Source organism: Pseudomonas khavaziana (assembly GCF_036704165.1).
In the GTDB taxonomy this organism is placed as follows: domain Bacteria; phylum Pseudomonadota; class Gammaproteobacteria; order Pseudomonadales; family Pseudomonadaceae; genus Aquipseudomonas; species Aquipseudomonas khavaziana.
Genome location: NZ_CP129946.1, coordinates 4,422,782 through 4,478,542, shown reverse-complemented (window position 1 = coordinate 4,478,542; position 55,761 = coordinate 4,422,782). Strand labels below are relative to the sequence as shown.

The following is a 55,761-nucleotide window of genomic DNA, read 5'->3' as shown; positions in this document are numbered from 1 at the left end:
GACCATCGCCACCCGTGGCTGGCGCCGGCGCAATGTGCTGTTGCTGACCATCGTTGGTTTTTTGTTGTTCAACTCCATCACCGCGTGGTCGTCCCATTATGGCGTGACCCTGGTGGCGCGCTTCTTTGCCGGCGTTTCAGCCGGGTTGGCCTGGAGCCTGCTGGCCGGTTATGCGCGGCGTATGGTAGCGCCCCATCAGCAAGGCAAGGCACTGGCGTTGGCGATGGTCGGCACGCCGATTGCGCTGTCACTGGGCGTGCCGCTGGGCACCTGGCTCGGTGGCCTGGTGGGTTGGCGCAGCACGTTCGGCCTGATGTCGGCGCTGACCCTGGGGCTGATCGTGTGGGTGCTGGTGAAGGTCCCGGACTACCCACCACAGCCTGCGCATCAGCGCGTATCTTTGGGCAAAGTGCTGACTACGCCCGGCGTACGCCCGGTGCTGGCGGTCGTCATCAGTTGGATGCTGGCCCACAACATTCTGTACACCTACATTGCGCCATTCGTGGCGCGGGCTGGCTTGGCGAGCAGGGTCGACCTGGTGCTGCTGGTGTTCGGTGTTGCCGCATTAGCGGGCATCTGGCTGACGGCGCGTCTGGTCGAGCCGATGCTGCGCAAAACCGTATTGACGAGCCTGGGGGCATTCGCGGTGATCTGCGTGGTGTTTGGCCTGCTAGGCAGCCAGCCCGAAGTGATCTACCTCGGCGTGGCGATATGGGGCCTGAGCTTCGGCGGCGCTGCCACCTTGCTGCAAACCGCCCTGGCCGATGCCGCCGGGGACGGCGCGGATGTGGCGCTGTCACTGAACGTAGTGGCGTGGAACAGTGCGATTGCCGGCAGTGGCGTGATCGGCGGGGTGCTGCTGGATCACTGCGGCGTGGCCGCGTTTCCCTGGGCGATGCTGGTATTGATCATGCTCGCGTTGCTGATCGCCTGGACGGCGCATGCCCATGGTTTCAAGCCGGGACGGCGGTCTGCCAATGGGCCTGCGGTGGCGGGGCACTGAACGACGGTGTGCCTATGCGAGTTTCACATTCATGATGATGTGGGCGGTGAACACCTTGATGTCGCCCGCATCGAAGATCTCTACCGGTACGATCTTGTCCCCCGCAGTCTGCCAATCGATGGCGCTGCCGTCGGCGACCGCGCGGATATCGGTTTTCGCCTTGGCCAGGTATTCCACGCTCATGCCCTTGGGGATCCAGCGCGCGCCAGGGGGGATCGACGCATCGGTCATCATGCCGCCGGCCAGTTCGGCAGCGTTGCACAGCGCGATGGCGTGCACCGAGGCCAGGTGATTGGTGATTTCCTTGCGAAACGGCACGGTGACCACCGCGTGGTTGGGCTTCAGCTCAGCGATTTGCGGCGTGATCGTGCTGAAGTAAGGGGCCATTTGACAGGCCAGGTTGCTGAATGCGGCAGGGCCGACGCTATTGAACATGCTCAGGGCTTGGCTCATAGGAGTATCCTCAGAAGTGATTTACAGAATAATATTCTGTAACGGAACAATATTCCGTAGCTTCCCTGTCTGTCAACCAGGCTTTCTCTGGCGGTCGCTCAACCTATAAACTGTTTTTATTTGGCGTCCCCCCATGCACTCCATCGATCTTATAGAGCGCACCTTTCCCGGTCGGCGCAGCGACCTCAAGCGCACCATCCTGCGTGAAGCGCTGGCGTGCTTTAACGAGGCGGGTATCGAAGCGACCAATATCGAAACCATCCGCGCGCGCTGTGATACCAGCGTCGGCGCTATCTATCACCACTTCGGCAATAAAGAGGGTTTGGTGGCGGCGCTGTTCTTCGCTGCGCTGGAAGACCAGGCCAGTTTGCGTGATCGCTACCTGCAAACGGCGGACACCGCCCACGCCGGTGTGGTCGGCCTGGTGTACAGCTACGTTGAATGGGTCAGCGCGCAGCCGGAGTGGGCACGGTTTGTGTTCCAGAGCCGTTTTGCCGTGTCCAACGGCCCGTTCAAGGACGAGCTGATCGCACGCAACCAGCAGCGCAACCAGCAGTTGAAAGCCTGGATGAGTGGGGAAGGGCGCAAGGAGCACTTCAACCATTTGCCAGCAGAACTTATCCCTTCGTTGATCATTGGCGCGGCGGAAAGCTACTCCCGCGCGTGGTTGTCGGCGAAGGTCAAGAAGAGCCCTTTTGAGTACCGTGAGCTGCTGGCCGACGCCGCGTGGAATTCCTTGAGCCTCAAATAGGACCCGCACCTGAAGGGTCTATACTGGCCTCCTTCCAACCAATCGAGATCCCCATGAGCACCTCCCTTTCCCTGGCGCCTGCGCGCAAGCCTGCCGCGCCACTGATCGCCTTTATCATCCTGGTGGCGGGCGCCCTGTTCCTGCAAAACACGGTGGGTGCGCGCCAAGTGCTGTTGCTGGTGGTCGGCGCCGCCCTGGGCCTGACCCTCTACCACGCCGCCTTCGGTTTTACCTCGGCCTGGCGCGTATTTATCAATGATCGGCGTGGCGCCGGCTTGCGGGCGCAGATGGTGATGCTGGCGGTAGCGGTGCTGCTGTTTTTCCCGGCGCTGGGCGCGGGCAGCCTGTTCGGCCAGCCGGTGGTCGGACTGGTGGCGCCGGCCGGGGTGTCGGTGGTGTTCGGGGCGTTTATCTTCGGAATCGGCATGCAATTGGGCGGCGGCTGTGCATCGGGCACTTTGTTCACGGTGGGCGGCGGCAATGCGCGCATGCTGGTGACGCTGTTGTTCTTTATCTGTGGTTCGTTGATCGCCACCCATCACGTCGATTGGTGGTTTGCGTTGCCGTCGTTCCCCGCGGTGTCCATCGTCAAGAGTTTCGGTGTACTGCCGGCGTTGGTCCTGAGCCTGGCGCTGTTTGCGTTGATTGCGCTAGTCACGGTGCGCCTGGAAAAACGCCGCCATGGCCAGCTTGAACAAGGCGTGCAAAGCGAACATCAAGGGCTGCGCCGCTTCCTGCGTGGGCCCTGGCCGCTGGTGTGGGGCGCGATTGGCCTGGCGTTGCTCAACTACGCCACTTTGGCCCTGGCCGGGCGGCCGTGGGGCATTACCTCGGCGTTCGCGCTGTGGGGCGCCAAGGTGGCGAGTGGGCTGGGCGTGGATGTGGCGAGCTGGGCGTTCTGGCAGATGCCGGCCAATGCCAAGGCGCTGGCCGCGCCGGTATGGGAAGACATCACCAGCGTCATGGATATCGGCATTGTCCTCGGCGCGCTGCTGGCTGCTGGCCTGGCCGGGCGTTTTGCGCCCAGCCTGAATATTCCGGCGCGCTCGTTGATTGCGGCTGTGATCGGCGGCCTGATGCTCGGTTATGGTTCGCGCCTGGCCTACGGCTGCAACATCGGCGCCTATTTCAGCGGCATTGCTTCGGGCAGCCTGCATGGTTGGGTGTGGCTGGTGGCGGCGTTTATCGGCAACGGCGTGGGCGTGCGCCTACGGCCGTTTTTCTTCGCGGGCGAACGGCCCCAGGTGGCCTTGAGTGGGTGCTGAGCGGCCCGCTCACATTCGCTTGGCGCGCACGGACGATGCCGGGCTATTGCCCGCCATCGAGCGCTCTGCCGCCCAAGCGTTCCGGGCAATCGAGGGGCTGGGCTGGCTGGCGGATGCCGCGCCGATCAGCGTCGAGCGCCATCGGCAATGGATCGCCTTGATGACCTGTTGGGTAGTGGTTGATGAACGCGGCCAGCCTCAAGGTTTCCTCAGCTCAGAGTCTGTCGGTGACGACCTGCATATCCATGAAGTGTCGGTGGCCCAGCCGCTGCAAGGCCAAGGCTGGGGTCGCAGGCTGGTGGAAACGGCGATGGGCCATGCACGTGCTCGGCACCTGCGTGCGGTGACGCTGACCACTTTCCTGCAGGTGCCGTGGAATGCCCCGTTCTATCGGCGCCTGGGCTTTGTAGCGCATACCGATCAGCGTTTGGAAAATCTCCTGGCGGATGAGTATGCCCATGGCTTCGAACCTGGCAGCCGATGCGCCATGGCGTGGCCGGTAGGATGTCCGAATCCGTCCTGAAGTAGTCCGTGGCGCGTCTGTCGTGCGAAGTGTGTTGTCCTTACCCTGGCTGCATCGTTCAGTCACTGATACAAGCCACAAGGACAACCCATGAGCCGTAAAGCCCTGATTGTGATCGACGCCCAGCATTCGTTCCGGCATTCAACCTACTGGTCCGAAAATGACCTGCCCGATTACCTGGAAAAACAGCAGGCCCTCATCGATGGATGTGTTCAGCAGGGCATCCCGGTGATACAAGTCTTCCATGTTGAAGACCAGGGGCATTTCTCCATGCAATCGGGCAACGTCAGGGCATTGAGCGAGTTGTCGATCAACCCGCAGTTGGTGATCCACAAGCGCTACCACAGTGCCTTTGCCGGTACGCCATTGGCTGCTCGCCTGACGGAGATGGGCGTCAACACGCTGATCATCAGCGGCATTCGCACCGAGCAATGCTGCGAGACCACTACACGACAGGCTGCGGACAGCGGCTTTACGGTGGATTTTGTCAGCGAGGCGACGCTGACCTTTCCGATGACCCATGCGCATAGCGGTCGGGTCTACACGCCGGCTGAGATTCGCCAACGCACGGAGCTGGTCCTGGATGACCGATTCGCGCGCATCGTGACGGTCGCCCAGGCGCTGGCGGGATGAATCAATGAGCGTGCCGGTACTGTTCGTGCTGTTGCCAAACGTGCTGATGCTCGACCTGGCGGGGCCTGCCGAAGTGCTGCGCCTGGCCGCGCAAGTCGATGACCCGGCGGCGGTGGATTTCGACTTGCACTACGTCAGCCCGGTGGCGTCACTGCACACGTCCATCGGCTTGCCGCTGACAGGGTTGGCGCCACTGCCACCGACCCTGGCCCCCGGCACCCTGGTGGTATTGGTGGGCTCGACGATGAAGGTCGACAAGGCGCGCCAGCAGGCTTTCGAGTCGGCCAGCAACCACCTGACCCACTGGCTGCAAAGTGTCTTCGCACCCTCGGCGGAACGCCTGGTGTGCGTATGCGCCGGCGCATTGAGTGCCGCCAGGGCCGGGCTGCTTGATGGGCGCCAATGCACCACGCACCACTCGTTGTGCGCCACCTTGCAAGCCATGGCGCCCAAGGCCCGGGTTCTGGAAAACCGCTTGTACGTGACCGATGGCCCGGTCAGTTGCAGCGCCGGTGTCACGGCCGGCATCGACCTGATGCTGCACCTGGTCGCCGAACTGGCCGGGCCACGGCTGGCGTGTGCGGTAGCGCGGGACATGGTGGTGTACCTGCGCCGCAGCGGCAGCGACCCGCAGTTATCGCCGTGGATAGCCGGGCGTAATCACCTGCATCCGGCGGTGCATCGGGTGCAGGACGCTATCGCAGCGGCCCCCTGTGAAGCCTGGACCGTTACACGCATGGCCGCCCTGGCCTGCACCGGCAGCCGCCACCTGGGGCGCTTGTTCCAGGAGCATGTCGGCATCAGCCCGCTGGATTACCTGCACCGCCTGCGCCTGGCCGTGGCCCGCGAATTGCTGATGGAGTCTGACCTGGCCATTGAAACTGTCGCCGAGCGTGCAGGCTTTGGTTCGGCGCGGCATCTGCGGCGTATCTGGGGCAAATATGAAGCGGAAGCCCCTTCAACGGTGCGCCTTACTCAGCAGGCGTCTCGGGGGACGTAACCGGGTCCTGGCCAGCGTCGGTTTCCAGCTTCAAACGGTCGGCCTTGCTGACGTATCTGTCTTTGCTTTTTGGCGCCAGCTTGGCACTGGCCTTCTTGGCTTTGGCCTTGAAGAGCTGCTGGAGTTTTTTCTGGCGGTTCATGTCTTGCTGCCTGGGGAGGAAAGGAGTGGATGATACCAGCTTGAAAAAACATGGCCGGGCCTGGGTCGCTTTTTCGCGGCAATCTGTGCATTGAACGGGGCTGGGTTTTACCAATAATCAGGTCCGGTATCCAGCGCAAACGGAAGCCCCCAATGAGTATCCATACCCGCACTAAGCGCACCACCGTCCCCCAACTGGTTGCCATGAAGGGCCGGCAGAAGATCGTCTCCCTCACCGCGTACTCCAGCGCTATCGCCAAGCTGATCGATCCGATTGTCGACTTCATCCTGGTCGGTGACTCCACGGCCATGGTCGGTTATGGCCGGGCCTCGACCCTGAGCATGCAGCTCGAAGAAATCATCGGCCACACCCGGGCGGTGGTCGACAGTACGCGCTTGGCCTGTGTGATCGCCGACATGCCGTTTGGCAGTTACCAGGAGTCGTATGAGCAGGCTTTTCGCAACTGTGCCCAAGTATTGGCGCGTACCGGTTGCGACGCGGTCAAGCTGGAGGCCAATCAGGCCCTGGCCGGTACCGTGGAGTTCCTGGTTGCACGGGGTGTACCGGTGATGGCCCACGTGGGGCTGATGCCGCAGTTCGTCAACGTCATGGGCGGGTTCAAGGCCCAGGGCCTGAGCGCTGAAACCGCTGCGGTGATTGCCGCAGATGCTCGCGCCAACCTGGAAGCGGGGGCTTTCAGCCTGCTGCTGGAAGGGGTGGCCGAAGGCGTGGCTCGGCAGATCACTCTGGACTCAAGCCAACCCACCATTGGCATTGGCGCATCGCCTGCGTGTGACGGCCAGGTGTTGGTCACCGAGGATGTGTTGGGCCTGGGCGGCGGCTCGATGCCGCGCTTCGTCAAGCAATATGCTGATGTGGGGACGGTGATTCGCGATGCGTGCGAGCGTTACGCCGACGATGTACGCCATGGCCGGTTCCCCGAGGCGCGGCATTGCTACGGGCTTTGACGCAGCGCCTGGGCCAGCTGCTTGACGGCCCCGGCAATGTCCTTGCTCCAGTCGAGTGTGTAGCTCAGGCGCAGGTGATGAGGCCAGGCGCCTTGTTGGCTGAACAGTACGCCGGGTGCGATGACGATGCGTTGACCGAGCAGGTCCGCAAACACCTGGCGCATATCCACCGGGCGGTTGGCCCGGAGCCAGAAGCTGGCGCCGCCGTGGGGTTCGACCACCTGCCATTGGTCATTGCCGTGGGTTAATAGCAAGGCTTTGAGCTGCGTCATGCGCTCCAGCAACCGTGCCCGCAACGCCTTCAGGTGGGTGTCGATACGCTTGGACGCAAACAGCCTGGCGATGGCTCTCTGACGGATTGGCGAGAGGCGAAAGCAGCGTTCCAGGAACAGCCGCTGCAACGCTGAGGTATGCCCGCGACACAGCACATAGCCGTAGGGCGCTTCCGAGCCGATGATTTTGTCGAAGGTCGAAAACACCAGCAGTCGGTGTGGGTCGGCATAGTCGCGATAACGCGTCGGTTGTATGCCGAAATACAGCTCGCCGTAGGTGTCGTTTTCGAACAGCCAGATATCCCGCTCGGCCAACCACTGGCAGATCTGCTGTTTATCCTGCGTGGGCATCACACTGCCCTGGGGCATATTCACCGTCGATGACAGCACCGCCAGGCGGATCGGCTCACGCTTGAGCAGCGTGTTCAGGGCGTCCAGGTCAAAACGCCCATCTGCGCCGAGGGGCATCTCGATCACACGGATTTTCGCCGCCTGTAATTGCCGCAGAATCGCCCAGGAACACGGCGACTCCACCAGTGCGAGCGTGCCCGCCAAGTCCAGGGCATTGAGCGAGACCTCCAATACACTGTGCAGGTCCGAGCCGATATACACCTGGTCGGCTTGCCAGTAATGGTCAGTAGAGCGGCTATAGCGTTCGGCCAAGGCTGTGCGTAACTCGGGCTCGCCAAACGGTTGGTACAGCGGCGTCAACGAGCGTGGATATTGCCGGGCCAGTTCACGTTCCAGCATCAACAAAGGCTGCTCCAGCGACAACAGCATCGCCGGGGCATCGCTGCTCAGGGCCAACATGCCGGGTTGGCGCGCGTTGGCGAATACCTGGTCGAGCAGGGGGGATGAGCTTGGGTTGATGGCGGGAGTCGAGTTCGAGGCGATAAAAAAGCCGAGCTTGGGCCTGGCCTGGATCCGCCCTTGCTCCTCAAGCAATGCATACGCGTACTTGGTGGTCGACACCGACACGCCCAGGCGCAGGGCCAGTTGGCGCAGGGACGGCAATTTGCGTTCGCCGTCGGCCGGGCAGGCCTCGATCAGCTCGATGAGGTAGCGGTACACCGCTTGATAGGCGAAGGTGTCTTTTTTGCCGCTATTCATCGCCGTGGTCCTGGATTGATGGGCAAGGTCAAACAGTACCCGTGGCGAGGGAGCTTGCTCCCGTTGGAGTGCGCAGCGCTCCCAGCTTTTTTGGGGCCGTTACGCAGCCCAGCGGGAGCAAGCTCCCTCGCCACAGGTTCAGCGTGCCAGGAACTGGCTGATCAACGTGATCACCTGCTGCTGGATAATCGGTCGTGGACGTGCGTCCGGACCATCCTGACAAATGATGCTGTCGCCGGGCACATCGGCGTCGAGTATCGCCGCCGCGCCCGGTTTGCATTGGGACATAAAACTAAAATGGCTGGCGTCGCGGATCTCCACGTACTGCGTCGAGGCTTTTGGCAGCCGCTTGGCCATGTCGGCCGATTCCATCTGCGCCGGCAAATCCGCTGACGGCACACCGGCCGCTATCACCAAGGCCCGCACTGGTAGCACCGCCAGGCTTGCATCGGTAAACCCGCGCGACAGGCCCAGGTCCAAAGACACCACGGCGCTGACGCGCTTGTCGCTCAAGTCCGCCGCCAATTGCTCCTTCCCGTTCGGAGTGCCTTCGGGGTTCATCTCACGGTAGGCGGTACACGCGACCAGCGTCGGATGGGCGCTGCAGTCTCGGGCAAACAGCTCCGGGTCGAAACGTGCACCGGCCGTCTCCATCACCGTCCAGCCCCCGAGGGAATGACCCACCACCGCGATCCGCCCGCTATCCACCGCACCGAATGGCTCGGGCTGCGCCAGCAGCGCATCGATTGCCCGGCTCAAATCCCTGGGCCGTTGCCATAACTGCGCAGCCGCCTGGGCGCTGCGATCCTGGCTGGTAGTGCCCGGGTGGTTGACCGCCGCCACGATATAACCCTGCTGCGCCAACGCACTGGCCAGCCACGCCTGTTTGCCCCAATTGCCACCGTAGCCGTGGGAGAGCACCACCAAAGGATGCTTGCCAGGCGTCGGCGCCGCATCGGGAACGGCCAGCACGCCGATGAACACCACATTGTCGGCGATCAGCTTGGGTTTGGCAGTGGCGGCGGCGGGGTACCACACAGCCATTTCCAACGGGCGGTTGTTGTGGGTGTCGGGCAGGTTGGTGGTTTGGAAGCCGACGGGGTTGTCGGCGGCGAATGCGGGAGCGTTCAGGCACATCAGTAGCAGAGCGGCGAGGGGGGCTTTCATGATTTTTTCGTCCTTGAAAGGGAGGGCGCAGCATGACCTGAAACGGTCGGTTCAGGTAGAGGGGAGGCGGGACTACGAAGTGGCTGACAGAGTCCTACTGCTTGGTATTACAGATGGGGACTTCACGTTTTTAGGAAGTAGCTGGCTTACCTGAAGCTGTAAATCATGCAGTGTTGGGGCGTGAATCCTACTGGATGTGTCGACACTGACCTTTAATTAAAGGGTGATGATTATGGAGCTTATAAGTGCATCACTTGGTTCGAAGCCGAGGTATGACCTGTCTGGCCGTAGTTATTTAGTCTTTTTGCTGATCGGAATGACTTTTTCCCCCTCCGGTGTAGTTAATGCCGAGGAAAAAATGATCAGTAAAACGGTCACGCCCACTGTTATCAACGTCATTTCTATTGGTGGGACTGGACTGGCCATTTTTAGATTGTCCCCCAGCGATTTTCCAGCCGGTTCCTTCGGCGTTCCCAAACAGTTGCTAGGGATTGATTGGAATACGACCTCCTACCCCGAAAACATAAAGGAAAGCGTTGAGTTGTGCTATTCGCGTCCTTATAACACCGCCCAGCGAACGTGTGTGCCGATTTGGCCTGGATCTTCCGGAACGTCGACCGACTTCAATGATCAGCCCTTCGGCCAAGGTGCGGGCCTGACCATCAAGCATCATGTTTTGGGCGGCGGTGCACGACTGGGTTATCCCGCTGGCAGCGACACGGTGACAGTTCGGTATAGGGACTAAGTTGCGAGCCCCGCTCTCGATCAGCCTGCGGGGCTTACTTGCAGCTCAAAAGCGTTATTAATCGATCGCGAGGCCATTTATGGTAACTATCAACGTTGATACGTCGTTAGCCAATAATCGCCTGGGTAGTACTGTTGTCCGTGACTTGAGCCCAGCCTCGGTGTTGCCTCTTCGAGACCCTATCGGCGCGCCTGCCGTTGTTGAAGCCGATGCTGACAACACCTTATCGATCCTGGCGAGGCAACTAAGTGACGCTGCCAACCATGACGCCCGCATGCGTCAAGCAGACCCAGGCAACAACCTCTCCAATCCGCTCGATGCGATCAGCGATGAAAGATATTTCGCTGACAAGGCTCAGCATGATGCTGAGGTTCCCGATACTCACGTTCTGGAATTGCTTGAGCGCGCCAAGCAAGCCACCGCCTTTGCCAACGGTTTGGCCAATAACCCTTTCAAAGGACTCGCGGTCGATCAATTGACGCTGATTGCTCGCGACGAAAGCGGTACGTTCACCGTCAACGAACGGCGCGCAGCCTGGCAGGAGGTTCGCCTGAATGAACAGCGGGTCAGCGCCTCTTCAGGTTCCGCCACTGGGCGTGAACTCATGATCTCTCGGCTCTTCCTGGGGCATGAACCTGCGGTGGCCGAAGGCACCCTGACTTCTAGCAATATGGCCCAAAGCAGTTACGACTTCCTGACTCGTGATGATCGCAGCCTGTTGTCAGACATGTACGCCTATGCGCAGGAGCAAGGAGCCGACTTGGCATATGTCGACATGCTGGCTTACGACCTCGGCAACTACCGCCATCACGACAATGGTCGCCAGCTCTTGAGCGGTAACAATGGCTACAACCAGGAGGGGCGCCGGGTGACGTTCAACTTCAAGGAGCATGATGTAGCTGCGGCATCACGCATTCTGAACGGCTCGGCTATTGACTCTACCCGCCTCGAACAGGGTTTTTTGCGTCATGTCCTGAACCCGGACTTCGGCGCGCTGAGCAACATGGGCAGCATCGCTTTCCTTGAGCAGATGGTGCTGAAATTTTCCAGTGCAGGTGCCACGCAAGCTTTGCTGGGCAGGGAGTTCGCGACTTACACACCGATAAGTATCAACGACAATATGGTGGTCACAGTAGCCGAAGAGGTAACGCTCACATTTGATGAGCCCGTGCTTATCAACACCGATGGCATCTGGACCATCACCGAAAAAGGTAAGGCCGCGGGTTACACCATGGACCCGGCCACCGGAAAACCGCGTCGGGCGGTTGCGCCTTCAGTCGACGACAGGCAGCCGCGCAGCGTCGTCGGTGAGGCCGTAACCGGCCCTTTGAAGACGCGCTCTCTGATAGACACCCTTGCAGGCACCCCCGATCAGTCCACCCCGCGATGGCGCTGGCCTGGGTATTTATTAAAATTGATGAAAAATCCAAAACCATGAGGAGGGGGGCAATCACACCCTTGGCCACCCAATGACTTAGGTTTAAAGCCAACTTTGAGGTCAATGGTATTCGAAGGTAAACCCGAGGGTAGGGCATGTGCAGAATGCGCAGTTGCTGATTAATCGTCTGCGCGAGGAAGGGGTGGCTCCGGCGTCTTCCAAGAGAAAGAGCGCCCACCAGGCCCCGAAGGCCTGACCGGCGCCAAGGCGCTGCCGAGTCGTCGTGAAGTCGATCATGACGACGCGGCGTTCTATCGGGTGGCTGCAAGACTAGCTAACCGTTGAAGCACTTTCCCTCGCCATCAATTTGTCCACCAACAAAACCCCCAGTTCACTCAGCTGATGAATCGCCAACGCGACATCGCGCTGTTTACCTGTCAGTTCATCCGACAGGTCAAGCAGCAATGTGGTGACCGAGGAAAAGGTTTCGTAGCTGTTGGCGATGAGCATTTCGCTGCTGGCGTCGTCGGCAACGCTGAACAGCGGTGAGGGGGGTGGTTCGGCGTGGGTGTTAAGGGATGCCTGATCAAGCTTGAGGTTTGGATCGTTTGGAGGGTTGGGCGTGACTTTATACATGTGTGTTGTACCTGTTTTAGGGCCAACACCTCTTCGCTACTAAACGAAAGGGTGGCGGCTGTACGCAGGTTAGTAGACCGGGGAAACACACAAAGCCGGCGCGCCCGAGGGCGCCCTGCGCACAGCCACCATCAAGCACAGACAAGAACATCTGCTCGATGAGGCTCATGCACTTTATGTTGTCACTCGGGCTACTAAACCCGATCACTGAGTTGTCAGCGACCGAGCCACCTTAGAGACGCCCATCCAAGCGCACAAGCCGGCGGATTCTGACGCAACTGTAGGCAACGGAGCAAGGTGGTGCAGCGCGCTGTAGGACATATCTACAGGCTATCGCTACTCGTAGGCGAACTGGTCAATCAACCCCAAACGCAGAACACGACTGTTCGGCTCTAATATTGCGCCTGGAGCAATGACGGCATTCGCGCCGATTTTGCAGCCGTCGCCTATCAAGGCACCGAATTTGTTCACGCCAGTCTCGATCACAATGTCTGCATAGCGAATCTTGATAGCCGCCCCATCCAGTTCGTTACGGTAATTGGCGATGATCGCACCTGCTTCAATATTTACGCCTTCGCCTATCAACGAGTCGCCGACAAAATTGAAGTGCGCCAGCTTGCTCGCGGCAAGTATGAAGGTGCTTTTCAGTTCGCAGCTTGGGCCCACAATGCAATGGCTGCCCAGATAAACGCCGCCACGCAGGTAGGCCCCCGCTGCTACAAATGCGCCTTCGCCGATGATGATCGGGCCCTTGAGCACAGCGCCTTCTTCGACAATGGCGCTTTCGTGGATGGCACAGTCTCCGTGGCGCCGGTAGCCCGTGCCGAGGCGTGACAGCAAGGCCAGAACCTGGTTTTCGCAGTCTTGAGACACCCGCCAGGCGGCAGGCTGCGTCACGCCAAGGGAGGGCCATTGAGCAATGAATGTACTGATCTCAGGTAGCTTCATGCAGAGCGCTTCCGATGTCGGGGAGGGAAGATAGAGCTGCGCTGTTAATGGTAGGGCAGGGGGCTCAGGCCACATCTTACAATGGGCTGCCACCGATCTGCGTCACCCCGAAGAAAGCCGCCGACTCGCCCATCCCCAGGCAAAACATCTTCCGATACTCCGAAGGCGACGTCCCCAGTTGCGCGGCAAAATGCTGCCTCAACGACAGCGCGGTGCCAAACCCCACTTCGCCTGCAATGCATTCAACCGGCAGTTCCGTGGTTTCCAGCAGCGCCTGCGCCCTGGCTACGCGCTCAGCGTTCAGCCATTTGAACACGGTGGTGCCGGTGGCTTCCTTGAAACGGCGGGTAAAGGTGCGCCGGCTCATCTTTGCCCGGTCGGCCAGCACATCGAGCGACAGGTCGCTGGCCAGACGGACGCGCGCCCATGCCAGCACCTCCGACAGGTGTGTCTCGCTTAAGAGTTGCGGCACGGAGTGTTCAACGTATTGCGCTTGGCCACCCTGGCGGTGGGGCGGGGTCACCAGCATTTTTGCGGTGCGGTTCGCCACATCGGCGCCGAGCCTCTGGCGTATCAAGTGCAGGCAGCAATCGATGGCCGCGACGGTGCCGGCGGAGGTGATGATGTTATCGGCACACACATAAAGCGCCTCTGGCCTGAATCGCGCGCTGGGAAAGCGTCGCGCAAACTCGTCGCGGGCGGCCCAGTGGGTGGTGGCTTCCTTTTCGTCCAGCAGGCCAGCATCGCCCAGCACGAATGCGCCCAGGCACAAGCCGACGATCAGCTTGCCCTGTGCGTCGGCCAGTTGCAGCGCTTGGACGAGCGTGGGAGAGGCCACGATCGATTGATCGCCCCAGGCGGGGATGATGATGACGTCGGCGGTATGCATCAGTTCCAGGCCCAGGCTTACCGACAAACCCAGGCCCTGGTCACTGCTGATCGTGCCAGGCACTTCTGCGCAGTAGCTGATCTGGTAATGAGGCTCGTGGGTTGTGGATTGGGCGGTTCCCAGCATCATCCCCGGCACGGAAAGATGGAAGAGGCTTACGCCATCAAAGGCGAGAACGGCTACGCGGATGGGAGGCATGAGGCCACCTTGGGGGCGGGATCGAATGGCCCGATTATATCGCTATCTGTCATTCAGGCCACTGTTGGCCGTTACGGGGTTCGGCAAGAATAAACGCCTCGATACATAACAGGACTCAACTCATGAAACTTACCACGCTCCCTCTGGTTTTCAGCATCGCTTGCGGCGCAGCTGCCACGCCTGCATTGGCAGGCTCGACTGCCCCTGATGCAGCCAACAAATTAGACCTTCAGCAAGTACGTAACGCGACGGTGAAAATCACCTATGGTGGTACCACCTTTCTGATTGACCCGATGCTGGCCAAAAAGGGCACTTACCCAGGTTTCGAAAATACCTACCGTAGCGAGCTGCGCAATCCGCTGGTGGACTTGACCGAGCCGCCGGCACAGGTCATCGCCGGTGTCGACGCTGTGATCGTCACCCACACGCACCTTGACCACTGGGACGACGCAGCACAAAAAGCGCTGCCCAAAGACATCCCGTTGTTTGCCCAGCATGAAGAAGACGCGCAGTTGATCCGTTCCCAGGGTTTCAAGAATGTGCGTGTGTTGACCGACGAAGCGGAATTTGGCGGCGTCAAAATCACCAAGACCGGCGGCCAGCATGGCACCGATGAGATGTATGCCGTGCCGGCGCTGGCAAAGCCATTAGGCGAAGCCATGGGCGTGGTTTTTCAAGCACCCGGTTACAAAACCCTATACCTGGCGGGTGACACGGTGTGGCGTAAAGAGGTCGACCAGACCATCGAGAAGTTCCACCCCGAGGTGATCGTGCTCAATGCCGGGAAGGCCATGATGGCGGGGTATGAGGGCTCGATCATCATGGGTGAGGAAGACGTGCTGCGCGCTGCACAGGTGGCGAAAAACGCGAAGATTGTGGCTGTGCATATGGATGCCATCAATCACATGTCCTTGACCCGCGAGGCGTTGCGTAGCTACGTCAAGCAGCACGGCATCGAGGGGCGTGTGGATATTCCTGAGGATGGCACTTCATTGGCTTTCTGAGGCCAGGCGCAGGGCAAAATGTGGGAGGGGGCTTGCTCCCGATTGCGGCAGGTCAGCCAACCTCTTAGTGGCAGATACACCGCTATCGGGAGCAAGCCCCCTCCCACATTGATAGGCGTTGATTGGCCCTCCCTTTTCGGCTGGCGCTGCCCTCGGCTCAATGCCTGATCAACTGCTCTGGATGCAAGGTACACAAGTGCTAATAGTATTGCTCGGCTGTCTGCGCGGCGGCTGGACTAGGATTTTTTCTTGCGGTGCTCACCGACATTAAAAATTCACTGGCATCTACAAGGAGTAGCCAGTAGGCTACAAGTGACTCTGTGATCAATACGATTGGCAGGACGCCGGAGTTCGATACATGGCTCGACGGTATGAGGGATGTGTGGGGAAAAACGGCTGTACTGATCCGCCTGGATCGAGCCGAAGAAAACAATTTTGGCGATTGCCAGCCTGTAGGCGATGGCATGAGTGAAATGCGTGTGTTTGTCGGGCCCGGCTACAGGATTTACTTTGTGCGCACGGGCATCACCGCTTACCTGATGCTGTGGGGGAGCGATAAAACCGACCAGAAACGAGGAATCAAGCGGGCAAAAGAGATTCTCGATGCCCTGAGAGGTCAATGACATGAGTAAGTCGACATTCAAACCAGAGGACATGCCGATCCTCGAGCTGGATACATCCGGCACCAGCGCCTATGAGGCTTCACGCTTCCTTGATAGCCCGCAAACCATCAGTGCCTATCTTGCGCAAAGCATGGCGTGCCATGACCCGCAAGTCCTTATGAAGGCGCTGGCCGAGATTGCCAAGGCCCAGGGTGTGAACAAGGTTGCCGAAGCGGCGGGGGTGAATCGGGAGAGCCTGTATAAAACCCTGAAAGGCGGCTCAAAGACGCGTTATGAGACGGTCCAGAAGCTGATGTTGGCATTAGGGGTGGAACTGACGGTGCAACCGATTGCCGCGACCGCAATTAAAAAAACGGCCGTCATTGGCAAAACCTGATGGACCCAAAAGAGGACGGTTTATTTGATTGAAAATAGAGACGTCCCTTTTTGTCCACAGAGGGCCATTCCCTTACGAACGGGATCAAACGATTTTAGAGAGAAGCTGAGTTGATGTGCGCCTGGTCTTGTAGGAAATCGACCTCTGGCGGCGTAAGGTTATTCCCATAGTGCTGGTTATATATCCAGTGTTTTCAGGTCGACGCGCTCATGAAACGAAAATGAGTGAAAAATGGGCCTGTGGCAAAAAAAAGCGACTCCGTTAGGTTGAGGTCCTCTCCTTCAAGAAAGGAGAGTTCTTAATCAAGTGAATGGAGTCACAAAATGAACAAACCACAAACCCAGACACCTCTTCGCCATGGTCGTGTCACATCCCCTTCCAGCCGTGGCGCAGTCGCCGTGGATCTCGGCCTGCTGGAGACCTGGCAGGTCAATGAAATGGAAGGCGGCAAGAACTTCCCGGCGCTGATGGCCGGTCCGTTCCCGGCGCCTTATCAAACCGACAGTGACAGCGTCACCCCGCCCGCCGACGGCTTCATTCTCAGCGGTGGCAAGACCGATGCCCGTGACTGCGTCAACTTCACCCACGAGGAAATGGCCAAGAAACTTGGCCGCGCCTTCACCTGGCCGTTGCTCAATGTCGAGCCGGGTCAGACCTTCAAGGTTACCTGGGCATACACCGCGCCGCACACCACCCGTGGCTATCGCTGGCTGATCACCAAGGATGGCTGGGATCCGAAACAGCGCATCACCCGCGCACAACTGGAAACCCAGCCGTTCGCCGAAGACTTCTATGCCCAGGTGCCGTACTACAGCCATGCAGGCGAACTGAAGGCCAAGGTCAATCATGAAGTGAAACTGCCGGCCAACAAAAAGGGCCAGCATGTGATCGTATTGATGTGGATCGTCGCCAACACCGGCAACGCCTTCTATCAAGCCTTCGACGTGGACTTCAAATAAGCCCGCACCGTTAAACCCACAGGTTCTGAAGGATTAGAACATGTCAAATATCGACTTTACCTCACTGCAATCGCCACTGAACGATGCCGCTTCGCTGATGCCGAGCATCGCCGGCAAAAAGATCCTCATGGGCTTCTGGCACAACTGGCCTGCCGGCCAGAGCGATGGCTACCAGCGTGGCCAGTTCGCCAATATCAGCCTGGCGGATGTACCAAAGGCTTACAACGTGGTGGCCGTGGCCTTCATGAAGGGCAACGGTATCCCAACCTTCAAGCCGTACAACCTCTCCGACGCCGAGTTCCGTCGCCAGGTGGGCGTGCTGAACAGCCAGGGCAGGGCGGTGCTGATTTCCCTTGGCGGCGCCGATGCGCACATCGAACTGCATAAAGGCAACGAACAGCCACTGGCCAACGAAATTATCCGCCTGGTGGAAACCTATGGCTTTGATGGCCTGGACATCGATCTTGAACAGAGCGCGATTGATTTCGCCGACAACAAGACTGTCCTGCCCGCCGCGTTGAAACTGGTCAAGGACCACTACGCCGGTCAAGGCAAACACTTCATCATCAGCATGGCGCCGGAGTTTCCCTACCTCACCACCGCCGGCAAATATGTCGGCTACATCCAGGCGCTGGAAGGCTATTACGACTTCATCGCCCCGCAGTATTACAACCAGGGCGGCGACGGGATCTGGGTGCAAGAGGTCAACAATGGCAACGGCGCCTGGATTGCCCAGAACAACGACGCAATGAAAGAGGACTTCCTGTTTTACCTGACCGAAAGCCTGGTGAGCGGAACGCGCGGGTTTACCAAAATCCCGGCAGACAAGTTCGTCATTGGCCTGCCCGCGAACGTCGACGCGGCTGCCACCGGTTATGTGATCAACCCGACAGCCGTAACCAATGCATTCAAGCGTTTGCACGACAAAGGATTGTCGATCAAGGGCCTGATGACCTGGTCGGTGAATTGGGACAACGGGATCAGCAAAGACCACGTGCCCTACAACTGGGAATTCAGCCGCCGTTATGGGCCGATGATCAATGGCACTGCTCTCTCTGGCCTGGAGCAGGATGCGGCGGATCTGGAGGTCGCCAATCGGCAGTAGCGCAAAGAGACCTCTGGCAGACGTGCCAGAGGTCAAACAGCTAAGCTTCTGATCTGACTGTTGGCTTTATGAAATAAAATCCGATGCCTGTTTGGGCATCGGATTTTTTGCGTAACGCTCAAATTGCGCTGAGCGTTCATAAAGCTGATTTACCGCACCAAGCAAGGCCGCTTGTTATCAAAGGCCCAACCCGGAATCAAGAACTGCATCGCCGCACTGTCATCCCGCGCCCCTAGGCCCATGCCTTTGTACAGCTCATGGGCCTTGGCTACGGCGTCCATATCGATATCCACACCCAGGCCCGGCTTGGCCGGCACCTTTACGTAACCGCCTTCAATCTTCAACGGCTCACGTGTCAGGCGCTGGCCGTCCTGCCAGATCCAATGGGTGTCGATGGCGGTGATCTCACCCGGGGCGGCTGCGGCCACCTGGGTAAACATCGCCAGGGAAATATCGAAGTGGTTGTTGGAGTGTGAGCCCCAGGTCAGGCCCCACTCGTTGCACATTTGCGCGACGCGCACCGAGCCCTGCATTGTCCAGAAGTGCGGGTCGGCGAGGGGAATGTCCACCGATTGCAGCTGGATGGCGTGGCCCATTTCACGCCAGTCGGTGGCGATCATGTTGGTGGCGGTTTTCAGGCCCGTGGCGCGGCGGAATTCGGCCATGACTTCACGGCCCGAGTAGCCGTTTTCTGAGCCGCAGGGGTCTTCGGCGTAGGCCAGCACATGATGCTGGTCGCGGCACAGGCGGATGGCTTCTTTGAGCGACCACGCACCGTTTGGATCAAGGGTGATGCGCGCATCCGGGAAGCGTTCGGCCAGCGCGGTGACCGCTTCGATTTCTGCATCGCCACTCAATACGCCGCCCTTGAGCTTGAAATCGTTGAAGCCATATTTGGCTTTGGCCGCTTCGGCCAGGCGTACCACGGCGTCAGCGGTCAGGGCTTTTTCGTGACGCAGGCGGAACCAGTCGTCATCGGCGTCGGCTTCGTTGCGGTAGGCCAGGTCGGTAGCGTTGCGGTCTCCCACATAGAACAGGTAGCCGAGCATTTTCACTGCGTCGCGTTGCTGGCCTTCGCCAAGCAAGGCGGCCACCGGCACTTCGAGGAACTGGCCCAGCAGGTCGAGCAGCGCGGCTTCCATGGCGGTGACGGCGTGAATGGTGATGCGCAGGTCAAAGGTTTGCAGGCCGCGACCAGCGCTATCCCTCGATGCAAAGGTGCTGCGCATCTGGTTGAGGATGCGCTGGTACTGGCCAATCGGCTGGCCGATCACCAGGGCACGTGCATCTTCCAGGGTTTCGCGAATGCGTTCGCCGCCGGGCACTTCGCCCACGCCGGTGTGGCCGCTGCTGTCCTTGAGAATGACGATATTGCGCGTGAAGTAGGGGCCGTGGGCGCCGCTGAGGTTCAGCAGCATGCTGTCGTGGCCGGCGACCGGGATGACCTGGAAATGGGTGACTACAGGGGTATTCATGGCAAGGTCCTTATAGACGCTCAAAGGGGTTTGCTGATGGTGGCGCCTGAGGGTGCAGCGCTATGTGGGGTCTGCACGACAGAGGGCGACGTCTTGGCGAAAAACACCAGGATGGCCGCGAGCACCGAGGTGCCGGCCAGGCCATACAGCCCGCCCTGGATCGAGCCGGTGGTCTGCTCCAGAAAGCCAAAGGTGGTCGGTGCCACAAAGCCGCCCAGGTTGCCGATGGAGTTGATCAGTGCGATCACGGCAGCGGCGATGCGCACATCCAGGTAGCCCTGGGGAATCGGCCAGAACAGCGACGACGCAGACTTGAACCCTATGGCGGCAAAACAGATCGCCACGAAGGCGAAGATCGGCCCGCCGGTGGTGGACATGAACATGCCGGCCGCCGCGATCAGCAGGGCCGCCGCGACCCAGGCCTGCTGGAACTTGAACTTGCCCGACAGCGACGCGAAGGCGTACATGGCAATGATCGAGATCAGCCAGGGGATCGAGTTGAAGAAACCGACCTGCACATCAGTCAGGTCACCCATTTTCTTGATGATGCTCGGCAGCCAGAAAGTCGCGGCGTAGATCGTCAGTTGAATGCAGAAGTACAGGGCGCAGAACAGCAGGATCTGGCGGTCCTTGAGCAGCTTGCCGATGGTCGGTTTCACCGTGGTCAGGGCTTCACGTTCGCGTTGCTCCTGATCGATGGCGTCCACCAGGGCGTCCTGTTCTTCGCGGGTCATCCACTTGGCATCATGGGGCTTGGAATCCAGCCAGAACCACACAAAGAACCCCAGCGCCACCGAAGCCAGACCCTCGATGGCGAACATCCATTGCCAGCCGTGCAGGCCCAGCCCTTCGATCTGCAGCAACGCCCCCGACAACGGCCCGGAGATCAACGACGCCAGCGCCGAACCACTGAGGAAGATGGCGATGGCTTTACCACGCTCCACACCGGGCAACCAACGGGTGAAGTAGTAGATCACCCCCGGGAAAAAGCCCGCTTCGGCCACGCCCAGCAAGAAACGCAGGATGTAGAAGTGGGTTTCGTTCTGGATGAACGCCATCAGCGTGGCGACGATGCCCCAGGTGAACATGATGCGGGTCAGCCAGATACGTGCACCGACTTTTTGCAGCAGCATGTTGGACGGCACTTCGAACAGCGCGTAGCCGATGAAGAACAACCCGGCACCGAAGCCGTAGGCCGCCGCGCCGATGCCCAGGTCATGCTCCATGTGCGTGCGCACGAAGCCGATATTGACCCGGTCGATGTAGTTGAGGATGAACATGATCACGAACAGTGGCAGCACATGGCGCTTCACTTTGCTCACGGCGCGGTCTAGCACCGAATCACGTTCGGGTGCGGCGGATGCTGGGCTTGAATGGCTCACCATTTGAAAACGTCCCCTGATTGTTTTTATGCGGGTTAGCTGTTTTGTTGCCAGACATCATACAAGTGGTTTTCTGAGTATCGCAATGCTCAGGTCAGTGATTTTGTGTTTATAAGGGCCAGGCTTGGCTGCGTATTTTGGTTATTTGTGAGTGTTTGTGGGGTGTTTTCGCTGCGGTGAGGGCGGGGTGGCAGGGCGTCGCGTTCAGAGCAAAATTGTTGATAAAAAAGGCAGCTGATGATGTTGTCATACAAGTTGAGTGTTTTTTCAGCAATGAAGTGTCCTTTGCATCCAGAGTGATAAGCTCTCTCCAGCCCAAGCCCCGTGGACCGTGACAATGCCCATTGAAAGCACAACACCTGTGCGTAGACGCTCAACCAACCTGGCCCAAGGCGTGGTCGAGTCGCTGACCCAGCGCATCCAGCTCGGGCAACTCAAGCCGGGTGAAAAGCTGCCGTCTGAATCCACCATCGTGCGTGAACACGGGGTGAGCCGTACCGTGGTGCGCGAAGCGCTGTCCAAGCTGCAGGCATCGGGGTTGGTGGAGACGCGTCACGGCATCGGCACCTTCGTGCTGGAGCAGCACACGCAGCCCGGCTTGCGCCTGCACGTGGACACGGTCGCCAGCGTACGCAACATGCTCGAATTGCGCCTGGGCCTGGAAGTGCAGGCCGTGGCCCTGGCCGCGCTGCGCAGGAGCGACGTACAACTGGCCCACATGCGCCAGGCCCTGGATGACTATCAAGCCTCGTTGGCCAACAACGACAGTTGCGTGGAGGAAGACAAGCGCTTTCACCAACTGATCGCCGAGGCCACCGGCAATCGGTTTTTTACCGACATCATGCTGCACCTGGGCAACGGGATGATCCCGCGCACCCAGGTCAAGGCCGCCGAACGTGGCGGCGCGGATTTTGCCAAGCTGGGGCAACTGGCAAACCTGGAGCATGAGGCGATCTACAATGCGATCAAGCGCCAGGACCCGGACGCCGCACGGGCGGCCATGATGCTGCACTTGACCAACAGCCGGGATCGATTTTCCGGGCAATCATAAGGAACCACCGTTGAACCAACACACCTTGTCCATGCGCCTTGAACGTGTGGCAGCGCATGTGCCGACCGGCGCACGCCTGGCCGATATCGGCTCGGACCACGCCTACCTGCCGGTGGCCTTGATGCGTCGTGGCGCCATTGCGGCGGCCGTAGCGGGTGAAGTGGCCGCTACCCCCTTTCACGCCGCCAACCGTACCGTGGAAGACAACGGCCTGGCGCGGCACATCACCGTGCGCCTGGCCGATGGCTTGGCGGCCATCGAGCCGGCCGACGCAATCACCGCCATCAGCCTGTGCGGCATGGGCGGCGAGACCATCCGCGACATCCTCGACAGCGGCAAGGCGCACCTCAATGGCCGCGAACGCCTGATCCTGCAACCCAACGGCGGCGAGCAGCCGCTGCGCAAATGGCTGATGGACAACGGCTACCAGATCCTCCACGAAGAGCTGCTGCGGGAAAACCGCTTCTACTACGAAATCATCGTCGCCGAACGCACCGAGGCAATGACCTATACCACCGAGCAGTTGTACTTCGGCCCGTTGCAAATGCAGGCGCGCAGCCCGGATTTCCTGGCGAAGTGGCAACGTATATTGCGCGAGAAACGCAAGACATTGGCCAGCCTCGAACAAGCGCGGCAGGCGGTGCCCAAGCAGAAAGTGCAGGAGATCGTGCAGCAGGTGCAGTGGATCAATCAGTTGCTCGCCTGAGCGCCACCGATCCAATGTGGGAGATGTCGAGCTTTAGCGAGGCTTCGATAGCGGTGTATCGGGCAACATTTATGTCGCGAGTGCCGCCGCCTTCGAAGCCTCGCCAGAGCTCGACATCTCCCACATTTGACCGTGCAGACCGCAGTATTCATGAGCCACATTCGCGGCACTTCACCGCTACCCTGTAGTCTTCTCCTAAATCCCCCAAGGTGTTGCCCGCTATGATCACTGTCCACCACCTCAACAACTCCCGCTCGCAACGTATCCTGTGGACGCTTGAAGAACTGGGCCTGCCCTACGACATCAAGCGCTACCAGCGCGACGCCAAGACTAACCTGGCTCCGCCTGAACTCAAGGCCATTCACCCCCTGGGCAAATCCCCGGTGATCGAAGACGGCTCTCGTGTGCTGATCGAATCTGCCGCGATCATCGACTACCTGATCCGCCGCCACGGCAACGGCCAACTGCAACCCGATCCGGCCACCGACGCCTACGACAGCTATGTGCAATGGCTGCATTTTGCCGAAGGCTCGGCCATGCTGCCGTTGATGCTCAACCTCTACGTGGGGCGGCTGGGTGAAGCGGGTGCACCGCTGCATCCGCGGATTGAATCGGAGCTGGCCAACTACCTGGGCTACCTGAATGATGTGCTGGGCCACACGCCGTACCTGGTGGGCGACGAACTCAGCGGCGCGGATATCCAGATGAGCTTTATCGGCGAAGTCGCCCAGGCCCAGGGCAAATTGCAGGCCTACCCGAACCTTGCGGCGTGGCTGCAAAAGCTTCAGGCGCGCCCGGCATACTGCAAGGCGGTGGAGCGGGGCGGGGAATATGCGTTCGCCAAATAGCCAGACTTGAAGGTTAGTGCTCATTGCCCTCTGTAGGAGCGAGCTTGCTCGCGAAAAGCCTCAACGATAACGCGTGCTTCCTGAATGAACGCGGCGCCTGTGAGTTTTTCGCGAGCAAGCTCGCTCCTACAGGTATTAGGGCAAGCCCCCTCCCACATTTGGAACCAGTCCCGTGTACGGTAGATGAACCTTCGAGTCTCCCAGCGCTCACTTAAAAGGCGGCACTGGTTTTTCTCGAAAGGAATCTGCATGCACTCCACCTCGGCAACCGTCCCCGTAGAACGCGAACTGAGCCTGCGGGCGGTCATCACCGGCATCGTGCTGGGGATACTGCTGACCCCCTCCAATGTGTACGCAGGCTTGAAGATCGGCTGGTCATTCAATATGTCGATCATCGCCCTGTTGATCGGTTACGGAATCTGGCAAGGCCTGGCCCGGCGTTCCGGCGAGCACCTGTCGTGGACCCTGCACGAAAGCAATATCAACCAGACCGTTGCCTCGGCCGCCGCTTCGATCATTTCCGGTGGGCTGGTGGCGCCCATCCCGGCCTATACCTTGCTCACCGGCAACCAACTGGCGGCGCTGCCGATGATCGCCTGGGTGTTTTCGGTGAGCTTCCTGGGGATCTGGATCGCGTGGTACCTGCGGCCTTCATTGCTCAATGACAAGGCACTGAAATTTCCCGAAGGCATGGCCACCCTGGAGACCCTGCTGCACATCTACAACCATGGTCGCGAAGCCGCAACGCGCTTGAAAGTGCTGCTCGGCGCGGCGCTGTTGTCGGGGCTGGTCAAGTGGGTGGATACCTTTATGTGGGCCTTCCCGCGCTGGTCGCCAAGTGCGCAGTTGGAGCGCCTGACCTTCACCGCAGACCCTTCGCTGCTGTTGCTGGGGTTTGGCGGCATTATCGGCATTCGCGTGGGCCTGACCCTGCTGCTCGGCGCTTTGCTCGCATGGGGAGGGCTGGGCCCGTGGCTGTTGGCGAACGGGCTGGTGAGCCTGCCCGCCGGCAGCAGCGGCCCGCAGTTTGCGGTGTTGGTGGAATGGCTGTTGTGGCCGGGGGTGAGCCTGATGGTGTGTTCTACCCTGGCGTCCCTGGCGATTCGCCTGTGGGCATTGCATCGCTCGACCCGGGCCGCTGGCGGTATGCCGTGGACGGTTCCCAAGCCTGGGCCTGCCGCCGGTTTTGCCCTGGCGATCGTGCTGGTGGTGAGCCTGCAGGCGTTGCTGTTCGGCATCAACCTGGGCATGGCGCTGCTGACCATTCCCCTGGCGATCTGCCTGGCCGCTGTGGCGGCGCGGGTAGTGGGGGCCACTGGCATTCCACCGATTGGCGCCATCGGGCAACTGTCCCAGCTCAGTTTTGGCATCGTTGCGCCCGGCCAGGTGCCGATCAACCTGATGAGCGCCAACACCGCCGGCGGTTCGGCGGGGCAATGCACCGACTTGATGAATGACTTCAAAGTGGGCAAGGCGATTGGCGCTACGCCTCACAAGCAAGTGATCGCCCAGATCCTGGGGATTTTTGTCGGCAGCATCGTCGGCGTGTTCGCTTACCTGGCGTTGATTCCCGACCCTCAAACCATGCTGCTCACTGAAGAGTGGCCGGCCCCTGCGGTGGCCACCTGGAAAGCCGTGGCCCAGACCCTGACCCATGGCCTGGATTCTCTATCGCCGAGCATCCGTTGGGCCATCGCCATCGCCAGCCTGTTTGGCGTACTGCTGGGCCTGCTCGACAGCACGCTGCCGGCCCACCGCGCGCGCTATTTGCCGAGCGCGGCAGCCTTGGGCCTGGCCTTTGTCCTGCCCGCCTCGGTGTCGCTGATGATGGCCCTGGGCGCGGTGATCACCTGGGCGGTGAGTTGTCGCTGGCCGAGCGTGACGCAACGCTTCGCGATCACAGCGGCAGCAGGGCTGATCGCCGGGGAGAGCATTACTGGCGTGGGCGCGTCGTTGTGGCAGATGCTGGGAAATGGATGAATGGCCCACGCGGATTTACAACTCTTCACCACTTCAAAAAGCTCATCGTTATAGGCTTGGCGCTGCGACTTCTGGATCACACCCCGTCAACTGACCGTTGAGCCTACCCCATGAAACTGCCCGCCATCGCTGCCACGTTGCTTGCCTTCGCTACGCTGCATCCGCTACCCGTACACGGCGCAACGCCCATCACCCATGTCGCCATCTACCGTGGCCCAGCGGGTTGCGCGGACTGCTCGGAAAACGTGAAGACCGCCTTGCAGCGTCTTAACCCGAATTACCAGATCGACTTCGTGGGTGCCGACGAACCCATCGACATCACCCCACACACCCTGGCCCGCTACGACCTCTACGTACAACCCGGCGGCGGCCAGGACATCCCCGGCGCCCTCGACAGTCTCGGTGACGAGCGTGCCGAGGCCATCCGCGACTACGTCGCCAAGGGTGGCCGCTACCTGGGCTTGTGCATGGGCGCCTACTTGGCGGACGACAACAATCTCGGGCTGATCCCCCAGGCGCTGGACACCGAAGCCGGCCGCCCCGGTTTTGAAGTGACCGGTATCGACGACGGTGCTGTGCGGGTGACGTGGGACGGCCAGGCTGATCATGTGTTCTATCAGGACGGCCCGTACTTTCCCAAGGCCAGCGCCGCCGCGCCCTACAAGACCCTCGCCACTTACCACAATGGCGATGTAGCAGCGGCGCGCTACGTCTACCAGAAAGGCGTTGTGGTGCTGAGCGGGCCGCATCCGGAAGCCGGCCAGGAGTGGTTCGAGAATGCCGATATCCCACTGGACAAGATGCCGCGTGGGGAGCTGTTTGGCGCGCTGATTCGCAGCGTTCAAGAGTAAGACGCGACGCTCGCTAAACCCGTGCATCGCCATCACCAATGTCGATATCAGACTCGATGATGGCGTAACCAGGCTACTTGTACCGGGCCTCGCGCACTTAAGGTGAGGGTCATTGGCCGCCTGAGCACAACAAAAACAATGATTAGCCTGACTCCCAACGATTCCAACGGTCAGCTGGCGCAGGGCTTCAAGCCCCGTCACGTGACCATGTTGTCCATCGCCGGCATTATCGGCGCGGGGCTGTTTGTCGGCTCCGGACACGCCATCGCCGCCGCCGGGCCGGCGGTATTGCTGGCTTATCTGTTCTCCGGCCTGCTGGTGGTACTGGTGATGCGCATGCTCGGGGAAATGGCGGTGGCGCGCCCCGACACCGGTTCGTTTTCCACCTATGCCGACCAGGCCATCGGTCGCTGGGCGGGGTTCACCATCGGCTGGTTGTACTGGTGGTTCTGGGTGCTGGTGATCCCGATTGAAGCGCTGGCCGCCGGGCATGTGCTCAACCAGTGGTTCCCCCAGGTCGATGCCTGGCTGTTCGCCTTGCTCTCGATCATCCTGCTGGTGATCACCAACCTGTTCAGCGTGGCCAAATACGGCGAGTTCGAGTTCTGGTTCGCGATGGCCAAGGTGATTGCCATCGTTGGCTTTATTGGCCTGGGTTTCAGCGTGCTGATGGGCTGGATCCCGGATCGTGAAGCCAGCGGCTTGAGCCGTTTGATGGAGGAGCACGGTGGTTTTGCCCCCAACGGCCTGTCGGCGGTGGTGGGCGCGTTCATCACCATCATGTTCAGTTTCATCGGCACCGAAGCGGTGACCATCGCCGCAGCCGAATCGAGCAACCCGGCGCAGAACATCGCCAAGGCCACACGCTCGGTGATCTGGCGCATCGGTGTGTTCTACCTGTTGTCGATCTCCATCGTGATTTCCGTGGTGCCCTGGAACGACCCGCTGCTGGCATCCGTGGGCTCCTATCAGCGCGCACTCGAGCTGATGAATATCCCCAACGCCAAGTTCATGGTCGACGTGGTGGTGTTGATTGCGGTGGCCAGCTGCATGAACTCCTCGATCTACATTTCTTCGCGCATGCTGTTTTCGCTCGGCAAGCGCGGTGATGCGCCACGCGCGCTGAAAATCACCTCGGCAGCGGGTGTGCCCAGGGCGGCGGTGATCGCCAGCACTATCATCGGCGCGGGCATCACGCTGCTGAGCTATTTCATGCCGGCGGGGTTGTTCCAGTTCCTGCTCGCCAGCTCCGGGGCGATCGCGTTGTTGGTGTACCTGGTCATCGCGATCTCGCAACTGCGCATGCGTCGGCTCCTGCTTCGACAGAACATCGAGCTGACCTTTCGCATGTGGCTGTTTCCCTGGCTGACTTACCTGGTGATCGTGTTTATCTGCCTGGCGCTGGGGGTGATGATGGTGACGCCGGAACATCGCACCGAAGTGTCCTCGACCATTGGCCTGGCGTTGGTGATTTCCTTCATCGGCCTGGTCACGGCGCGCCAGCACAATCGGGCGACCAGGCCGGTTGCGCTGGAACAGTCCTGATCCCGCGTGGAGAATCGCCGTGATGGACGCTGACGCGCCGGTTTGCCAGACCATCGGCTTTTTGCTGCTGGACCAATTCACGCTGATATCGCTGTCGTGTGCGGTCGAGCCGTTGCGCATGGCCAACCAGTTGGCCGGCGAAGAACTCTACCGTTGGCAGACCCTGAGCCTCGACGGCCGGCCGGTGTGGGCCAGCGATGGCGTGTCGGTCACGCCGGATGCCTGCGCGCTGGATCAGCGCGGCTTCGACGCGGTGATCGTGTGCGGTGGCATCGGCATTCAGCAGGTCATCAGCCCTGCCCACATTGCCTGGTTGCGCAGCCAGGCGCGCTTGTATTGCAAGCGCCTCGGTGCGGTGTGCACCGGCAGTTGGGCGCTGGCCCAGGCGGGTTTGCTCGACGGTTTCCAGTGCAGCGTGCATTGGGAGCTGATGGCGTCGATGCAGGAGGCGTTCAGCCGCGTGCGGGTCAGCTCCAGCGTCTTCACCCTCGATGGCAACCGCTTCACCAGCTCCGGCGGCACCGCCCCGCTGGACATGATGCTGCACCTGATCGGCCGCGACCACGGGCATGAGCTGTCGGCGGCGATTTCGCAGATGTTCGTGTACGAGCGCATTCGCAATGAACGCGACCACCAACGCGTACCGCTCAAACACCTGCTTGGCACCCAACAGCCGAAGCTGCAGGAAGTGGTGGCCCTGATGGAAGCCAACCTGGAAGAGCCCATCGACCTCGACGACCTGGCGGCCTATGTGCAAGTGTCCCGCCGCCAGTTGGAGCGCATGTTCCAGAAGTACCTGTACTGCACGCCGTCGCGCTACTACCTCAAGCTGCGCCTGACCCGTGCCCGCCAATTGCTGATGCAGACGCCGATTTCGATCGTCGAGCTGGCGGTGATCTGTGGTTTCGTGTCCACGCCGCACTTCTCCAAGTGCTACCGGGATTTTTTCGGCGTGGCGCCCAGTGACGAACGCTTGGACATGCGCCTGCACCCGCCCGCCGCAGTGCGACCGGTGACGCCGGCCCCAGTATCGGACCGGCCCAAGAACACGTTGGAGCAGGCGCGTGACGAACCGACGTTTGCGAGTGTGCAGGTTCAAAGGCGATAAGGCCGCGGTGTTAGGTATCAACACAACTTTGCGTACGCCGCTGGCCCCTGTGGGAGGGGGCTTGCTCCCGATGGCAGTGGTTCAGTCAACACATGCAGTGACTGACAATCCGCTATCGGGAGCAAGCCCCCTCCACAAGGGCCCGCGGCGTACCTGAAGTCATGCGCCTCAACGCTCAAATCCACTGGTCATTCAACGCGGTACGCTCACCACCCTCATGCCCGGTATTCAGAACGCCCCTAGGCTCAATCATCATCAGCTTGGCTTCTCCCTCGGCCGCCGTCCTGTGTTCAATGCCGCGCGGCACCACATACAACTCACCCGGCGCCACGTACACAGGGCCGTCCGGCAGGTCGATGCGCAGCGTGCCTTCGAGCACCAGGAAGGCCTCATCGGTTTCCGGGTGCGAGTGCCAGATGAATTCGCCCTCGATGCGCACCACCTTGAACTGGTAGTCGTTCATTTCGGCGACCACCCTTGGGCTCCATTGCTGGTCGATGAGCGAGGCTTTTTGCGTAAGATTTACAGGCTGTGCTTGAGTCATGCTGGATCTTCCTGTCGATGAGAAGGCCAGACTACCCAGGCAGGCGGTCAGCAGGCTTGTACGATCCTGCAACCTCAGCGCACCCGCGTACGACTCTGCACTGCCAGGTCCAACGCCTTTTGCATATCCAGCCGTGCCGAACGGCCCACGTCCTTGTCATTGAGTTGGTAGTTGCGCTCCGATGGCAGGATGGGCGCGGTGAGGTCCTGGGCATCGCTGCGTTCGAAATCATGGTTGTCGCCAATCGCCATGGCGCTGCGGCGCAGCAGCATGCGCAGTTGTTCGGGTTCCAGTTGCGGGTTGATCGACAGCATCGCTGCCAGCAGGCCTGCGACCATCGGTGTGGCGTAGGAGGTGCCGCAATGCACCGCGCCTTCCTCGTCGGCCGTGGCCGTTGAAGCGTGGGCGCAGGCGGCGGCGGTGATGTCTACGCGCATGTCCACATTCGAAGAGCTGCGTGTGACGGCGTAAGCCGGGTCTTCAACGGCAATGCCGGTGCGCTGGTTGCGCTGGTGTGCGCCGACCACCAGCAATTGTTCGGTGATGAAGGAGGAGGGCAGGCGGTAGTCGTCACTGCCCGAAAACGCTGAACCATTGCCGGCGGAGTTCACCACGATCACGTCGGGATGTTCCTTGCGCAGCCACAGGAAAAACTCTTCCAGCAATTCTTCATAGCCGCTCATGGCGATGCCCGAGCGCACCAGGGAATCGACGTCGTTGCCATTGACGTCCTTGGTGCCGACGCGATGAATGCCCCAGCTCCAATTGAGCACGCGCACGCCGTCTTCCACCAGGTTGACTGACGCGGCGATGTTGGCGGTAATGCCGGCATCAGAGTTGCGGTCGACAATCACCTCGAAGCCGCCGCTGGCCTTGTCCAACCCGCGCAGAAAGCCGCTGTTGCCGCCATTATCCCAGCCTGCCGCGAGTATGCCGGCGACCGTGGTGCCATGGCTGTCCGGCGCCTGCGTATCGCGGGCATATACGCAGGTGCGTTTGGGCGAGCAGGGGCCGAGGTAGCCGGCAAAATCCGCGGTGTCGAAATCCACCCCGCGCTCGATCACGCCGATGCGCACCGGTTGCGGCGCTATAGGCGTGTGCTGCCCGGGGATGCGTCGCTGGTAGTAAGCCACGGCGTCAAGAAAGCGGTTGGCGGCCCACTCATCAGAATCTGGCGCCGGCTTGTTTGGCTTTTCAGGGCGGGCCTGTTCGGCTTCTTCGGCTGCGGACTCTTCGATGACCACCGCATCCACGCTGGTCTCGCTGCCCAGGCGCAGCACCAGTGCATCGCGTTGCATCAGGTCCTTGGTCGGCAGGCGCAGCTGGTAGACGTTCAGTGGCGCAATGCTGCCCACCACGGTTGCGCCGTACTTGCGCGCCAGGCGCTCGGCTTCCTGGCGACCCTCGTGGTTTTCTTCAATCAATACGCTGACCAGGTCGACATAGGTGGCCAACCCGTCCATGTTCTTGGCGACTTCACTTGGCCCGGCGGCCACCACCTGGCTGTGGCGCAGGCTGAGCCATGCGGCATTGCTGGCGCGCGGGCCGTCTTCCAGCCACAGCGGGCCGCTCTGGTAGGTGGCACTGTCCAGGTGCAGGCGCAACTGGTTGCCGTCGCGCTGGAGGGCCTTCGCCGGCAATGCCTGGCCCGCCAGTTTCAACTGCGGGGTGCCAGCGCCCAGGCCGCGCACGCTCAGGCACCAGTCCTGCTGACGGTTGTCCAGCAGGTCGCCACAGCGCTTGAGGTTTTCCAGGCGCAATGGTTCCTGGGCCGCGGCATACGAGCTGGCAGTCAAGGTGAACAAGCTGAGGAGGGCGGCGCAGCGTAACGACATGAGCAGGGTTCCTTGCCTTTAGGGCCTGCTGTTCCGACTGCATCAGGGCCTGCTTCGTTCAGCCTGCGCAACTGAACTCCCGCTGCGCGGGCTGACTCATAACGAAGGAGCAAGTGCACAGGATGGATGTGGCAATGACCCGACAACAGGCACTCAAAAGCGAAATGGGCACGGTCTTCGAAACCGACCTGCCTGCACGTCTCGACCGCCTGCCCTGGGGCCGCTTCCATACCCTGCTGGTGTTTGCCCTGGGCATCACCTGGCTGCTCGACGGCCTGGAAGTGACCCTGGCCGGCTCGGTCTCCGGCGCCTTGAAAAACAGCCCCGAGCTGCGCATGAGCAACTTCGACATCGGCCTGGCCGGCGGCGTCTACATCGCCGGCGCGGTGCTCGGGGCCCTGCTGTTTGGCTGGCTCACCGACCGCCTGGGGCGGCGCAAGCTGTTTTTCATCACCCTGTGGCTGTACATCGGTGCCACCGCCGCCACGGCGTTTTCCTTCAGCCTGGAAACCTTCTTGCTGTTCCGCTTCCTGACCGGAATGGGCATCGGTGGCGAGTACACCGCGATCAACTCGACCATCCAGGAATTCACCCCGGCGCGTTTTCGTGGCTGGGTCGACCTCACCATCAACGGCACCTTCTGGCTCGGCGCGGCCCTCGGTGCCGGCGGCGCGATTGTGCTGCTTGATCCTCAAGTGGTCGGCGGCGACCTTGGCTGGCGCCTGTGCTTCGGCATCGGCGCCGCCCTGGGCTTGATCATCCTGGTGATGCGCCTGTGGCTGCCCGAGAGCCCGCGCTGGCTGATGATCCACGGCCGGCACGACGAAGCCCGGCGCATCGTCGAAGGCATCGAAGCGCGCCTGCGCGACACCGGCCACACGCTCCCCGCCGTCACTGGCCCAGCGCTGCGCCTGCATGCCCGCGACCACACGCCCCTGGGCGAGATCTTCCACACCCTGTTCGTCAGCTACCGTCGCCGCGCCCTGGTCGGCATGACCCTGCTCACCGCCCAGGCGTTCTTCTACAACGCGATCTTCTTCACTTACGCCTTGGTGCTGACCGATTTCTACCAAGTCCCTGCCGAAAAAGTCGGCTGGTACGTGCTGCCACTGGCCCTCGGCAACTTCTGCGGCCCGCTGTTGCTGGGGCGCTTGTTCGACGTGATTGGCCGCCGGGTGATGATCAGCGCGACCTACGCCATCTCCGGCGTGCTGCTTGCGTTGAGTGGCTACGCGTTCCAGCAAGGCTGGTTCGATGTGACCCAGCAGGCGCTGGCGTGGATGGTCATCTTCTTCTTCGCCTCGGCGGCGGCGAGCTCGGCGTATTTGACCGTGGCGGAAACCTTCCCGCTGGAGATACGCGCACTGGCGATTGCGGTGTTTTATGCGTTCGGCACCGGGCTGGGCGGGATTATCGGCCCGACGTTGTTCGGGCAACTCATACAAACCCAGCAGCGCGGGAGTTTGCTGATTGGGTATTTGATCGGCGCAGGGTTGATGTGCGCGGCGGCGCTGGTGCAGGCGGTATGGGGCGTGGCGGCGGAGCGCCAGGCGCTGGAGGCGGTGGCGCGGCCGTTGTCACAGGCTGAGGATTGAGGGGAACGTCACTCACCTCAGCCCACAACGCAGACCTGTGGGCTGCGCGTTAGAACATCACTGCATGCTGATGTACTGGAAATGCGCCTGCGCTTTTTCGACCGCGCTGCGCACTGCGTCTTTCTGCGCTTCATTACCGGCGTAATAGATACGCATGCCACTCAAATCGACCGAATCAAACGCGTTCTTGATAATCGCCACGTCGAGCGCGGTACCCGCACCCATAATTAAAAAGCCGCTGTCGCCCGCGCTTTTTGCCTGCAGCAGGGCTTGCTTGAGAGCCGTTGCATTGGCGCCACCGCCCGCAGCAATCGCCATGCTGTCGCCGATCAGGCCATGACTTGGAATTTTTACACTGGGCAGGCTCACGGTGTTCTGGCCGGCAGCAAGTGTCATGACATGGGCGTCAGCGGCTTCCTGGTAAATCTGCTGGTCACTTTTACCCGATGATGCACAACCTGCCAGGGTGACCAGTAAGGCCGCGGCTATTAACGCTTTCATTGCATTCTCCTTGATGGGGTGGGCGCTCCGTACGCAGGCATGATAGGGATCGAGTGGGGCAATTGCTATAGAGCCCTCCGAACGTTCGGCATGCATGCGAGGGCCTCGGCGCGTATTCCCTATGGGAATGCAGCAGATAAAATTAATGAATTTTTCTTATCTCTGTGGGTGACGTAAGTTGCTTCAAGGCCACGGAGAACCGCCTTGAACTCGACCCCATCCAACCCTGCTGAAAAATTCGATACCTCAAGAGCCAGTGAATACGCACACCAGAGCCGTATTGCCCTGGCGGGATATGATGCTTGCCAGGATCTGGCCGCGTGCATGCTGGCGGCAAGCATTGGCGATGCGCCCTCGGCCAACATACTCGTGGTCGGCGCGGGCGGTACGGCGCAGGAGATCATAGCCATGGCCGGGCTCGAGCCGGGCTGGCGCTTCATGGCCGTTGATCCTTCCCAGCCGATGCTGGAAGCAGCAAGGCAGCAGTTGCAAGCAAACCACTTGCTTGAAAGAACCACCCTGCATCTTGGGCACCTCGAAGACCTGCCAGCAGATGCGTCATACGACGCCGCCACCTTGATCGGTGTGCTCCACCATCTGGAGGGTGATGAGGCCAAGCGCCAGATTCTGCAATCGATCCGGGCGCATCTCAAACCGGGTGCACCGCTGATTGTCGCGGGCAATCACTATGCTTATGCGAGCCAGCCGTTACTGCTGGCGGCCTGGGGGCAACGGTGGCGCCAGCATGGAGCCAGCGCGGACGAAGTAAAGGCCAAGCTCGGGAAAATTCTCCAAGGCGCCGACCCTCCAAATTCCGAAGCAGCGGTTCAGAAACTGTTGCACGACGCCGGGTTTGGCGACGCGACGCGTTTCTTCAGCAGCCTTTTCTGGGGGGCCTGGTTGACGTGTAAAGCGGGGGAGTGAAAGGCCGATTTCAGATCGCCCGCATATTGGCCAATCGCCGACTCCAATCGCCGCCATGCTGGTGATGGCATTCCTCTTCGGAGTCGAAACTGACGCAACGAGCCATGTGCGTGACCTGCACGCCAGCGGCATCCAGCGCCGCGGCGGTCAGCTCGCGCATGCGTGCGTCAGCCCCGGTGGAGAGGGCGTGCTCCTTGCTCGCACGGCTGTCGAACACCCAGGTCACGCGCAGGCTTTGGGGGAAGGCGCGGTAGTCGACGGTGTGGGTCAACCAGTCGAAGCCCGGTATTTCAGCTTTCGCGATTTCGCAGGCTTCGGTCAGGGTTGCGATGAGACGGCGTTCAATACGTGCGTGGTCGCGTGAGGCAGGCGGCATAAAGGCTCCAACGGCTTATGGCTTGTCGCCCTCGCAAATGGCTTTCAGGCCCAGCACGGTAGTAGGCGTCGGGCCCAGATGGGAGGTTGTGCTCACCAGCATATTGGCGCCGGTGTCACCTTCCAAGCGATAAGGCTTGCCGTTACAGACCTTTGCGGCTTTCTGGTTGATATTTTCCAGCAGGCCTTCCCTGGAGTTGAAGATGCTGCCATGGCTGCTGATCATGTATTCACCCGGGGCAACTTCATTGGCGCCGGTGAATGTGCAGCCGCTCAAGGCCAGGGTGATGCATCCAAGCGAAAGTAATTTTTTCAAGTCCGTGAATCCTGGGAGTGGGTTGGGGCGTCAGGCGATAGGCTGTTCAGAGCGAGGGTTATTGCAGCGAGGGGCGCAAGCGTTGCCACTCGTTCCAGCAATCCTCGGCAACGATATCCGGGTAACCCCGCTCTTGTTCCATCGCCAGCGCGGTGGAGAAGGTTACCGCAATGCAAGTGGCTTGGTCGCGGATATCGCAGACTTCGACTTCGCTGAGGGGGGCGCCTTTTTTCGATTCAGCGGCTGTCAGCACGGCGGCGAGGGCGGGGACGAAAACCAGGCAGAGGGGCTCGGTGGGCATCGGCTTTTTTCCTGAGTGGGGTGGGTGGCGCGCTTATTGTTCAGGGTTGATCAGTGATCTCAGCGTATGGTCCTCCCAGACGCCGGCAATTTTCAAATAGGCTCGCGCATAACCTTCCTTCTCAAATCCCAGCGATTCCAAAAGGCGTTCACTTCGCACATTGCGGGGTAAATGATTGGCCATGATCCGGTGAAGGCCCAGTTGCTCAAAACAGTGACGGTTAGTGACCTGAAGGGTCTTTTTCATCAGGCCGCGACCCTGGGCCGATTCCGCCAGCGAGAAGCCGAGATGACAGGCCTGAAAAACGCCTCTCACAATGTTCGTGTAGTTACACCGCGCTAGAACCTCTCCGCTCTCAGGTTCAAGCAAGAGGAAACACAGAGCGTTGCCAGCTTGCATACTGTTTACCTGCTGCTCGACCCTCGCCTTGGCGCTGCCCGTTGTGAAATATTCCTCGTCCCTGAGCGGCTCCCAGGGTTGCAGATGCCTGCGGTTGACGCGTTCGTAACGGCTGATCCGCTCGAAATCGTCCCGTGACAATGGACGAAGGCGGTAGCCCTCAACGCAATACTCCATAAGCCCCTCCAGATTTATCAATGACCCAACGCTGACTGTGTAACCGCGAAGAATAGCGCCGCTGCGCGTAAAGCGACCCCTTTCATGGCAAACAGGTCTACCATGCCAGCCCCGGCAGTGGTTCCACTCGCTCCCGAACTCAATTTTTCAAGGTAGCGATAATGTCCATCGACCAGATCTCCCTCCCCAAAGGCGTCGGCCCCCACGCCGCCAAGCTGCTTGACGCTATTACGGGGGCCTCCACCCATGAAGAACTTAACCGCGCTGGCGGTAAAGCCGAGGGTTTTGTGTTGGGGCTGGAGGCCACCAAGGCGATCAAAAGCCAAATCGCAGAGTCGCTGTATGTGGCGTATGACGATGCGGCGAGCAATCGGGCGGGTGAGTTGAAGGGCTAGTGCAAATCAGTCCATGGCTGCGGGAATGAGGGCGTCTCTGTTGAGTGAATAACCAAAGGCAGCCTGGACTGAATCAGCCAGGCTTTCATAGACATACAACAGAGCGCTTCTGTCTAACAGAGTATTTTAGGAGGCACCCGCTGGCTAAAAATGAGCCTGTAACTTAGGAAATAGGCGATTCATATTCCTCGACTGCAATAACTGTCATCGCCCCCTCCAGTAGAAACTCTCTTTCCGAACCGGCACGAAGCACTCCTCTCCAGTAGCTCTGCGCTGCAACGTGTAGCTCCGAGAGGGAGCTCGATTCTGCGCTCAGGTAACGACCATCGGCTTGGTGGACGGTGCCGTCCACTTCCACCCGTACAATGCGCGTGCTATTGGGCTTGTTCAAACGTTTGCGCCAGTAGATTGCTTCGTTGAGATTGTCCGTCAACCATATACATCGAGTTCGGGATGGACGAGTCGCGTACTGCTCCCTCCGTATATTCTCGAACTCCATCTCTCGGAGCAGGCGGATGTAGGTGTCAATGACGCTGTGAAAACTATTGGCTAGCTCTCGGCTAGGAAATTGCTCGATGTCGCGGCTAAGGAGAAGCTCCTTGAGTCTGCGTTTCTGCCCACCAACGGGAATCACATGATGGATATCGCGCATTTGCTCGTAGTAGGGATTGAAGGGGCGACTGCTGGTATTGATAGTTTGCCCAATTTCAAGGAGTCGCTTGCCCGCTGGCGCGTAGCAGCTGTCAATGTGAAAATACTGCATCCAATAATTTCCTTACTGTTGGAGTTTTTGTTAGCAGGCACATTAACGCTCGTTACACTTCAAAGGCAACGATCCACGGGCAGCGTCTTGGTTGATTCGCAATCTGCCTACAACCGTGCGCTTCTGGCCGAAAACGGTCATTGGTGAGAGGCTGTTCTCGGCCAGAAGTGGACGCTCTCCAGTGTCTACTTAACCAGCGGTGATTCAGGGGCTGGGAGGATACATAGTTGGTTGCCAAGCTAATCCCCAAGCTCGAATTGCTGAAACCCTGAAAATCGAGGCCAGACCACAATTTTATGACCCTGGTCTGCCCCCCGATTTCTCTGCGAGATTGGCCCGACGCTTATGGAAAATATCGGCTGCTCAAAACCAAATTATTGCTACCCATGAGCGCATTTAAAATAGGCACAATAGCTCGCCAGGCTTGCTCTATTAACAGACGGATTCGTTCATGCATCACCGCATCCACGCCGCTTACCATCAAGCGGCCTTCTCCCGCAGCACTTGCGCGTGGTTGATCATTGACGATGTGGCCATCGAGCAATGGTTGGCCTCTCACCTGAATGACGCCAGTGTCGCCCTGCTTGGGCTTTCCTTAATGTGGTTAATGGATGAGGAAGAAGATGCCCTCGCCAGGCGTCGCTTCATTCCCGGCGAGGACGGCAGCTCCACCCTTGTACCCCTGCTGGTGTGCAGCGATGATATGGACTTCGACTGCACCGTGCTGATGGTCGAACAGGTTATCGACGGCGACACCGTGCATTGGCGGCGTTTCGGCTGGAGCGCTTCCGGCAAGCTGGAAGTGGGTATTTCTACTCGCTGGAACGCGGAAAACCAGCCGGTAAGCTTTTCCCTGGAGGAGTTCCGCGCAGCGCTGGAGACGTTCGACAAACTGCAGAAGGAACCGCCGAGTCAATGAGGGGCACGAATTTCAAGCAGCAACTTCCCGAGCCCGACGATGCTGCTAAAGTGAAGCTTCACAAGCTGTCGGCTGCCGGCACAACTTTGTCAGTGATGAATAAGACCAAATGGGCCGAGCTGATCGAGGCAATGCTTCGCTCACCGCAAATGCATGCAGCCTGTTTGGTGCTGAACTCAAGCGTTTTCAACGACGGCTTTCGGCCCAAGAGAGACCTCAGACCGTCGAAAGCGCAATCGCTTTTTCTAAGACAGCTTGTAACATCTTCTCCGGTGATTGTGCCTTGTCGAAGACGCTCGATGACAATTTATCAGAGTCGTTTTCAGTCGACTGCTTGATAAGGGCGAGCGGCCCCGATTGTTCTAACTGCTCTTGATAAAGACTTTTTATACTGTCCCTAAAGCCATCAGGGTATGCCGCTTTCTCGACCGCTGGAAGATCATCGAAATAGTCCATGATGCCTTTGAAAATTTCACTGTTGTCACCGCCGTTCGTTATATTGGCGTACAACTTGGAAAAATAGGTTTCATCCTGCTTACTAAGCTCCCCATAAGCGGCATATCGCTCTGCATCCGTATAGGTTCCTGAATCATCATAAACAATATTGCTTAGCCCGTTTCGAGCCATACCTTCAAATGGGTTTGGAAGTTTTTCGGGCGGGAGCTTAGAAAGCCCAATTGCGTAATCCAGTGACCGCTGACCTAACGCCAAACGGACTGGGTCGTCTGTTTTGGGAAGTAGATCCGCATTATTAAGATTCCCCCCAGCAATCCGCTGCCCGAAATTGTACATATCGCTCTGACCTTTTGCATATTGTCCTTTTAAATCCCTATTGGACATAGCGGCTTGTTTATCATCAGCGCTACTTAATGCGTACAGTGCCCGTGCAGAATCGGAGATTGTGACGGTCTCCGTGGTCTTGAGGGGGGCATCCCCTGAAGGTAAATTTACAGGGTTGGACGAAGGAGGCTTCTCTTGTGTAGAAACCTTTGCCTGTGTGCTCGCTTGATACGATTTAATCGAAATATCCATGGTGATACTCCATACGCTGGCGATAGATCGAGAGCTATATCCAGCTAGGGTGCCTATACAAATGTCGGATTATTTGATTTCAAATTCGACGGTGTAGTTATAGGGAGGCGTCGATTGAATTGCTGTGATATTGGCGTTGCAAGTGGCCTTATCGGAACCAGTGCTAGTGCCCATTTTAGTCCAGCTAGGGGTTTTAGTCGTTGGATTGACTTGGTGGCTTGCTGCAAAACGACATTTCTTATTACCTGACGTATAGACGAACCGCATTCCTGAAACCGTATCCGCCACACTGGTCAGGGCAAATGTTGTCGTTGCAGACGGTAGAATCGTACTGGGGGAGGGGGCTACACTCCCTGAAAAGTACTCGAAAGTGTAGGCGGCTGGACCGGCCGTAGAGTTCTTCACCTTCACGGTGACGATTATGCCTGCCTGGGCAGATGCAATCATAGAGACGAATAAAGTTGCTGCCCCGAACAGTTTAGCGAATCTCATAAATATCCCTTTAATTTGATAATCACTATGACTCTTGTCCTTGCGCGTCGTCTTGTATAGAAAAGACAGCAAGGCTCAACCTCTATAGCGGCAGGTAACCAGAATTCTTTAAGCCAAGGGTTGCTGTTTTTGACACATCGGATGAATAACGATTTCACAACCTGCAGGAACTAACACATATCCAGCCTGCAACCCTTCAATTTCAATAGCTTGCGCAGTGGTCCTGGTTGCCGCTACCGGCTATCCCCCATAGTGGCGAGGAACTGCGCAGCGAGAGTCCTTACCACTGCCGCTGACCCTGCCAGCAAATCCGCCGTTCACCCCAAAGGCGGGTCAGGACTATGAACTGGTTCTGTTGGACGATGGCCAGTGCCTGGTCGCGTTGCAGCGCTTGAACCCGGCTGGCCAAGCTGAAAACGAACCTGTTGAAAAGGCAGAGCTTTGCGTACGTTAAGGTGCATCATATTCAGCTAGCAAGCTGGACCAATCGCCGGAACATGCTGACGAACATAATAATTGTCGAATTCACTGCTTTCGATGAACTGGAAGCCATGGCGGGTATAAAAGCGATTGGAAGCGCTTTCTTTGAGAGCCCCCACTTTAACAGGAAGGGCAGCCGCATCCGCCTCTTTGAAAATCTGAGCGAGAACAGCAGACCCCACCCCTGATCCCTGCGCGCTCGGCCTTACATACAAGTGGTCGAGCAAGAGTTCATTGTCGTGAAGTTTGACCACCACGAAACCCACCCGCTCTCCAGCTGCCTCGATGTAACGTGTGTAGCGAGCTTCAAAGCCGCTAAGAAACCGCTCCCGCGCACGGACCGGATCAAATCGCCCAACACGCTCCAGACTCTCGCGCATGGCCTCAATTCGAATGGCTACCAGATTATCCAAGTCGCTTTGTTGAGCGGTGACCAAAATGATGGGGGAATTTTGATTGGGTGCGACGGGCATAGGGTGTGCTCCAACTACCATCCTGGGGGCCCAGTATAGAGAGCCTGATACTGATGAAGCGACCCGCATGATATGTTCACGGCATAAATGGAGTAACGGCCCCAGGAAGGAAATTGCAATGCCAGTAGACACCCACCCAATCCGCATTCTCTCGCAACGCCTTAGCATTGAGCCCTTCTGCGAGCAGGACGCTGCTGAGTCCTTCCCTTGCCTCACACCGTCTCTGACTCGCTACATGTCCTGGGAACCGCCTGCTTCTCTGGAGGAATACGCGCAAGTCTGGGGGCAGTGGCTGCCTGCGATAGCGGATGGCAGCGACATCGTGTTCACGGTCAGGGAACTGGTGAATGCTCGTTTTACCGGCTTGGTCGGGCTGCACCATACCGGCAGTGAAACACCGGAGTTGGGTATCTGGATCCGTGAAGATAAACACGGGCTGGGCTTTGGTGGTGAAGCGGTGCGGGCGGTTGTTCAGTGGGCTGGCCAGCGGGTGGCGGCGAAGTACTTTATCTACCCTGTTGCGACGCAGAATAGTGCGAGTCGACGTATTGCCGAGGCTTTGGGGGGAGTGGTCATCGAGAGGCGGATGGCGGAGAAATATGATTCGGTTGTGTACCAGATAGCGGTGATTTAACCCTGGGTATCAGGTTTGCGATTGCTGCCCTTTACGAACGCTAGAAATCGGCCAAAGGCGGTCGCTCACTATCTAAGAATTCCGGGGCGATTCAGGCGTCACCAGATTTTGGTCCATAGCCGTCTAAGGAGTTTCAAAAAGTCCCGCTACTACCTCTACCTAACCCTTGTCGACGTCGCTATTAAATACGATGATATCATCGTGAGATTATGGCATGCGGGCGTTACCAAGGAAGGTTTCTTGCACAAGAAGGCTTGATGCCTCCTTTCGTCTCTCTCGGTGCTACCAGCCACATGCACGCCAGTTGAAACTGCTGCGCACTGCCTTACACGAGAGAGATAATGTCCATAATCAAAACGAAATATCTGGTCTTACGCCCCCATGGCGAGAAGCTTAAAGACATCGTCATCCTTGCCCAAGCTTGGAAAAAGACCCAAGGATTCATCCGTCGCCACAACTCGTATACTGATGTTCTCGAACTGGATAGATCTACCGTCAACCTAGAGCGGCAATTGACCGTGTGGGCCACAGCATTAGAGAAACCTCGGTTTCGGACTATAGAAATGATGCTGGTGCCTGCTCCCAAAAATGGGAGGTGGGTATTCCCGGCGGAACTGGAGCCTGAGAAAGACAATTTCTTAGATACCATTTTTACCAGCTCTCTATTTGACGCTTGGGGGCCGGTTCCAGACAAAGAAGATAATCCATCTAACCGACCCAGCCTTCAAAAATTACGGCCCCTCGCGCACATAGGTATTCGCGATCAGTCTCTAGCCACTGCCGTAATGATGTGCCTTGCTGAAGCCATAGAAACAACTCAAGGAAAACCGGACGAGGTTGATGCTGTTAAAGCGCGCTCAAATGGACTCACAAGCTACGGAAATCGACTCCATTGTCGATGGTCCGAAAGTGCAGGAAGCCGTGCTAAAGCCAATTTTTCTTGGGGTAATAGCCAGACGTATCGTAAATACTACCAAGACTATCGCGCGTTCCTATCTCGCCCACGGCAAATCTGTGCCGAATCAGCTCAACGGACACCCAAAGGGAAAGAGCTATCCGTAATCGCTCTTGATTTAAAGTCATTCTATGACCGCGTGGACCGTCAGGCTTTGATAACAGAGCTACAACGCCTCGAGACCGAGTTTAATCGAGAATTTCATGTGCAGGCGGATAATGGCGCCGACCAAGAGTTTTGGGATAAAACGGAAAAAATATTAAAATGGCGCTGGCGGGAAAGCGACAATGAACAAGCTGAATTATTCAATGAGTTGGGAAGTAAAAAGCTAGACCTTGGACTTCCGCAAGGTCTCGTAGCATCAGGTTTTTTTGCGAATGCATATTTAATCGGCTTTGATCAAGCAGTCGACAAAGACACTCGTGAGAACCTCGTAATTGAGGATAGCGGAATAAAAATACTTGATTACTGCCGTTATGTGGACGATATCAGGATTGTAATTGAAGCACCAAGCCACGCATCTCCACTCAATCAAGTAAAAAGCTATGTGATTGAGAAGCTCCAAGAGCATTGCAAACGCATTGGGGCCCAAAAAAATATTCTGCTATCAGAAGATAAGTGTTCTATAACCCCCTATCGTTCAATGTCGTCCCAGAATAACGTATCAACATTAATGAGCGTGCTTGGGGCTGAGTTGAGTGGAACGTTTGATATAGATTCATTAGCACAAGCTGCTGGCGGCCTCGAGGGGTTGCTCTGGATATCGGATCAGATAGAAGGATCACAAGAACCGCCAAAATCCAAACTACGATTAGCAACGATCGCTGCCCCCGCAACAGACGTTCGAGATGACACAGTCAAACGCTTTGTTGCGACCCGTCTCGTAGAGTTGATGAGACAGCGTCTAGCCATGACTGATCTCAGCGCACCTGACGATACAGGCGAGTCCTTAGGGGATCGGATGAATGGCGGAGAAGCCCTTGCCCATGAATTCGAATCTACAGCGCGTAAATTAATTAAATGCTGGGCAGAAAATCCCGCCCTCGTATTATTGCTCCGATGTGGGCTTGATTTATTTCCCCACCCCAAGTTGCTCGCACCAGTACTGGAAGCGCTTGGTGCAAAGCTTTTCGAAGCTCCCGGCGAACCCAGTCAGAATGAGCAGCGTCAAATTAAAAGCGCTGAATACATTGCCGCAGACTTATTACGTGCCGGCATTGTGGAGACTGGCTTTCGGGATGACGAGAGCTATCCCGAAAATATCGACATTCAAGGTTATAGAGAGGATCTTGGAGGCTTCGCGAGAACTATCGTTGTAGGACGAAAAAATTCGCCTTGGTACTTGCTACAGCAGGCACTGCTTTACTTAGCATCGATTGGAGATAATAGTGTAAGCCTCAATGATATTGAAGAGCCTTTGGTTGACGAGCCATATAAAAAGTTACGAAGCGCACTTCTCTTTGAGCACTCCAGCTCGGACGAACTATTGAAAACAATTCCGTATGCACTCGTTGCTCAGCAGATGCATCCAAATCCCCGGCGCTTTGCTGCTTGGTTAGCTGAAGGTCTTCGCTCTACCACGTCAGCCACTCAGATACAAAAAGTTGTCAACTTAGTTGCCCTTGAAAGGCCTGATTTGCTTCTGGAAGCGACCAGTAAGCGGGATGCAATGTTGCAAAAATGGAAAAAATTTGTTCCGCAATCTATAGTTGAAATTGGCCGCATCAGTGCCAGCAAACAAAAAGAAAATAAAATACTACCAACACGCCAGTTACTTCGAATTATGCAAGACCCATTAAATGCTTTCGGCCAAGAAAATGGGCTTTTAATGCTTGCTAAAGCACTTCTTACCACACCAGGCATCGAAGCGCGGCTTTCAAATAGACTCAGCCCCATAGATATTACCGTTACATGTTCGGACTGGACGCAATTACAATCTCTTCCGAGCAATTCTGAATTCATGAAAGTTATTTTGTCCGAAGAATCAGATGAAAACAATCCGCTATATGAGAACCCAGAATGGGTTAGCGGTGATCAGACCTGGATGTACGGCTTGGGTCGAATTCTAAGATCAGCATTAACAGGAGATTTCGACTTCACCGCGCGGAGACTTTTAGTAACAGAGGAAATTGGACGCTACAGAGGCATTCGGAGCAGCTGGTATAAGCGCCGCTTTGGAATGCTCAATTCTGGCAGCGGCATGCTGGAGGAGCCTGCACCAATTTCACCGTGGCTTTCTGGATTTATTTCGATACTCCTCCAATGGCCTGGTATCGAATTTAAAGCCAATGATGCGTCACCGGTTTCCGACGTCCGCACACCGGGTGAGCTGTTAGCAATTCTTGAAAAACGCATTTCAGAGCAACGGGAATTATATGGGGTACGTAGTAAAACTCCTTTCTACGTTATCCCTACCAGCGAAGGCACCATCCTTGTGGACAGGCCGTTGCGGGTTGCGATCGTCCAGACGCTTCGTCCTAGGATGGATGATTTCGATACCAAGGACCCTACCCACTGGACTCCGGCAATGTTGTCACAGCATCGACGTCACTTGGCTCAGGTGTGTCGCCTAGCGCACGCGAAATTACGCGCTTGGGCTTCATCTCGACCGCTAAAAGACGGGGAGGATGAAGACTCTAAAATCGATGTTATTCTTTTCCCTGAGTTAGCAGTTCATCCCGAACACGTTTTTTTTCTACGCCGCCTTTCAGACATGCTTAAGGCCAATATCTTCACTGGACTTACCTTCATGCATTCCATCAAATGTGGAGGCCCAATCAATCAGGGCCTATGGTTAATCCGGACAGACGCTCCAGATCAGAGCCGGAATATCCAATACGTGTGGCAGGGAAAACTGCACCCAACGAAACTTGAGCAACAAATGGGAGTTAAAGGGCATCGTCCTCATATAACACTGGTGGAGCTTCCAATAGGTACAACGTCACCAACACGTCTGGCTGCAGCGATCTGCTACGATGCAACTGATCTTGATCTGGTAGCAGACTTACGAGACCGGTCAGATGTATTCCTCGTTTCAGCGTTGAATCAGGACGTACAAACATTTGATAATATGGTGGCGGCACTACATTTTCACATGTACCAACCAGTAGTGCTTGCGAACTCAGGTGAATTTGGAGGATCTACCGCCCAAGTCCCGCTTCCTAAACATGAACGTTTAGTGGCCCATATCCACGGCAATAATCAAGTCGCGGTCAGTGTTTTCGAACTAGACCCAGCCCCATTCAAATCCACAAAACCCGGGCGATCACCAACACAGGTTAAAACTGCACCCGCCGGTTATAAAGGAAGAACGCACTGACTTAGTGCGCAATGTGGAACGGCCGCTTTTGGCCAGAAATAACCCTAGATCAATGTCCGCTTCTGGCCGTTTTCTGTCCGTCGCGACAGGCAGAAAACGCCAAAAGCAGCCGCTCGACGACTTACTGGCGAAATGCTAACTTCGGGTTAACGTTTGGCTGTCTTCTCTGTTTCGGGCGCTCCGTCGAGCGACACTGGCCCAGGTAAGATATGCAAGCAGTTGCAATCGACGCATAGCATTTATCGGTCTGCGTCGCGATCTAGTAGACATAAGGAGACAGCAATGTCCAGCTGGTATGACATTAAAATTCAAGGATTTAAAGTATTTTGCAACTCTAGTCAGTGTTTCTCAGAGTGGTATTTCCAAAAATCTGATCGTATAACTAGGGAAGGGGATGAAGCTAACATTGGCACTAGACGGTATTTATATGTGACCGACGCAGCGACGGCCCGTCGGCGACTAGCGCTCCAAGGGTGCGACAGACGTCTCCTAGAATCGGAATATGAGCGAGCCATTCTAGATATTGAGAAAGAATTTGAATATGCAACAGAATACTACCCGGACGACGTAGCCACTCTCCGCGAAGCAATTACCGGAATGACATTGGACGACTGGTTATCCAAATTGAAAGTTATCGTAAATGAGGAGTTAGATCACCGTGCTCTACATGATGACTATCAGCACGCGGATGCGGTAATAAACTATTTGACTAGTATTGGCAAATGGAATAGCGATAATCGATATGCTTCTTTCCCTTGCCTTACTCCCGACTGCTACACGCTCGCAGTGTTAGAAGTCACTCCTGACGATGCCGAAGTGATTATGGACTGTACAGACTGCGTCAAGGCAGGATCTATAGCTGCGTTCGATACGTATATCGAGTACCTTCAGCCGCGCACATACTTTTATGAGATTTTTAAAACATCGATACATGACATAGAAAACATTGTGCACACGATTGAAGTAAATAATACACTTGCAAAGCTTCTGTTTTCAGGTGTTATTACCGCGCTTGAAACATACCTATCAGACACAATGAGAAAATTGATATTTAATAATCAAGCAGTAATCAGAAGGTATGTTGAATTTGAGGATTTGTTTCAGAAAAAAATCAAGATTAGTGAGATATACCTGACGCTTGAAAAGCTTGAAAAAGATGTGTCGGCATTGCTCGATAAGACCAGTTTTCACAATGTCGAAGAAATATCAAAACTATATCAAAGCGTTTTGATTGTGAACTTCCCTAGCGAAGAAATGTTAGAGCTAAAGAAAGCTGTTGAGATCCGGCACGATATTGTCCACAGAAATGGCAAAACGTTTAAAGGCGAGTATCGAGATATAACAGAGCAAAACGTCATTGCTCTTATATCGTCGGTTGTTTCATTCCTAGCGAAAATTGATGATCAAATCCGAAACAACCTGCTTTTCTACGAAAATGATAATGAAAGCGACTGGAGCCCAAACCCCAGATTCCAATTATTATGATGACTGCTTTGAGCTTCGTAGCAAGCAAGCGCGCTAGTAGCGTTCGCAGTAAACGCCGCCGCATCCGTCGGACTTGGAGCTGGACTCGGAACATGAGTGTTTGATGCCGACTGGGTATTCAACGCCACCTCCAAGTCGAGTAGACGCCACGAACGGCTGCAATGGGGCGATTGCTGACGTTCACGAACGGCAGCTATTGGCGCGATCCGCGACTGTCACCGACCAAGCCGTTGCTGTCGTTTAGCTTTTGCATGCCGGGGCCAGCTTTGCTGCGAAAGCGATCCGGGCCTCTGAAATCGGTGGTCCTCAGGGGGATAGTCTCCTCCCGCGCTTGAAGATGCCCGACGAAACTCTCATCCCTTCGGCCATCGCGCGCGGCTCATTCGGGGGGTAGTGCTCCTAGTTTTAGTGTTCGACCTGCAACTCTGCAACCAACCCCTCCTTGGTCGCGTCGGTATAGTCGTCTCGCTTTAGTTTGAGGTTGTCGAGCATGAAGCCGTGCGTCAACTCGAAGCCATCAAGCAGCGTGTACCAGTTCATGACATATAGCTTCATGCGCGGGTCATCCGTTACGAGGCCTGGATCGTTTCGCAAGACATGAGCGTTCAACCGGCTGGTGATGATGGAGTCCGCAGAAGAAATCTGACGTCCAAGGAGGATGAGCTCAAAGTGCATCTTCTCCGACTTAAACTGTGGCTCGCTTGCGATGATTTCCGCGTAATCCTCAAGCTGCCGAAGGTGCTTCTTGTTAAGAGATATCGCAGGCCGTTTTATCTCCACCACAATGCATTTGTAAACACGATTCCCCAGCGAATCAAAGGCTGGAAATTTTCGAGCCATAAAGAGGTCAACTTGCCGTTGCGCGCCGGGAAAATCTGCATCTTCATCTACATCGTCCACACTCAGTGGCGACCGTCTCATAACTTCATCCCGCATGCGGCGAACAATCTTGGCGAAGGTGTCCTCCTCCGCGCCTATGGTCTCGTAGCGTGGCCCGAACAGCCATGTGTTGGCCTCGATGACCTTTTGCAAGTCCGGCGTTTCGAGAACCTCGCGGTAGTGTTCGTTCATCACATATCGCAGCTGCTGTACCGCGGTAGCTCGTCGTTGCAGCACCTCAATGCTCGAAACAATATTTTCGAGCGAGGTGCGATGCAGTTGCTTCGCTAGGTCTTGCATCGACTTCTCATCAAGGTCGAGCGCGCCTTCAAGCACCTCGAACAGGGCGTCGTTCTCGTTTGAGACTGCGAGCCTATCTAGAAGACGAATGATCAGTTTCGCTTGCTTCTTGTTGGTTTTGTGGAATACACGCGGTTCAGCGATGTAAATGTTCCGCACCAACTCGCGGGTGTACTGGTGCCGCCATTCTTTCTCCGTGTCATCCATTCCCGCGTAGCTCGGGAAGTAGCCTTCATCTTCGTAACTCTGTACCACCTCCTCAGCTCGCACGCGCAAGAAATCGCCATACACGGACTGACTCAGACGGTCCAACTGTAACTTGAACCTCTTCCAAGTTGGTGAGGCTGGTGTGTGCGCCTCAGGAGTGAGCAGGTCCTGCTCTTTCGAGAAGGTGTCAGCCCATGCGGATATCACGCATATGCTCGTGAAGAAGTTCGGCTTCTGATTGAGCGAGCTCAGTACTTTATAGACAGGAGCCCCACTGGAGTTGAGCAAGTATAGGTATGACCTCTCCGAGGTAGGCCGTTGCTCCCAGCGAAACACCTGGGCCTGAAAGACAGTATCCTCGATCACAATTTCTTTCTGAACCACCTCGTGTTTCGGAACCAGAACGGGCACTCCGTTCAGTACTACCTGCTTTTCTGGATGCACAGCAAGGTACCAACCGAACTCGACGGAAAAAATCTCGCGAAGATCATCCGACTCCGGCAGAACGCCCGTAAAATGCGTCAGTTCCACCAGAGTGCCCTTTCCTTGGGTCAGCAGCTCCGGCCTCTGCTCAGACCTCTCTAGAAGTCGCCCCTCAAAATCTTTGATGGTCGGCTCGGCGACGTCTATTACTGCATCGACGTTGCTGAACCTAGTGAACCATGATGCGTTGCGACAAAGCAGATGAAACGCAAGACGCCCGCGACCGTGCTCTCCCTTCATCGCGAGGTTGATCTTCTTCGCAGAATCATTGAAGCTTCCGAACGTGTCGTTCAACGTGTCGAACTCTATGCCGTCACCGTCGTCCAGTACAACTACACGCTCCACGCCGTGCATTTCGTTCTCGAACACAGTAATGGATACGGAGCTTGCGGCAGCATCGAAGCCATTCCAGGCCAGCTCGAATAGAGGTTGCCAAGACTCCGCCGTTTTGAAGTGCTTCTTGATACCGGAATTGCCGATGGAAGCGCTGCCCTTGAAGACGTTATTCATAAGCTTCCCTGTCATATTTCGGAAGATTTTTGCATACCTGCTAAGCGAAAGGGAGTCTGGTCCAGTTTAATAGCTCGATCAACCGCTCCTGACCGTGAGCCACTCTCTATGAACGGCATCTCTGGGTCGGTTTCTTCCATCCACAACCGTCTGAAAGCGGCCAAAAGCGGCCGGTAGGACTGCTGAGCTGAGTTACTGCAGGTGCCTGTCTGATGGCGAAATGCCCACGCTCCGGTTAGGCTGAAGATACTTCAGGGAGGGCATGCGAATGAGTCAGTATCTATTGAGCTTCGCCAGAAGCCACTTGAGTGGCAAATCGGATGGCTATCTGGCCCTTCTCTGGTGCATGGCCAAAGCGAGCCAGGATCGCGGACGCTATTCAGACCACATCAAGTCCTATCTCGCTTCGAGCGCTGACCAACTACTGAATACTAATTTTCAACGTATCGGTGCGCTATTTAAAAGGGGGCTGGAGTCTAGGCCGGAACTGGACTGGGTGGCGCCTTCAGGCCTCAGCCCATTGCTGGATTTGCAGGTTAAAAACTTCAGGGGCTTCGGCGAGTTGTCTGCGGATGACAGGGGGTGCTTTCTGCGTTTTAGCAAAATGAAGAACATCTTCTACGCACCTAATGGTGGGGGGAAGTCTTCGCTTTGCGAGGCGATTGAGTACGGCACGACCGGGCATATCAAAGAAGCAGATCGCCGGAAAACGAAGGTAAAGGCCTACATTGCGAGGGGCAGTGTAAAGCCGACGCTGTCGTTGGTGGGTCGGAACAGAAAAGCCGTGATCAAGAGTCTAGCTTGGTCAGCTTGCTTCATTGATCGCAACCGTCTTCAAGAGTTCTCATTGCTCGGCTCTAAGGATACTGGGAGCGCTGAAAGCGATGTATTGGCCAGCCTCTTCGGCCTTGAAGAGTTTCAAGAGGTCATCGGGCGGTTCGTGAAACCGGAGAGCTTCAATCTCACCCAGTACTTGAAGCCAGACCAGGCCGAAGCGTTGACCCAGGTTGAATTAGACCGAAAAGACCTCCTTGCCGAGCGCCAGGGTCACTTCAAAAGCATGACTGAGATCAATGACCAAGTATGCGAGGCGCTCGGTCTGCAGTCGGATCAGCAATCCGCTGTTCGAATTAGATTTTTGCGGCTGAAGAGCGAGATCGGGCTGAAGATCCGCAAGGCGGAGCAACTGAAACTTGCAGAAGCTCCGGTCGTTGATTCTTTCGTTCGAATCGAGCGCGCAGCACGCGCCGCTCGCTACCTCCTTGCCCGAAAGTCGATGATCGAGGCTTTGTTTGTAAAAAGTGCCAAGGATGTTAACTACGAAGCCATTTACTTGGCTATTAAAGACCTGGGCCAAGTGGAAGAAAATGACGCCTGTCCAGCATGCTCTACTCCGTTGCAACTCGTTGTGGAGAACCCATTTGAAAAGGCAAAACGAGAGCTTCAGGCCTTAAGCCGGCTGGAGCGTTTAAGAGCTGCTGACCAGCGCAATGACGAGAAGATTCTTCAAGTCGTTAGAGCGGTGGCCGCTGGGCTTGTGGGAGTCGAAAAGAACACCCGGCTGGATATCCCTTGTCGTCTTCATCTAGACGACCTCAAACGCGAACTGGCCAACCTCCAGACATCCGCCGATCGAGGAGCGTGTGCGGCATCCGTGCTAAGTCACTTTGACTCGCTTGTTAGAGATGAGGCAGCCGAGATCGAGACCTACCTACAGGCTTGTGAACAGAAGGACGAAGTGTTCGCGCAAGCTTCGGAGGAGATCTCCCGTCTAAGTAGTTCGGTCGAGTTACTCCAGCAGAAGCAAGATGCAATCAAAGATCTATTTGGTGCCAAAAATACCTGTAGAAAACTGATTGAGACTGCAGGCAAAAAAATCGCGGGCCTCATTGTTCGACGAAATAGTTTAAAACGTGATGATGCCGATACGGCTCGGTTCAATACCCTCATTCGTCAGTTGCAGGATGAGTACGGCAACCTCTATCAAGATCTGCTGGGGTACAAACTGCACCTTGAGAAAGCACGTATTACTGGGATCGAGACAAAAGCGGCTGAGTACTACAAAGCCATCAACGATCATGACGATGAGCATGAGCGTATTGATGCTATCCGCTTCGAGAAGATCAACGACAGCTATCGAATTAAGATCAACGGTGCGAACGGCACAGTGCAGGACGCGTTCTCGGTGTTGAGTGAAGGGCACCTTCGTGTGCTCGGCCTTTCGCTTCTGTTGGCAATGGCAGAGAAGAATAAGCTCCCACTGATTGTCTTCGATGACGTCGTGAACGCGATCGATAGCGATCACCGGTCGAACATCATCGATCTATTTTTCTCTGACCGTTACCTTCGGCTTACTCAGATGGTCGTGACAACACATGACCGTCTGTTCTGGGAGCGCTTCTGCATCATCGCTGATCGGCACCCTCAAGCCGATCAGCATAGAAGTTGCGTTTTGAGTTATACGAACAAAGGTGTCGTGGCGCTCGACCACTCCGGTGGGTTTCAAGGCAAGGTGCACGATGCATTGCGCGTTTATGACGTGAGGCAGGCATTGATATATTGCCGGATTTGGTTTGAGTCAATTGTGATCGAGTATTGCCTGGAAAATGCCGTGTCTATCACTGCTCAGTTCGGTAAGTCTCAGTTGAAGAAGAACGTATATCTGCAGGTAAGTTTGGAGAGAACCTTCTCACTGATCGAGCCGGTGCTCGCTTATGATCCTGTCCATTTCAATCTGATCAAAAATGATCTGGTGAACTGGGCCGGCCAGAACCAGGAACACCACGCATTTGATGAGGGAAGTTTGAACTTCGTACATTCAAAAACCAGCAAGGAAGTGGTCAGGATCTACGACGCGATTCGCTTACTTGAATGCCAGTTTTTCCCTCTCAAGAAGGACATTGCATGTAAGGCATTGCTGGTTGAAGTGAACGATAAGATCGATCAGTGGGTAGGGAAGCTTGCCAAGCTTGCCCAGGCCCCAGAAGGGGTGCAAAAGGACGCTGAGGCGCGCCTGAGACTCTTGCGCAGGCGGGCAGATGAGCTGACTCAGGAGCTAGCTTACATCGCCGTCTGCCTTGCCGAGATGGCCAAACTGAATCTGCCAAACGGCCAGATGCAGCCGGATGATGAGCTTTTGGAAGAGGAAGGGTAGAAAACAGACGTCCGCTTTTGGCCGAAAGCAGTGCCGCTCTCGTCATCGCAGAGGGTTTTGTGCCAAGGCTGAATACACCAAGGCCATCAAGCACCAACTCGCCGAGTCGTTGTATGTGGCTTACGACGACGCAGCGAGTCATCGGTCTAATGAGTCAACGAGCTACTCATCAGCCAGGGCAGGGCACTTCGCGGTCGAGGAGTCTGGCAGTGAGGAGTACGCCCAGTTCGCTCAGTTGGTGTATGGCGAGGGCGATGTCGCGGTGTTTGCCGTTGAGGTCTTCGGATAGGTCGAGCAGCAGGGTGCTGACGCTGGTGAAGGTTTCGTAGCTGTTGGTGATGAGGGTTTCGTTGCTGGCGTTGGGGGCTACGGTATAGAGCGTGGTTGAATCGTTAACCATGGTTAAGTTCCTTGCTTGGGCCACTTCCCATCGCTACTAAACAATAGGGCGGTAGCTGTACGCAGGTTAGTAGACCGGTGGAACCTAACAAAACCGGCGCGTCCGAGGACGCCCTGCGCACAGCCACCATCAAGCACAGACGAGGACGTCTGATGGAGGAAGCTTGTGCACTTGTTAGGTCTAAAGGTGGGCTACTAAACCCGATCACTGAACAATTCAGCGACCGAGCCACCTTAGAGACGGCTACCCCAGCGCACAAGCCGGCGGATTCTGACGCAGGCGTAGGCAATGGAGCAAGGTGCGGCAGGGGAATCGGATTTTGCCTTCAGGCGCTGCGTTATCGTTTGGTTTTTTCGCGAGCAAGCTCGCTCCTACAGGAGTGGGTCAAGAGTGGGTTGTTATCAAGGTGCGGGTAGCTGGACAATAGATGCCGACGAGCCAACAACGAAGCACCAGGCGTGCGAACTTTCGGTTCGCTCAGCTGGGCTCTACAAACTGCAAAATTACTGATCGGAAAAAAGACCAATGCTAGGGAAAGTCAGCAGTAAATATCTCGTCTGGGCCGCGGTCGCACTTTGCGCGACGCTTCTGTCCGGGTGCGCGGCGTCACGCTACGACGGCAAGCACGCGCCGGACCCGAGTAAGGCGATCATCATGGGTTCAATTGGTGAGAGTTTTCCGATGATGCAGGCCCATGGGCTGGTGGTTGAAATCGACCAACAGGGAGCACCCGGCACCGCAATACGGCTGACGACCTTGGGCAATGAAGATGATCAGCCATCACCCTCTGTGCTGGGCCATTACTTCATGTATGAAGTGCCGCCGGGTGAGTATGAGTACACGCAGTGGCATTACGTGTATTACGCGGGTAAGTCGATGGCGCGCCCTGTGCCTGCGGTTTTCTCGGTGAAGGCCGGGGAAACCCTCTATATCGGCGATCTGCGCGCCGATGCCCTGCGTTTTTGCTTGTCCAACGTCAACAATGCCGAGGACACGGTGCAGGCGCTCAAGCGCAAGTACCCGATGCTCAAGGACCGCAACATCGTGAATCTGACGCCGAAGAGCGGTTTTGCGCCTTGGCCGAGTTCTGATGCCACTGACTTCGGTAAAGGGCTGTGCACGATCTGAATCGGGTAACGGTGACAGTCATCAAACCCGACGCCCATTGATCCACGTTCAAGGAATTCATGCATGAAGCGCTCTACGCTACTCTGGGTCGGCCTGTTCGCAGCCCTGGCCTCACTGACCGGCTGCATCAGCGGTCCGGACCTCAAAGGCCAACCGTTCTTCACGTCACCGGCAGAGCCCCGTGCGGATGAAGCCACGGTGTACTTCTATCGCACGGCGGCCAGCATCGGTGACGGGGTGGCCCCGACGATTCAGGTCGATGGCCGCGCTGTCGGCAGCTTGCCTTCCGGTAGCTTTTTCAAGGCCGGCATGCCCGCCGGCAAGCACAGCATCGCCTCCACCTCGCCACCGATCATCAGCGGTATGGTTAACAAGCGTTTCGATATCAACGTCGAGAATGGAAAGGTGTATTACATCGCCGATCAACTCAGCACCTCTGCCTACACGGACGGGCAAACCCTGGGTGAAGTCGACGAGGGTAGTTTCGGTGGAACAATGTTTTACTCGCGCTACGCGCTTGTGCCTGCCGAGGAAGCGCTGCGGTCTATCAAGTGGTGCCAGGAGTTGCCGGCAACCGCACGGTAACCGGGCGTCCCACTTCATCGGAAGCCAACTTGCCGACAGACAGCAACCCCACAATACCGCAGCACTGTGGGGTTGCTATGCCAGCGCTTACACCGTGCCGAAACGCACCTCCACCGTCAGGCTGCCCCTGTTATCGCTCAGGCCAGCCCCGTAGCGCCCGGTCAGGTCGTCATTGATGCACAACTGCAACTCCCCCTGCTGGCCACGCGGCAATTGCGCCTGGTTGCCGACCAAAAACGGCGTGCCGCTGGTGCCGATACGCCCGATCAACGCGCCTTCCGCTTGACCGGGCAAGGTATAGCCGGGCTTGGCGGTCAACCTTGAATTGCCCGCCGCGCCGACCATGCCGGTGCCCGGGTTGGCCGTCCACTGCCCACCGGTGCACACCGCCAGTTGCCAGCTATGCCCGTTGACCTGCACGCCGGTGCCTTGCCAGGCCTGGTTGGCCTGCACCTGCACGGTACGCTTGAGCAGGTCGCTGGCGACCACGTCGGCGGCCTGGAAGGTCAGCGCGGTGATGGTCAAGGTCGGGTTGGCAGTGCCGGTAGTGGGGAACACGCCGTCGCCGACCAGGAACAGGTTGGGGTGGTCCCAGCTGCGCTGGTCCTTGTCCACCACTGACTTGGTGCGGTCCGAGCCCATGCGGTAGGTGCCCATCAGGTGGCCGGCGCCGAAGAACGCGTAGTTCTGGCCGTCGTACTTGAACACCGTTTGCGAGCCGGGCTTGAGTTCAGGGTTCAGGTCGGTCAGCTCGGTGGCGCCCATCAGCTTGGTGATGATATGCGTGGCGGCCAGGCGCGCTTGCTTGAAGCCCTCCTTGGTGTAGTCGGACAGTTCGTAGGTGATCTGTGGCCTGGTCAGGCCCAAACCGTCGGTGAAGCCCTCGGCCCTCTCTACCCGGCACAGCGCTTTGTCGGGGTCTTTCTCGACCTGCTCGATCAAGAAGCCCAGGCGGAACTGGCGGGTCAGCACGCTGTTGAGCTGCTGCACCAGCGCCACGCCGGACAACGCCTGGTTATTGGGGTTGGCGCCGCCATGGTTGGTGCCGTCGATGAAATCGCAGACCGAGGTGTAGGGGTCGTTTACCGACCAGTTCCAACCCTCGTT

At 57.5% G+C, this 55,761-nt stretch carries 53 protein-coding genes and 2 pseudogenes (2 of these 55 only partly in view); 32 read left to right on the top strand and 23 right to left on the bottom strand.

Annotation, left to right across the window (positions count from 1 at the left end; all coding sequences use genetic code 11):
* Window positions 1-1,003: the 3' portion of an MFS transporter gene (locus tag QYQ93_RS19875; protein ID WP_338475323.1), read on the top strand. 215 nt of this gene lie to the left of the window's left edge; the window shows 1,003 of its 1,218 coding nt (coding positions 216-1,218); its start codon lies off the left edge, out of view; it ends in the stop codon at window positions 1,001-1,003.
* Between the two features lie 12 nt (window positions 1,004-1,015).
* On the opposite strand, the gene QYQ93_RS19870 is transcribed toward QYQ93_RS19875, so the two are convergent.
* Entirely contained in the window at window positions 1,016-1,456 is a 441-nt protein-coding gene (locus QYQ93_RS19870; RefSeq protein WP_338475322.1) for a hotdog fold domain-containing protein, read from the bottom strand.
* Between the two features lie 133 nt (window positions 1,457-1,589).
* On the opposite strand from QYQ93_RS19870, the gene QYQ93_RS19865 reads away from it, so the two are divergent.
* The 5 genes from QYQ93_RS19865 (at window position 1,590) to QYQ93_RS19845 (ending at window position 5,628) form a co-directional block, all read left to right on the top strand.
* Complete coding sequence (locus QYQ93_RS19865) at window positions 1,590-2,207, top strand: TetR/AcrR family transcriptional regulator (RefSeq protein ID WP_043047580.1); 618 nt, start codon at window positions 1,590-1,592, stop codon at window positions 2,205-2,207.
* A gap of 53 nt (window positions 2,208-2,260) precedes the next feature.
* Window positions 2,261-3,472 carry a YeeE/YedE family protein gene (locus QYQ93_RS19860; protein ID WP_043047579.1) on the top strand — a complete coding sequence of 404 codons (1,212 nt, stop codon included), beginning with the start codon at window positions 2,261-2,263 and terminating at the stop codon, window positions 3,470-3,472.
* Complete coding sequence (locus QYQ93_RS19855) at window positions 3,462-3,995, top strand: GNAT family N-acetyltransferase (protein ID WP_043047578.1); 534 nt, start codon at window positions 3,462-3,464, stop codon at window positions 3,993-3,995. Before QYQ93_RS19860 ends, QYQ93_RS19855 begins: the two co-directional genes overlap by 11 nt.
* 90 nt (window positions 3,996-4,085) lie before the next feature.
* Complete coding sequence (locus tag QYQ93_RS19850; protein WP_217881638.1) at window positions 4,086-4,628, top strand: cysteine hydrolase family protein; 543 nt, start codon at window positions 4,086-4,088, stop codon at window positions 4,626-4,628.
* Between the two features lie 4 nt (window positions 4,629-4,632).
* Window positions 4,633-5,628 carry a GlxA family transcriptional regulator gene (locus QYQ93_RS19845; protein ID WP_338475321.1) on the top strand — a complete coding sequence of 332 codons (996 nt, stop codon included), beginning with the start codon at window positions 4,633-4,635 and terminating at the stop codon, window positions 5,626-5,628.
* Here the strand turns inward: QYQ93_RS19845 and QYQ93_RS19840 are convergent.
* Complete coding sequence (locus QYQ93_RS19840) at window positions 5,600-5,770, bottom strand: DUF2986 domain-containing protein (protein ID WP_338475320.1); 171 nt, start codon at window positions 5,768-5,770, stop codon at window positions 5,600-5,602. The two genes, QYQ93_RS19845 and QYQ93_RS19840, sit on opposite strands and share 29 nt — an antisense overlap.
* 152 nt (window positions 5,771-5,922) lie before the next feature.
* On the opposite strand from QYQ93_RS19840, the gene panB reads away from it, so the two are divergent.
* Complete coding sequence (panB, locus tag QYQ93_RS19835) at window positions 5,923-6,738, top strand: 3-methyl-2-oxobutanoate hydroxymethyltransferase (protein ID WP_338475319.1); 816 nt, start codon at window positions 5,923-5,925, stop codon at window positions 6,736-6,738.
* On the opposite strand, the gene QYQ93_RS19830 is transcribed toward panB, so the two are convergent.
* Window positions 6,726-8,120 carry a PLP-dependent aminotransferase family protein gene (locus tag QYQ93_RS19830; protein WP_338475318.1) on the bottom strand — a complete coding sequence of 465 codons (1,395 nt, stop codon included), beginning with the start codon at window positions 8,118-8,120 and terminating at the stop codon, window positions 6,726-6,728. The genes panB and QYQ93_RS19830 overlap by 13 nt on opposite strands.
* A 138-nt stretch (window positions 8,121-8,258) precedes the next feature.
* The gene (locus QYQ93_RS19825) at window positions 8,259-9,287 is read right to left on the bottom strand and encodes an alpha/beta hydrolase family protein (RefSeq protein ID WP_338475317.1); all 1,029 of its coding nucleotides are present in this window, start codon (window positions 9,285-9,287) and stop codon (window positions 8,259-8,261) included.
* A 232-nt stretch (window positions 9,288-9,519) separates the two neighbouring features.
* On the opposite strand from QYQ93_RS19825, the gene QYQ93_RS19820 reads away from it, so the two are divergent.
* The 3 genes and pseudogenes from QYQ93_RS19820 to QYQ93_RS19810 form a co-directional block, all read left to right on the top strand.
* Window positions 9,520-10,032, top strand: a complete 513-nt coding sequence (locus tag QYQ93_RS19820; protein WP_338475316.1) for a hypothetical protein — start codon at window positions 9,520-9,522, stop codon at window positions 10,030-10,032.
* Window positions 10,033-10,111: 79 nt separating this feature from the next.
* Complete coding sequence (locus QYQ93_RS19815; protein WP_124421748.1) at window positions 10,112-11,470, top strand: hypothetical protein; 1,359 nt, start codon at window positions 10,112-10,114, stop codon at window positions 11,468-11,470.
* Window positions 11,471-11,542: 72 nt separating this feature from the next.
* Window positions 11,543-11,666: pseudogene (locus QYQ93_RS19810) on the top strand (MerR family transcriptional regulator); the annotation flags it as partial.
* A gap of 74 nt (window positions 11,667-11,740) precedes the next feature.
* Here the strand turns inward: QYQ93_RS19810 and QYQ93_RS19805 are convergent.
* The 3 genes from QYQ93_RS19805 to QYQ93_RS19795 form a co-directional block, all read right to left on the bottom strand.
* Window positions 11,741-12,046, bottom strand: coding sequence for a DUF6124 family protein (locus QYQ93_RS19805; protein ID WP_043047570.1), 306 nt, complete (start codon window positions 12,044-12,046; stop codon window positions 11,741-11,743).
* A 336-nt stretch (window positions 12,047-12,382) separates the two neighbouring features.
* Window positions 12,383-12,994, bottom strand: coding sequence for a transferase (locus QYQ93_RS19800; protein ID WP_043047569.1), 612 nt, complete (start codon window positions 12,992-12,994; stop codon window positions 12,383-12,385).
* A 76-nt stretch (window positions 12,995-13,070) separates the two neighbouring features.
* A complete protein-coding gene (locus QYQ93_RS19795; protein ID WP_338475315.1) occupies window positions 13,071-14,081 on the bottom strand; it encodes a GlxA family transcriptional regulator in 1,011 nt (336 codons plus the stop codon).
* Window positions 14,082-14,203: 122 nt separating this feature from the next.
* Between QYQ93_RS19795 and QYQ93_RS19790 the strand changes: the two genes are divergently transcribed.
* The 5 genes and pseudogenes from QYQ93_RS19790 to QYQ93_RS19770 all read left to right on the top strand — a co-directional run.
* Complete coding sequence (locus QYQ93_RS19790) at window positions 14,204-15,085, top strand: MBL fold metallo-hydrolase (protein WP_043047567.1); 882 nt, start codon at window positions 14,204-14,206, stop codon at window positions 15,083-15,085.
* Window positions 15,086-15,405: 320 nt separating this feature from the next.
* Complete coding sequence (locus QYQ93_RS19785) at window positions 15,406-15,708, top strand: type II toxin-antitoxin system RelE/ParE family toxin (RefSeq protein ID WP_032896084.1); 303 nt, start codon at window positions 15,406-15,408, stop codon at window positions 15,706-15,708.
* 1 nt (window position 15,709) lies between these two features.
* Window positions 15,710-16,084, top strand: a complete 375-nt coding sequence (locus tag QYQ93_RS19780) for an addiction module antidote protein (RefSeq protein WP_338475314.1) — start codon at window positions 15,710-15,712, stop codon at window positions 16,082-16,084.
* A gap of 323 nt (window positions 16,085-16,407) precedes the next feature.
* On the top strand, window positions 16,408-17,043 hold the full coding sequence (locus QYQ93_RS19775) for a lytic polysaccharide monooxygenase auxiliary activity family 9 protein (protein ID WP_043047565.1): 636 nt from the start codon (window positions 16,408-16,410) through the stop codon (window positions 17,041-17,043).
* A gap of 40 nt (window positions 17,044-17,083) precedes the next feature.
* Window positions 17,084-18,085: pseudogene (locus tag QYQ93_RS19770) on the top strand (chitinase); the annotation flags it as partial.
* A 212-nt stretch (window positions 18,086-18,297) separates the two neighbouring features.
* On the opposite strand, the gene gudD reads toward QYQ93_RS19770, so the two are convergent.
* Together gudD and QYQ93_RS19760 are read right to left on the bottom strand one after the other, a co-directional pair.
* On the bottom strand, window positions 18,298-19,623 hold the full coding sequence (gudD, locus tag QYQ93_RS19765; protein WP_338475313.1) for a glucarate dehydratase: 1,326 nt from the start codon (window positions 19,621-19,623) through the stop codon (window positions 18,298-18,300).
* Between the two features lie 20 nt (window positions 19,624-19,643).
* Window positions 19,644-21,005 (bottom strand): MFS transporter, encoded by a 1,362-nt coding sequence (locus tag QYQ93_RS19760; RefSeq protein WP_338477280.1) that lies wholly within the window; start codon window positions 21,003-21,005, stop codon window positions 19,644-19,646.
* A gap of 337 nt (window positions 21,006-21,342) precedes the next feature.
* On the opposite strand from QYQ93_RS19760, the gene QYQ93_RS19755 reads away from it, so the two are divergent.
* From QYQ93_RS19755 to QYQ93_RS19725, 7 genes are all read left to right on the top strand, one after another.
* Complete coding sequence (locus QYQ93_RS19755) at window positions 21,343-22,056, top strand: FadR/GntR family transcriptional regulator (RefSeq protein ID WP_338475312.1); 714 nt, start codon at window positions 21,343-21,345, stop codon at window positions 22,054-22,056.
* A 10-nt stretch (window positions 22,057-22,066) separates the two neighbouring features.
* A complete protein-coding gene (locus tag QYQ93_RS19750; protein WP_338475311.1) occupies window positions 22,067-22,762 on the top strand; it encodes a tRNA (adenine(22)-N(1))-methyltransferase in 696 nt (231 codons plus the stop codon).
* Between the two features lie 221 nt (window positions 22,763-22,983).
* Entirely contained in the window at window positions 22,984-23,610 is a 627-nt protein-coding gene (locus QYQ93_RS19745; protein WP_338475310.1) for a glutathione S-transferase, read from the top strand.
* Between the two features lie 249 nt (window positions 23,611-23,859).
* Complete coding sequence (locus QYQ93_RS19740; RefSeq protein ID WP_338475309.1) at window positions 23,860-25,590, top strand: OPT family oligopeptide transporter; 1,731 nt, start codon at window positions 23,860-23,862, stop codon at window positions 25,588-25,590.
* A gap of 110 nt (window positions 25,591-25,700) precedes the next feature.
* Window positions 25,701-26,441 (top strand): BPL-N domain-containing protein, encoded by a 741-nt coding sequence (locus QYQ93_RS19735; protein WP_338475308.1) that lies wholly within the window; start codon window positions 25,701-25,703, stop codon window positions 26,439-26,441.
* Window positions 26,442-26,579: 138 nt separating this feature from the next.
* On the top strand, window positions 26,580-27,986 hold the full coding sequence (locus tag QYQ93_RS19730; protein ID WP_338475307.1) for an amino acid permease: 1,407 nt from the start codon (window positions 26,580-26,582) through the stop codon (window positions 27,984-27,986).
* Window positions 27,987-28,008: 22 nt separating this feature from the next.
* The gene (locus QYQ93_RS19725; RefSeq protein WP_338477279.1) at window positions 28,009-29,094 is read left to right on the top strand and encodes a GlxA family transcriptional regulator; all 1,086 of its coding nucleotides are present in this window, start codon (window positions 28,009-28,011) and stop codon (window positions 29,092-29,094) included.
* Between the two features lie 175 nt (window positions 29,095-29,269).
* Here the strand turns inward: QYQ93_RS19725 and QYQ93_RS19720 are convergent, their stop codons facing one another.
* Window positions 29,270-29,638, bottom strand: a complete 369-nt coding sequence (locus QYQ93_RS19720) for a cupin domain-containing protein (RefSeq protein WP_338475306.1) — start codon at window positions 29,636-29,638, stop codon at window positions 29,270-29,272.
* A gap of 74 nt (window positions 29,639-29,712) precedes the next feature.
* Window positions 29,713-31,473: a S8/S53 family peptidase gene (locus QYQ93_RS19715; protein ID WP_338475305.1), complete on the bottom strand. Its 1,761-nt coding sequence runs from the start codon at window positions 31,471-31,473 to the stop codon at window positions 29,713-29,715.
* Window positions 31,474-31,607: 134 nt separating this feature from the next.
* Here QYQ93_RS19715 and QYQ93_RS19710 point away from each other — a divergent pair, with 134 nt between their 5' ends.
* Entirely contained in the window at window positions 31,608-33,068 is a 1,461-nt protein-coding gene (locus QYQ93_RS19710) for an MFS transporter (RefSeq protein ID WP_338475304.1), read from the top strand.
* A 57-nt stretch (window positions 33,069-33,125) separates the two neighbouring features.
* On the opposite strand, the gene QYQ93_RS19705 is transcribed toward QYQ93_RS19710, so the two are convergent.
* Window positions 33,126-33,569, bottom strand: a complete 444-nt coding sequence (locus QYQ93_RS19705; protein WP_043047552.1) for a hypothetical protein — start codon at window positions 33,567-33,569, stop codon at window positions 33,126-33,128.
* Window positions 33,570-33,773: 204 nt separating this feature from the next.
* On the opposite strand from QYQ93_RS19705, the gene QYQ93_RS19700 reads away from it, so the two are divergent.
* Window positions 33,774-34,493, top strand: a complete 720-nt coding sequence (locus tag QYQ93_RS19700) for a class I SAM-dependent methyltransferase (protein WP_338475303.1) — start codon at window positions 33,774-33,776, stop codon at window positions 34,491-34,493.
* Between the two features lie 10 nt (window positions 34,494-34,503).
* Here the strand turns inward: QYQ93_RS19700 and QYQ93_RS19695 are convergent, their stop codons facing one another.
* From QYQ93_RS19695 to QYQ93_RS19680, 4 genes are read right to left on the bottom strand one after another with little or no spacing between them, the layout of a single operon-like run.
* Window positions 34,504-34,869: a hypothetical protein gene (locus QYQ93_RS19695; RefSeq protein ID WP_338475302.1), complete on the bottom strand. Its 366-nt coding sequence runs from the start codon at window positions 34,867-34,869 to the stop codon at window positions 34,504-34,506.
* Between the two features lie 15 nt (window positions 34,870-34,884).
* Window positions 34,885-35,184: a hypothetical protein gene (locus QYQ93_RS19690; protein ID WP_043047549.1), complete on the bottom strand. Its 300-nt coding sequence runs from the start codon at window positions 35,182-35,184 to the stop codon at window positions 34,885-34,887.
* A gap of 58 nt (window positions 35,185-35,242) precedes the next feature.
* A complete protein-coding gene (locus QYQ93_RS19685) occupies window positions 35,243-35,485 on the bottom strand; it encodes a hypothetical protein (RefSeq protein WP_046071931.1) in 243 nt (80 codons plus the stop codon).
* Between the two features lie 33 nt (window positions 35,486-35,518).
* Window positions 35,519-36,061: a GNAT family N-acetyltransferase gene (locus QYQ93_RS19680; RefSeq protein ID WP_338475301.1), complete on the bottom strand. Its 543-nt coding sequence runs from the start codon at window positions 36,059-36,061 to the stop codon at window positions 35,519-35,521.
* 161 nt (window positions 36,062-36,222) lie between these two features.
* Here QYQ93_RS19680 and QYQ93_RS19675 point away from each other — a divergent pair, with 161 nt between their 5' ends.
* Window positions 36,223-36,456, top strand: a complete 234-nt coding sequence (locus QYQ93_RS19675) for a hypothetical protein (RefSeq protein ID WP_003192651.1) — start codon at window positions 36,223-36,225, stop codon at window positions 36,454-36,456.
* Between the two features lie 163 nt (window positions 36,457-36,619).
* Here QYQ93_RS19675 and QYQ93_RS19670 read toward each other — a convergent pair whose 3' ends face one another.
* On the bottom strand, window positions 36,620-37,219 hold the full coding sequence (locus QYQ93_RS19670) for a DUF2441 domain-containing protein (RefSeq protein WP_338475300.1): 600 nt from the start codon (window positions 37,217-37,219) through the stop codon (window positions 36,620-36,622).
* A 451-nt stretch (window positions 37,220-37,670) separates the two neighbouring features.
* Here QYQ93_RS19670 and QYQ93_RS19665 point away from each other — a divergent pair, with 451 nt between their 5' ends.
* Window positions 37,671-38,138: a hypothetical protein gene (locus QYQ93_RS19665; protein WP_043047544.1), complete on the top strand. Its 468-nt coding sequence runs from the start codon at window positions 37,671-37,673 to the stop codon at window positions 38,136-38,138.
* Between the two features lie 216 nt (window positions 38,139-38,354).
* Here QYQ93_RS19665 and QYQ93_RS19660 read toward each other — a convergent pair whose 3' ends face one another.
* The 3 genes from QYQ93_RS19660 to QYQ93_RS19650 form a co-directional block, all read right to left on the bottom strand.
* On the bottom strand, window positions 38,355-39,170 hold the full coding sequence (locus tag QYQ93_RS19660; RefSeq protein ID WP_338475299.1) for a hypothetical protein: 816 nt from the start codon (window positions 39,168-39,170) through the stop codon (window positions 38,355-38,357).
* A gap of 69 nt (window positions 39,171-39,239) precedes the next feature.
* Window positions 39,240-39,734, bottom strand: coding sequence for a hypothetical protein (locus QYQ93_RS19655; protein WP_338475298.1), 495 nt, complete (start codon window positions 39,732-39,734; stop codon window positions 39,240-39,242).
* A gap of 398 nt (window positions 39,735-40,132) precedes the next feature.
* Window positions 40,133-40,615: a GNAT family N-acetyltransferase gene (locus QYQ93_RS19650; RefSeq protein WP_338475297.1), complete on the bottom strand. Its 483-nt coding sequence runs from the start codon at window positions 40,613-40,615 to the stop codon at window positions 40,133-40,135.
* Window positions 40,616-40,733: 118 nt separating this feature from the next.
* Between QYQ93_RS19650 and QYQ93_RS19645 the strand changes: the two genes are divergently transcribed.
* The 3 genes from QYQ93_RS19645 to QYQ93_RS19635 all read left to right on the top strand — a co-directional run bounded on the left by QYQ93_RS19645 (window position 40,734) and on the right by QYQ93_RS19635 (window position 47,008).
* A complete protein-coding gene (locus QYQ93_RS19645) occupies window positions 40,734-41,249 on the top strand; it encodes a GNAT family N-acetyltransferase (RefSeq protein WP_338475296.1) in 516 nt (171 codons plus the stop codon).
* Between the two features lie 341 nt (window positions 41,250-41,590).
* Window positions 41,591-45,523, top strand: a complete 3,933-nt coding sequence (locus QYQ93_RS19640) for a reverse transcriptase domain-containing protein (RefSeq protein WP_338475295.1) — start codon at window positions 41,591-41,593, stop codon at window positions 45,521-45,523.
* 282 nt (window positions 45,524-45,805) lie between these two features.
* The gene (locus QYQ93_RS19635) at window positions 45,806-47,008 is read left to right on the top strand and encodes a HEPN/Toprim-associated domain-containing protein (protein WP_338475294.1); all 1,203 of its coding nucleotides are present in this window, start codon (window positions 45,806-45,808) and stop codon (window positions 47,006-47,008) included.
* A 405-nt stretch (window positions 47,009-47,413) separates the two neighbouring features.
* Here the strand turns inward: QYQ93_RS19635 and QYQ93_RS19630 are convergent, their stop codons facing one another.
* Window positions 47,414-49,387 carry an ATP-binding protein gene (locus tag QYQ93_RS19630; RefSeq protein ID WP_338475293.1) on the bottom strand — a complete coding sequence of 658 codons (1,974 nt, stop codon included), beginning with the start codon at window positions 49,385-49,387 and terminating at the stop codon, window positions 47,414-47,416.
* 268 nt (window positions 49,388-49,655) lie between these two features.
* Between QYQ93_RS19630 and QYQ93_RS19625 the strand changes: the two genes are divergently transcribed.
* A complete protein-coding gene (locus tag QYQ93_RS19625) occupies window positions 49,656-52,541 on the top strand; it encodes an AAA family ATPase (RefSeq protein ID WP_338475292.1) in 2,886 nt (961 codons plus the stop codon).
* A gap of 169 nt (window positions 52,542-52,710) precedes the next feature.
* Here QYQ93_RS19625 and QYQ93_RS19620 read toward each other — a convergent pair whose 3' ends face one another.
* Window positions 52,711-52,941 (bottom strand): DUF6124 family protein, encoded by a 231-nt coding sequence (locus QYQ93_RS19620; protein WP_306958401.1) that lies wholly within the window; start codon window positions 52,939-52,941, stop codon window positions 52,711-52,713.
* Between the two features lie 525 nt (window positions 52,942-53,466).
* Here QYQ93_RS19620 and QYQ93_RS19615 point away from each other — a divergent pair.
* Together QYQ93_RS19615 and QYQ93_RS19610 are read left to right on the top strand one after the other, a co-directional pair.
* On the top strand, window positions 53,467-54,069 hold the full coding sequence (locus tag QYQ93_RS19615; protein WP_198720694.1) for a hypothetical protein: 603 nt from the start codon (window positions 53,467-53,469) through the stop codon (window positions 54,067-54,069).
* A gap of 63 nt (window positions 54,070-54,132) precedes the next feature.
* On the top strand, window positions 54,133-54,654 hold the full coding sequence (locus QYQ93_RS19610; RefSeq protein WP_338475291.1) for a DUF2846 domain-containing protein: 522 nt from the start codon (window positions 54,133-54,135) through the stop codon (window positions 54,652-54,654).
* 87 nt (window positions 54,655-54,741) lie between these two features.
* Here the strand turns inward: QYQ93_RS19610 and QYQ93_RS19605 are convergent, their stop codons facing one another.
* Window positions 54,742-55,761, bottom strand: the end of a protein-coding gene (locus tag QYQ93_RS19605) for a GMC family oxidoreductase (RefSeq protein WP_338475290.1). It continues 1,203 nt past the right edge of the window; the window shows 1,020 of its 2,223 coding nt (coding positions 1,204-2,223); the start codon falls outside the window, past its right edge — the gene reads right to left on this strand; its stop codon occupies window positions 54,742-54,744.

Excerpts from the sequence above, each read along its gene's own strand:
- QYQ93_RS19730 (WP_338475307.1), top strand. The coding sequence starts at position 26,580 with ATGATTAGCCTGACTCCCAACGATTCCAACGGTCAGCTGGCGCAGGGC.
- QYQ93_RS19625 (WP_338475292.1), top strand. The coding sequence starts at position 49,656 with ATGAGTCAGTATCTATTGAGCTTCGCCAGAAGCCACTTGAGTGGCAAA.
- QYQ93_RS19755 (WP_338475312.1), top strand. The coding sequence starts at position 21,343 with ATGCCCATTGAAAGCACAACACCTGTGCGTAGACGCTCAACCAACCTG.
- QYQ93_RS19775 (WP_043047565.1), top strand. The coding sequence starts at position 16,408 with ATGAACAAACCACAAACCCAGACACCTCTTCGCCATGGTCGTGTCACA.
- QYQ93_RS19635 (WP_338475294.1), top strand. The coding sequence starts at position 45,806 with ATGTCCAGCTGGTATGACATTAAAATTCAAGGATTTAAAGTATTTTGC.
- QYQ93_RS19650 (WP_338475297.1), bottom strand. The coding sequence starts at position 40,615 with ATGCCCGTCGCACCCAATCAAAATTCCCCCATCATTTTGGTCACCGCT.
- QYQ93_RS19820 (WP_338475316.1), top strand. The coding sequence starts at position 9,520 with ATGGAGCTTATAAGTGCATCACTTGGTTCGAAGCCGAGGTATGACCTG.
- QYQ93_RS19825 (WP_338475317.1), bottom strand. The coding sequence starts at position 9,287 with ATGAAAGCCCCCCTCGCCGCTCTGCTACTGATGTGCCTGAACGCTCCC.
- QYQ93_RS19735 (WP_338475308.1), top strand. The coding sequence starts at position 25,701 with ATGAAACTGCCCGCCATCGCTGCCACGTTGCTTGCCTTCGCTACGCTG.
- QYQ93_RS19870 (WP_338475322.1), bottom strand. The coding sequence starts at position 1,456 with ATGAGCCAAGCCCTGAGCATGTTCAATAGCGTCGGCCCTGCCGCATTC.
- QYQ93_RS19850 (WP_217881638.1), top strand. The coding sequence starts at position 4,086 with ATGAGCCGTAAAGCCCTGATTGTGATCGACGCCCAGCATTCGTTCCGG.
- QYQ93_RS19715 (WP_338475305.1), bottom strand. The coding sequence starts at position 31,473 with ATGTCGTTACGCTGCGCCGCCCTCCTCAGCTTGTTCACCTTGACTGCC.
- QYQ93_RS19680 (WP_338475301.1), bottom strand. The coding sequence starts at position 36,061 with ATGGAGTATTGCGTTGAGGGCTACCGCCTTCGTCCATTGTCACGGGAC.
- QYQ93_RS19860 (WP_043047579.1), top strand. The coding sequence starts at position 2,261 with ATGAGCACCTCCCTTTCCCTGGCGCCTGCGCGCAAGCCTGCCGCGCCA.
- QYQ93_RS19615 (WP_198720694.1), top strand. The coding sequence starts at position 53,467 with ATGCTAGGGAAAGTCAGCAGTAAATATCTCGTCTGGGCCGCGGTCGCA.
- QYQ93_RS19865 (WP_043047580.1), top strand. The coding sequence starts at position 1,590 with ATGCACTCCATCGATCTTATAGAGCGCACCTTTCCCGGTCGGCGCAGC.
- QYQ93_RS19830 (WP_338475318.1), bottom strand. The coding sequence starts at position 8,120 with ATGAATAGCGGCAAAAAAGACACCTTCGCCTATCAAGCGGTGTACCGC.
- QYQ93_RS19665 (WP_043047544.1), top strand. The coding sequence starts at position 37,671 with ATGCATCACCGCATCCACGCCGCTTACCATCAAGCGGCCTTCTCCCGC.
- QYQ93_RS19610 (WP_338475291.1), top strand. The coding sequence starts at position 54,133 with ATGAAGCGCTCTACGCTACTCTGGGTCGGCCTGTTCGCAGCCCTGGCC.
- QYQ93_RS19720 (WP_338475306.1), bottom strand. The coding sequence starts at position 29,638 with ATGACTCAAGCACAGCCTGTAAATCTTACGCAAAAAGCCTCGCTCATC.
- QYQ93_RS19705 (WP_043047552.1), bottom strand. The coding sequence starts at position 33,569 with ATGAAAGCGTTAATAGCCGCGGCCTTACTGGTCACCCTGGCAGGTTGT.
- QYQ93_RS19805 (WP_043047570.1), bottom strand. The coding sequence starts at position 12,046 with ATGTATAAAGTCACGCCCAACCCTCCAAACGATCCAAACCTCAAGCTT.
- QYQ93_RS19630 (WP_338475293.1), bottom strand. The coding sequence starts at position 49,387 with ATGAATAACGTCTTCAAGGGCAGCGCTTCCATCGGCAATTCCGGTATC.
- QYQ93_RS19800 (WP_043047569.1), bottom strand. The coding sequence starts at position 12,994 with ATGAAGCTACCTGAGATCAGTACATTCATTGCTCAATGGCCCTCCCTT.
- QYQ93_RS19660 (WP_338475299.1), bottom strand. The coding sequence starts at position 39,170 with ATGGATATTTCGATTAAATCGTATCAAGCGAGCACACAGGCAAAGGTT.
- QYQ93_RS19685 (WP_046071931.1), bottom strand. The coding sequence starts at position 35,485 with ATGCCCACCGAGCCCCTCTGCCTGGTTTTCGTCCCCGCCCTCGCCGCC.
- QYQ93_RS19780 (WP_338475314.1), top strand. The coding sequence starts at position 15,710 with ATGAGTAAGTCGACATTCAAACCAGAGGACATGCCGATCCTCGAGCTG.
- QYQ93_RS19790 (WP_043047567.1), top strand. The coding sequence starts at position 14,204 with ATGAAACTTACCACGCTCCCTCTGGTTTTCAGCATCGCTTGCGGCGCA.
- QYQ93_RS19745 (WP_338475310.1), top strand. The coding sequence starts at position 22,984 with ATGATCACTGTCCACCACCTCAACAACTCCCGCTCGCAACGTATCCTG.
- QYQ93_RS19675 (WP_003192651.1), top strand. The coding sequence starts at position 36,223 with ATGTCCATCGACCAGATCTCCCTCCCCAAAGGCGTCGGCCCCCACGCC.
- QYQ93_RS19795 (WP_338475315.1), bottom strand. The coding sequence starts at position 14,081 with ATGCCTCCCATCCGCGTAGCCGTTCTCGCCTTTGATGGCGTAAGCCTC.
- QYQ93_RS19710 (WP_338475304.1), top strand. The coding sequence starts at position 31,608 with ATGACCCGACAACAGGCACTCAAAAGCGAAATGGGCACGGTCTTCGAA.
- QYQ93_RS19695 (WP_338475302.1), bottom strand. The coding sequence starts at position 34,869 with ATGCCGCCTGCCTCACGCGACCACGCACGTATTGAACGCCGTCTCATC.
- gudD (WP_338475313.1), bottom strand. The coding sequence starts at position 19,623 with ATGAATACCCCTGTAGTCACCCATTTCCAGGTCATCCCGGTCGCCGGC.
- QYQ93_RS19640 (WP_338475295.1), top strand. The coding sequence starts at position 41,591 with ATGTCCATAATCAAAACGAAATATCTGGTCTTACGCCCCCATGGCGAG.
- panB (WP_338475319.1), top strand. The coding sequence starts at position 5,923 with ATGAGTATCCATACCCGCACTAAGCGCACCACCGTCCCCCAACTGGTT.
- QYQ93_RS19645 (WP_338475296.1), top strand. The coding sequence starts at position 40,734 with ATGCCAGTAGACACCCACCCAATCCGCATTCTCTCGCAACGCCTTAGC.
- QYQ93_RS19845 (WP_338475321.1), top strand. The coding sequence starts at position 4,633 with ATGAGCGTGCCGGTACTGTTCGTGCTGTTGCCAAACGTGCTGATGCTC.
- QYQ93_RS19620 (WP_306958401.1), bottom strand. The coding sequence starts at position 52,941 with ATGGTTAACGATTCAACCACGCTCTATACCGTAGCCCCCAACGCCAGC.
- QYQ93_RS19725 (WP_338477279.1), top strand. The coding sequence starts at position 28,009 with ATGGACGCTGACGCGCCGGTTTGCCAGACCATCGGCTTTTTGCTGCTG.
- QYQ93_RS19740 (WP_338475309.1), top strand. The coding sequence starts at position 23,860 with ATGCACTCCACCTCGGCAACCGTCCCCGTAGAACGCGAACTGAGCCTG.
- QYQ93_RS19815 (WP_124421748.1), top strand. The coding sequence starts at position 10,112 with ATGGTAACTATCAACGTTGATACGTCGTTAGCCAATAATCGCCTGGGT.
- QYQ93_RS19670 (WP_338475300.1), bottom strand. The coding sequence starts at position 37,219 with ATGCAGTATTTTCACATTGACAGCTGCTACGCGCCAGCGGGCAAGCGA.
- QYQ93_RS19840 (WP_338475320.1), bottom strand. The coding sequence starts at position 5,770 with ATGAACCGCCAGAAAAAACTCCAGCAGCTCTTCAAGGCCAAAGCCAAG.